The organism is Aquificaceae bacterium (genome assembly GCA_037481935.1).
Taxonomy (GTDB): Bacteria; Aquificota; Aquificia; order Aquificales; family Aquificaceae; genus Pampinifervens.
Map to the genome: position 1 here is coordinate 1 of JBBFKQ010000003.1, position 54207 is coordinate 54207.

The 54207-nt window shown below is 48.1% G+C and carries 61 protein-coding genes and 1 tRNA gene (1 of these 62 only partly in view); 36 read left to right on the forward strand and 26 right to left on the reverse strand.

Annotated features, from left to right (window positions below; all coding sequences use genetic code 11):
• Positions 1-255 (forward strand): hypothetical protein (locus WHS43_03120; GenBank protein ID MEJ5338629.1); only part of this gene is annotated, 255 nt, incomplete at its 5' end.
• A gap of 107 nt (positions 256-362) precedes the next feature.
• Positions 363-2468, forward strand: coding sequence for a ribonucleoside triphosphate reductase (locus WHS43_03125; GenBank protein ID MEJ5338630.1), 2106 nt, complete (start codon positions 363-365; stop codon positions 2466-2468).
• On the opposite strand, the gene WHS43_03130 is transcribed toward WHS43_03125, so the two are convergent.
• On the reverse strand, positions 2465-2917 hold the full coding sequence (locus WHS43_03130; protein ID MEJ5338631.1) for an Rrf2 family transcriptional regulator: 453 nt from the start codon (positions 2915-2917) through the stop codon (positions 2465-2467). The two genes, WHS43_03125 and WHS43_03130, sit on opposite strands and share 4 nt — an antisense overlap.
• A gap of 56 nt (positions 2918-2973) precedes the next feature.
• Here WHS43_03130 and WHS43_03135 point away from each other — a divergent pair, with 56 nt between their 5' ends.
• The gene (locus WHS43_03135) at positions 2974-5754 is read left to right on the forward strand and encodes a glutamine-synthetase adenylyltransferase (protein MEJ5338632.1); all 2781 of its coding nucleotides are present in this window, start codon (positions 2974-2976) and stop codon (positions 5752-5754) included.
• Position 5755: 1 nt separating this feature from the next.
• On the opposite strand, the gene WHS43_03140 is transcribed toward WHS43_03135, so the two are convergent.
• From WHS43_03140 to dnaX, 6 genes are read right to left on the reverse strand one after another with little or no spacing between them, the layout of a single operon-like run.
• Positions 5756-6712 (reverse strand): magnesium transporter, encoded by a 957-nt coding sequence (locus WHS43_03140; protein MEJ5338633.1) that lies wholly within the window; start codon positions 6710-6712, stop codon positions 5756-5758.
• Positions 6713-6752: 40 nt separating this feature from the next.
• Positions 6753-8162, reverse strand: coding sequence for a glutamate--tRNA ligase (gltX, locus tag WHS43_03145; GenBank protein MEJ5338634.1), 1410 nt, complete (start codon positions 8160-8162; stop codon positions 6753-6755).
• A gap of 7 nt (positions 8163-8169) precedes the next feature.
• On the reverse strand, positions 8170-8826 hold the full coding sequence (nth, locus tag WHS43_03150) for an endonuclease III (protein MEJ5338635.1): 657 nt from the start codon (positions 8824-8826) through the stop codon (positions 8170-8172).
• Positions 8827-8839: 13 nt separating this feature from the next.
• The gene (locus WHS43_03155; protein ID MEJ5338636.1) at positions 8840-9979 is read right to left on the reverse strand and encodes an MFS transporter; all 1140 of its coding nucleotides are present in this window, start codon (positions 9977-9979) and stop codon (positions 8840-8842) included.
• On the reverse strand, positions 9969-10220 hold the full coding sequence (locus WHS43_03160) for a hypothetical protein (GenBank protein MEJ5338637.1): 252 nt from the start codon (positions 10218-10220) through the stop codon (positions 9969-9971). The genes WHS43_03155 and WHS43_03160 overlap by 11 nt, the downstream gene beginning before the upstream one ends.
• On the reverse strand, positions 10174-11628 hold the full coding sequence (dnaX, locus tag WHS43_03165) for a DNA polymerase III subunit gamma/tau (GenBank protein ID MEJ5338638.1): 1455 nt from the start codon (positions 11626-11628) through the stop codon (positions 10174-10176). The genes WHS43_03160 and dnaX overlap by 47 nt, the downstream gene beginning before the upstream one ends.
• Before the next feature lie 75 nt (positions 11629-11703).
• On the opposite strand from dnaX, the gene WHS43_03170 reads away from it, so the two are divergent.
• The gene (locus WHS43_03170) at positions 11704-14139 is read left to right on the forward strand and encodes an ATP-dependent Clp protease ATP-binding subunit (GenBank protein ID MEJ5338639.1); all 2436 of its coding nucleotides are present in this window, start codon (positions 11704-11706) and stop codon (positions 14137-14139) included.
• Here the strand turns inward: WHS43_03170 and smc are convergent.
• Entirely contained in the window at positions 14129-17590 is a 3462-nt protein-coding gene (smc, locus tag WHS43_03175; GenBank protein MEJ5338640.1) for a chromosome segregation protein SMC, read from the reverse strand. The two genes, WHS43_03170 and smc, sit on opposite strands and share 11 nt — an antisense overlap.
• 82 nt (positions 17591-17672) lie before the next feature.
• Between smc and WHS43_03180 the strand changes: the two genes are divergently transcribed.
• Genes WHS43_03180 through WHS43_03205 form a run of 6 tightly spaced genes read left to right on the forward strand, consistent with a single transcriptional unit; the run spans position 17673 to position 24044 of the window.
• Positions 17673-18098, forward strand: a complete 426-nt coding sequence (locus WHS43_03180; GenBank protein ID MEJ5338641.1) for a hypothetical protein — start codon at positions 17673-17675, stop codon at positions 18096-18098.
• Complete coding sequence (gene infC / locus WHS43_03185) at positions 18085-18600, forward strand: translation initiation factor IF-3 (protein MEJ5338642.1); 516 nt, start codon at positions 18085-18087, stop codon at positions 18598-18600. Before WHS43_03180 ends, infC begins: the two co-directional genes overlap by 14 nt.
• A gap of 11 nt (positions 18601-18611) precedes the next feature.
• Positions 18612-21095 carry a diguanylate cyclase gene (locus WHS43_03190; protein ID MEJ5338643.1) on the forward strand — a complete coding sequence of 828 codons (2484 nt, stop codon included), beginning with the start codon at positions 18612-18614 and terminating at the stop codon, positions 21093-21095.
• Positions 21092-22426, forward strand: a complete 1335-nt coding sequence (radA, locus tag WHS43_03195; GenBank protein MEJ5338644.1) for a DNA repair protein RadA — start codon at positions 21092-21094, stop codon at positions 22424-22426. The genes WHS43_03190 and radA overlap by 4 nt, the downstream gene beginning before the upstream one ends.
• A 3-nt stretch (positions 22427-22429) precedes the next feature.
• Positions 22430-23077, forward strand: coding sequence for a response regulator transcription factor (locus tag WHS43_03200; protein ID MEJ5338645.1), 648 nt, complete (start codon positions 22430-22432; stop codon positions 23075-23077).
• On the forward strand, positions 23067-24044 hold the full coding sequence (locus tag WHS43_03205; protein MEJ5338646.1) for a hypothetical protein: 978 nt from the start codon (positions 23067-23069) through the stop codon (positions 24042-24044). Before WHS43_03200 ends, WHS43_03205 begins: the two co-directional genes overlap by 11 nt.
• Here the strand turns inward: WHS43_03205 and hisS are convergent.
• Complete coding sequence (hisS, locus tag WHS43_03210) at positions 24028-25242, reverse strand: histidine--tRNA ligase (GenBank protein MEJ5338647.1); 1215 nt, start codon at positions 25240-25242, stop codon at positions 24028-24030. The genes WHS43_03205 and hisS overlap by 17 nt on opposite strands.
• Before the next feature lie 70 nt (positions 25243-25312).
• Between hisS and WHS43_03215 the strand changes: the two genes are divergently transcribed.
• From WHS43_03215 to murA, 6 genes are read left to right on the forward strand one after another with little or no spacing between them, the layout of a single operon-like run.
• Positions 25313-25759 carry a DUF4149 domain-containing protein gene (locus WHS43_03215; GenBank protein MEJ5338648.1) on the forward strand — a complete coding sequence of 149 codons (447 nt, stop codon included), beginning with the start codon at positions 25313-25315 and terminating at the stop codon, positions 25757-25759.
• Positions 25760-25761: 2 nt separating this feature from the next.
• Positions 25762-26064 (forward strand): cupin domain-containing protein, encoded by a 303-nt coding sequence (locus tag WHS43_03220; GenBank protein MEJ5338649.1) that lies wholly within the window; start codon positions 25762-25764, stop codon positions 26062-26064.
• 11 nt (positions 26065-26075) lie between these two features.
• Entirely contained in the window at positions 26076-27305 is a 1230-nt protein-coding gene (gene hemA, locus WHS43_03225) for a glutamyl-tRNA reductase (protein ID MEJ5338650.1), read from the forward strand.
• Complete coding sequence (locus tag WHS43_03230) at positions 27250-27549, forward strand: Lrp/AsnC ligand binding domain-containing protein (protein ID MEJ5338651.1); 300 nt, start codon at positions 27250-27252, stop codon at positions 27547-27549. Before hemA ends, WHS43_03230 begins: the two co-directional genes overlap by 56 nt.
• Positions 27546-27722, forward strand: coding sequence for a hypothetical protein (locus WHS43_03235; GenBank protein MEJ5338652.1), 177 nt, complete (start codon positions 27546-27548; stop codon positions 27720-27722). The genes WHS43_03230 and WHS43_03235 overlap by 4 nt, the downstream gene beginning before the upstream one ends.
• Positions 27694-28980: a UDP-N-acetylglucosamine 1-carboxyvinyltransferase gene (murA, locus tag WHS43_03240; protein MEJ5338653.1), complete on the forward strand. Its 1287-nt coding sequence runs from the start codon at positions 27694-27696 to the stop codon at positions 28978-28980. Before WHS43_03235 ends, murA begins: the two co-directional genes overlap by 29 nt.
• On the opposite strand, the gene WHS43_03245 is transcribed toward murA, so the two are convergent.
• Both WHS43_03245 and WHS43_03250 read right to left on the reverse strand, forming a co-directional pair.
• On the reverse strand, positions 28977-29408 hold the full coding sequence (locus WHS43_03245; protein MEJ5338654.1) for an Hsp20/alpha crystallin family protein: 432 nt from the start codon (positions 29406-29408) through the stop codon (positions 28977-28979). The genes murA and WHS43_03245 overlap by 4 nt on opposite strands.
• 68 nt (positions 29409-29476) lie before the next feature.
• A complete protein-coding gene (locus WHS43_03250; GenBank protein MEJ5338655.1) occupies positions 29477-30049 on the reverse strand; it encodes a UbiX family flavin prenyltransferase in 573 nt (190 codons plus the stop codon).
• A gap of 36 nt (positions 30050-30085) precedes the next feature.
• Here WHS43_03250 and accC point away from each other — a divergent pair, with 36 nt between their 5' ends.
• The 4 genes from accC to WHS43_03270 are packed head-to-tail and all read left to right on the forward strand — an operon-like array spanning position 30086 to position 33986.
• Positions 30086-31420: an acetyl-CoA carboxylase biotin carboxylase subunit gene (accC, locus tag WHS43_03255; protein MEJ5338656.1), complete on the forward strand. Its 1335-nt coding sequence runs from the start codon at positions 30086-30088 to the stop codon at positions 31418-31420.
• The gene (locus tag WHS43_03260) at positions 31417-32388 is read left to right on the forward strand and encodes a DNA polymerase III subunit (GenBank protein MEJ5338657.1); all 972 of its coding nucleotides are present in this window, start codon (positions 31417-31419) and stop codon (positions 32386-32388) included. The genes accC and WHS43_03260 overlap by 4 nt, the downstream gene beginning before the upstream one ends.
• Positions 32336-33205: a regulatory iron-sulfur-containing complex subunit RicT gene (gene ricT / locus WHS43_03265; GenBank protein ID MEJ5338658.1), complete on the forward strand. Its 870-nt coding sequence runs from the start codon at positions 32336-32338 to the stop codon at positions 33203-33205. Before WHS43_03260 ends, ricT begins: the two co-directional genes overlap by 53 nt.
• Complete coding sequence (locus WHS43_03270) at positions 33177-33986, forward strand: radical SAM protein (protein MEJ5338659.1); 810 nt, start codon at positions 33177-33179, stop codon at positions 33984-33986. Before ricT ends, WHS43_03270 begins: the two co-directional genes overlap by 29 nt.
• Here WHS43_03270 and WHS43_03275 read toward each other — a convergent pair.
• A complete protein-coding gene (locus WHS43_03275) occupies positions 33973-34386 on the reverse strand; it encodes a septal ring lytic transglycosylase RlpA family protein (GenBank protein MEJ5338660.1) in 414 nt (137 codons plus the stop codon). The genes WHS43_03270 and WHS43_03275 overlap by 14 nt on opposite strands.
• 97 nt (positions 34387-34483) lie before the next feature.
• On the opposite strand from WHS43_03275, the gene WHS43_03280 reads away from it, so the two are divergent.
• Together WHS43_03280 and WHS43_03285 are read left to right on the forward strand one after the other, a co-directional pair.
• Complete coding sequence (locus tag WHS43_03280) at positions 34484-34756, forward strand: acylphosphatase (GenBank protein ID MEJ5338661.1); 273 nt, start codon at positions 34484-34486, stop codon at positions 34754-34756.
• The gene (locus WHS43_03285) at positions 34725-36122 is read left to right on the forward strand and encodes a LysM peptidoglycan-binding domain-containing protein (protein ID MEJ5338662.1); all 1398 of its coding nucleotides are present in this window, start codon (positions 34725-34727) and stop codon (positions 36120-36122) included. Before WHS43_03280 ends, WHS43_03285 begins: the two co-directional genes overlap by 32 nt.
• Here WHS43_03285 and upp read toward each other — a convergent pair.
• The 7 genes from upp to WHS43_03320 form a co-directional block, all read right to left on the reverse strand.
• Positions 36106-36735, reverse strand: a complete 630-nt coding sequence (gene upp, locus WHS43_03290; GenBank protein MEJ5338663.1) for a uracil phosphoribosyltransferase — start codon at positions 36733-36735, stop codon at positions 36106-36108. The two genes, WHS43_03285 and upp, sit on opposite strands and share 17 nt — an antisense overlap.
• Positions 36716-37090, reverse strand: a complete 375-nt coding sequence (locus tag WHS43_03295) for a RusA family crossover junction endodeoxyribonuclease (GenBank protein ID MEJ5338664.1) — start codon at positions 37088-37090, stop codon at positions 36716-36718. Before WHS43_03295 ends, upp begins: the two co-directional genes overlap by 20 nt.
• Complete coding sequence (locus tag WHS43_03300) at positions 37087-37479, reverse strand: DUF4149 domain-containing protein (protein ID MEJ5338665.1); 393 nt, start codon at positions 37477-37479, stop codon at positions 37087-37089. The genes WHS43_03295 and WHS43_03300 overlap by 4 nt, the downstream gene beginning before the upstream one ends.
• Positions 37472-38362, reverse strand: a complete 891-nt coding sequence (dapA, locus tag WHS43_03305; GenBank protein ID MEJ5338666.1) for a 4-hydroxy-tetrahydrodipicolinate synthase — start codon at positions 38360-38362, stop codon at positions 37472-37474. Before dapA ends, WHS43_03300 begins: the two co-directional genes overlap by 8 nt.
• A gap of 28 nt (positions 38363-38390) precedes the next feature.
• A tRNA-Asp gene (locus tag WHS43_03310) sits at positions 38391-38468 on the reverse strand.
• Positions 38469-38487: 19 nt separating this feature from the next.
• Positions 38488-38802, reverse strand: coding sequence for a 4a-hydroxytetrahydrobiopterin dehydratase (locus tag WHS43_03315; protein MEJ5338667.1), 315 nt, complete (start codon positions 38800-38802; stop codon positions 38488-38490).
• The gene (locus WHS43_03320; protein MEJ5338668.1) at positions 38781-39209 is read right to left on the reverse strand and encodes a Fur family transcriptional regulator; all 429 of its coding nucleotides are present in this window, start codon (positions 39207-39209) and stop codon (positions 38781-38783) included. Before WHS43_03320 ends, WHS43_03315 begins: the two co-directional genes overlap by 22 nt.
• 20 nt (positions 39210-39229) lie before the next feature.
• Here WHS43_03320 and WHS43_03325 point away from each other — a divergent pair, with 20 nt between their 5' ends.
• Positions 39230-39607, forward strand: a complete 378-nt coding sequence (locus tag WHS43_03325) for a DUF192 domain-containing protein (protein MEJ5338669.1) — start codon at positions 39230-39232, stop codon at positions 39605-39607.
• Here the strand turns inward: WHS43_03325 and mraY are convergent.
• Complete coding sequence (gene mraY / locus WHS43_03330; GenBank protein ID MEJ5338670.1) at positions 39599-40678, reverse strand: phospho-N-acetylmuramoyl-pentapeptide-transferase; 1080 nt, start codon at positions 40676-40678, stop codon at positions 39599-39601. The genes WHS43_03325 and mraY overlap by 9 nt on opposite strands.
• A gap of 1 nt (position 40679) precedes the next feature.
• Positions 40680-41252: an RNA methyltransferase gene (locus WHS43_03335; protein ID MEJ5338671.1), complete on the reverse strand. Its 573-nt coding sequence runs from the start codon at positions 41250-41252 to the stop codon at positions 40680-40682.
• 17 nt (positions 41253-41269) lie between these two features.
• Between WHS43_03335 and WHS43_03340 the strand changes: the two genes are divergently transcribed.
• Positions 41270-42052 carry a glycosyltransferase family 9 protein gene (locus WHS43_03340; GenBank protein MEJ5338672.1) on the forward strand — a complete coding sequence of 261 codons (783 nt, stop codon included), beginning with the start codon at positions 41270-41272 and terminating at the stop codon, positions 42050-42052.
• Positions 42053-42083: 31 nt separating this feature from the next.
• The gene (locus WHS43_03345; protein MEJ5338673.1) at positions 42084-42572 is read left to right on the forward strand and encodes a hypothetical protein; all 489 of its coding nucleotides are present in this window, start codon (positions 42084-42086) and stop codon (positions 42570-42572) included.
• On the opposite strand, the gene WHS43_03350 is transcribed toward WHS43_03345, so the two are convergent.
• Genes WHS43_03350 through WHS43_03360 form a run of 3 tightly spaced genes read right to left on the reverse strand, consistent with a single transcriptional unit; the run spans position 42523 to position 45002 of the window.
• Entirely contained in the window at positions 42523-42852 is a 330-nt protein-coding gene (locus tag WHS43_03350) for a YraN family protein (GenBank protein ID MEJ5338674.1), read from the reverse strand. The genes WHS43_03345 and WHS43_03350 overlap by 50 nt on opposite strands.
• Positions 42830-43774, reverse strand: a complete 945-nt coding sequence (rfaE1, locus tag WHS43_03355; protein ID MEJ5338675.1) for a D-glycero-beta-D-manno-heptose-7-phosphate kinase — start codon at positions 43772-43774, stop codon at positions 42830-42832. The genes WHS43_03350 and rfaE1 overlap by 23 nt, the downstream gene beginning before the upstream one ends.
• Complete coding sequence (locus tag WHS43_03360; GenBank protein MEJ5338676.1) at positions 43764-45002, reverse strand: aspartate kinase; 1239 nt, start codon at positions 45000-45002, stop codon at positions 43764-43766. Before WHS43_03360 ends, rfaE1 begins: the two co-directional genes overlap by 11 nt.
• Before the next feature lie 150 nt (positions 45003-45152).
• On the opposite strand from WHS43_03360, the gene sfsA reads away from it, so the two are divergent.
• On the forward strand, positions 45153-45797 hold the full coding sequence (sfsA, locus tag WHS43_03365) for a DNA/RNA nuclease SfsA (GenBank protein MEJ5338677.1): 645 nt from the start codon (positions 45153-45155) through the stop codon (positions 45795-45797).
• Positions 45794-46381: a nicotinamidase gene (locus tag WHS43_03370; GenBank protein ID MEJ5338678.1), complete on the forward strand. Its 588-nt coding sequence runs from the start codon at positions 45794-45796 to the stop codon at positions 46379-46381. Before sfsA ends, WHS43_03370 begins: the two co-directional genes overlap by 4 nt.
• Positions 46382-46600: 219 nt before the next feature.
• Here the strand turns inward: WHS43_03370 and hpt are convergent, their stop codons facing one another.
• Both hpt and rimI read right to left on the reverse strand, forming a co-directional pair.
• On the reverse strand, positions 46601-47125 hold the full coding sequence (gene hpt, locus WHS43_03375) for a hypoxanthine phosphoribosyltransferase (GenBank protein ID MEJ5338679.1): 525 nt from the start codon (positions 47123-47125) through the stop codon (positions 46601-46603).
• Positions 47061-47561 carry a ribosomal protein S18-alanine N-acetyltransferase gene (gene rimI / locus WHS43_03380; protein MEJ5338680.1) on the reverse strand — a complete coding sequence of 167 codons (501 nt, stop codon included), beginning with the start codon at positions 47559-47561 and terminating at the stop codon, positions 47061-47063. The genes hpt and rimI overlap by 65 nt, the downstream gene beginning before the upstream one ends.
• A 61-nt stretch (positions 47562-47622) precedes the next feature.
• Here rimI and prfB point away from each other — a divergent pair, with 61 nt between their 5' ends.
• The 9 genes in view from prfB to hisG are tightly spaced (at most 40 nt apart) and all read left to right on the forward strand, a layout consistent with a single transcriptional unit that may run on beyond the window.
• Positions 47623-48738 (forward strand): peptide chain release factor 2, encoded by a 1116-nt coding sequence (gene prfB, locus WHS43_03385; protein ID MEJ5338681.1) that lies wholly within the window; start codon positions 47623-47625, stop codon positions 48736-48738.
• Positions 48702-49817: a 4Fe-4S dicluster domain-containing protein gene (locus WHS43_03390; protein ID MEJ5338682.1), complete on the forward strand. Its 1116-nt coding sequence runs from the start codon at positions 48702-48704 to the stop codon at positions 49815-49817. The genes prfB and WHS43_03390 overlap by 37 nt, the downstream gene beginning before the upstream one ends.
• Before the next feature lie 40 nt (positions 49818-49857).
• Positions 49858-50052 (forward strand): hypothetical protein, encoded by a 195-nt coding sequence (locus tag WHS43_03395; protein ID MEJ5338683.1) that lies wholly within the window; start codon positions 49858-49860, stop codon positions 50050-50052.
• 13 nt (positions 50053-50065) lie between these two features.
• Positions 50066-50275, forward strand: coding sequence for a DUF2283 domain-containing protein (locus WHS43_03400; GenBank protein MEJ5338684.1), 210 nt, complete (start codon positions 50066-50068; stop codon positions 50273-50275).
• Positions 50269-51069 (forward strand): FAD/NAD(P)-binding protein, encoded by an 801-nt coding sequence (locus WHS43_03405; protein ID MEJ5338685.1) that lies wholly within the window; start codon positions 50269-50271, stop codon positions 51067-51069. The genes WHS43_03400 and WHS43_03405 overlap by 7 nt, the downstream gene beginning before the upstream one ends.
• Positions 51066-51809 carry a Ni/Fe hydrogenase subunit delta gene (locus WHS43_03410; protein MEJ5338686.1) on the forward strand — a complete coding sequence of 248 codons (744 nt, stop codon included), beginning with the start codon at positions 51066-51068 and terminating at the stop codon, positions 51807-51809. The genes WHS43_03405 and WHS43_03410 overlap by 4 nt, the downstream gene beginning before the upstream one ends.
• On the forward strand, positions 51806-53077 hold the full coding sequence (locus WHS43_03415) for a Ni/Fe hydrogenase subunit alpha (GenBank protein MEJ5338687.1): 1272 nt from the start codon (positions 51806-51808) through the stop codon (positions 53075-53077). Before WHS43_03410 ends, WHS43_03415 begins: the two co-directional genes overlap by 4 nt.
• The gene (locus WHS43_03420) at positions 53070-53759 is read left to right on the forward strand and encodes a biotin--[acetyl-CoA-carboxylase] ligase (protein MEJ5338688.1); all 690 of its coding nucleotides are present in this window, start codon (positions 53070-53072) and stop codon (positions 53757-53759) included. The genes WHS43_03415 and WHS43_03420 overlap by 8 nt, the downstream gene beginning before the upstream one ends.
• Before the next feature lie 15 nt (positions 53760-53774).
• Positions 53775-54207, forward strand: partial view of an ATP phosphoribosyltransferase gene (gene hisG / locus WHS43_03425; protein ID MEJ5338689.1) — the 5' portion only. 173 nt of this gene lie beyond the right edge of the window; the window shows 433 of its 606 coding nt (coding positions 1-433); the start codon lies at positions 53775-53777; its stop codon lies beyond the right edge, outside the window.

The window sequence follows — 54207 nt, forward strand, 5'->3', positions numbered from 1 at the left end:
GCTGTTTCTAACAGGCAGGAGATAGCAAGGAGGCTCATGGAGGTGGGTAGGAGTCCAGATGAGCCTGTTGCCTTTGTGGAGAGGGGGACAACCTCTGGGCAGAGGGTTGTGATAACTAGCCTCAGGGAGCTTTCTGTGAGTCCTCCTGAGGTTAAGCCCCCTGCAGTTATGGTGGTGGGGAAGGTGGTGGGCTTGAAGGACTATCTGGTATGGTTTGAAGTATCCGAAAAAACCTTTGAAGTTCCCCAGGTTTAGGGAACGAATTACAGAGAAGGGCATACCTTAAGGTCTTTCCCTGTCTTGTTTTTCCAAAAAACTCTATTTAAGATTTTAAAGTAAATAAACTATTAAGGAGGTAAAATATGCTGAAAGTGGACATTCCCAGAGAAAGGTCTGCATCTTCCAGAGGTGCCCTGCCAGAAGTGGTAAAGAGGGATGGTGCAATTGTTAGCTTTGACAGGGGCAGAATAGAGAGGGCAATCTCAAAGGCTTTCAGGGCTGTTGATGAGCCAGTGGATGCTTCTACTACGGAGGAGCTTGTGGAGGAGGTTGTTTTCAAGGTGTTGAGTCTGGAAAAGAAAAAGGTTCATGTGGAGGAGATACAGGATATAGTGGAGGAAGTGCTTATCCTCCATGGCTTCGCAAAGGTTGCGAAGGCCTACATCCTTTACAGAAAGAAGAGGGAGGAAATCAGAGATATATCAAAGGCCATAGTTGATGCAGAAAAAGTCGTTCAGGACTATGTATACCAGCAAGACTGGAGGGTTCAGGAAAACGCCAACGCAAGCTACTCCTTCTCCGGTTTAATGCTCCACACCGCGGGGACCGTCATAGCCCACTACACCCTCACCCACGTATATCCTGAAAGGATTGCAAAGGCTCACAGAGAGGGGGACCTTCATATACATGACCTTTCCCATGGCATAGTGGGATACTGTGCAGGATGGTCTATGGAAGACCTATTAAGAAAGGGCTTTAGAGGTGGTCCTGGGAGGGTTACCGCAGGTCCTGCAAAGCACCTCTCTTCTCTTCTTGGTCAAATGGTCAACTTCCTTGGTGTGACGCAGATGGAGTTTGCAGGTGCTCAGGCTCTCAACTCAGTGGATACTTTCCTTGCACCGTTCGTGAGGGCAGACAGACTTGGCTATAATGAGGTTAAACAGCTTGTTCAACAGCTTGTCTTTTCCCTCAACGTCCCCTCAAGATGGGGAGGCCAGGCACCTTTCATAAACTTCTCCTTTGACTGGACTGTTCCAGGAGACATGAAGGATAGACCTGTCATAGTTGGAGGTAGAGAAAGGCCCGACATAGGATACTATGGAGAATTTCAGAAGGAGATGGACATCATAAACAGAGCTTTTATGGAAGTTATGATGGAAGGGGACAACGAAGGCAGGATATTTTCCTTCCCCATACCCACTTATAACATAACTCCTGACTTTGAATGGGACTCGGAGAATGCAAGGCTCTTATGGAAGATGACCGCAAAATACGGCATACCCTATTTTCAAAACTTCATATCAAGCTCCCTGAAGCCGGGGGATGTAAGAAGTATGTGTTGCAGGCTCCAGCTTGACCTGAGGGAACTCAGAAACAGAATGGGTGGTCTTTTTGGAAGCGCCGACAAGACAGGCTCCATAGGAGTTGTAACCATAAACATGCCCAGAATAGGCTACCTTTCTAAGTCCGAGGATGAGTTTTTTGAAAGGCTTAATGAACTTATGGAGCTTGCGAAGGATAGCCTCGAGATAAAGAGGAAAGTCATAGAAAGGAACCTGAAAAGGGGTCTCATGCCTTACTCAAGGGAGTATCTGCAATCCTTTGACACCTTCTTTTCTACCATAGGTCTTGTTGGCATGAACGAGGCATGCCTTAACTTCCTTGGTGTCTCCATAGCAGAGCCTGAGGGCAAGGAGTTTGCCATAAGGGTTCTTAAGTTCATGAGGGAGAGGCTTTCTGATTTTCAGGAGGAGACAGGACATCTTTACAATCTTGAAGCGACGCCTGCGGAGGGAACATCCTACAGACTCGCAAAGATAGACAGAATGAAATATCCCGACATAATAACAGCAGGAGAAGGAGAACCTTACTACACGAACTCAACCCATCTGCCAGTAAACTATACCGATGACCTCTTTGAAGTGCTTCAACATCAGAAGGACTTCCAGACCCTCTACACGGGCGGAACTGTCATACACGCCTTCTTACAGGAATCTCCTAGTGAACTGGCAGTGGCAAGGTTTATAAAAAGAGCTTTTGAAAATTACCCCATTCCATACCTCACTATTACGCCTACCTTCTCCGTCTGTGAAGACCACGGCTACATACGGGGCGAACACTTCCATTGCCCCCAGTGTGGAAAACCTGCAGAGGTTTACTCAAGGGTCGTGGGATATTACAGGCCTGTGCAAAGGTGGAACAGGGGCAAGCAGGAGGAGTTCAGACAGAGGCTGGAGTATGCTATCTAACCCGAGTTTTTCTGGGCGTGGGCGGGCTCATGCCTGTGCCTGCCTTCCACATCTGCAAGTTCTGCCACGGTAGTGGTGGTCAGGTATTCAAGTATTCTTTCTCTGAGTTCAGTCCACTTGTGATGGACCACGCAGGGTGAGCTCTGCCACTCTTCACACCTTCCAGGTCTTAGAGCACAGTAATCCAGCTTGTATTCTTCGTCAAGGTAGCGTATAACATCCATGATGGTTATCTCTTCAGGTGGGACGGCAAGGGTAAAACCGCCGGTTGGGCCCTTATAGGACTTTAAAACCCTTTCCCTTGCCAGTTTGTGAAAAATCTTTGAAAGAAAGGGCTTTGGAATCCTCTGGGCTTCTGCAATTTCCTCCACCTTGACAAGCCTGTCCCTGTTGAGGGCAAGGTACGCAAGGGCCAGAAGGGCATATTTAACAGTTTCTGAGTATATCATGAAAATAAATTATATGCCAGAAGCACTTTTTTGCAAAGTGAAATTAGAATATAAGCATGTTTCCCTCAGATTGGTGGAAAAAGGCGGAAGAAAGGGTAAACAATCTCAAGAAGGCAAAGGAAAGCCTTGAGGAGCTACTCAGCAAACATCCTGAGCCTAAGAGCCTTTTGGACTACCTGAACGATAGAAGGTTCATACTGCTCCTTGAGCTCCTTGACCAGTCTGAGTGTATAAAGAAGTTTCTTATAAACCATCCAGAGGACTTTCAGAGAACCATACCAGGTCTGTGGTATGTCTTCAAAGACAAAAAAACCTATCTGAAGGAGCTGGAGGGTCTCGTGTGGGAGAGTATGTCCGATGAAGAGTTTTCAAGGACCCTCGCTTACTACAGACACAGGGAGCTTATGAGAATAATGGCAAAGGAGATACTTGGCACTGCCAGATACGAGGAGCTTCTTCAGGAATACTCACAGCTTCCTGATGCCATGTTAGAGCTTGCCTACAGGAGAGCTTACAAAGAGGCGGTGGAGAAATACGGAAAGCCTCTGGATGAAGAGGGAAGACCTGCCACAGGATGCGTGATAGCCCTCGGGAAGCTGGGAAGCTATGAGCTCAACTACTACTCAGATATAGACATAATGTTCATACATTCCACAGACAGGGGACAGGCGGGGAAGTTAACTCTGAACGAGTTCTTCTCGAGGTTTTTCCAGAAAGTCTTCAGGCTCATGACCCAGATAACGCCGGAGGGCAAGCCCTACGAGGTGGACCTTGACCTGAGACCTTTTGGCAAATCTGGACCTGTAAGCATGTCTCTCAGAAGCGCAGAGCTCTACTATGAGTCTTATGGTAGAACGTGGGAGAGGTTCGCCCTTCTGAGAGCAAGATACTGTGCGGGAGATGAAGAGCTTTACAGGGCCTTTGAAAGGGAAGTAAAAGAGCCCTTTGTCTTTAAAAAGTCTGTGGACTACAGAATACTGGAGGAGATAAGGCTTATAAAGGCACAGATAGCCAGTGAGGCAAAGAAGAAACTGCTTGGCAGAAACAACATAAAGACGGGAGAGGGTGGTATAAGGGAGGTGGAGTTTGCAGTTCAGTCCCTGCTTCTGCTTCTGGGGGGAAAGTTTCCTTTCCTCAGAGAGAGCAACACCTTCAGGGCCATATGGAAGCTGAGTCAGAAGGGGGTCTTTTCTGGGGAAGAAGCCATATTTTTAGAGAGGGCTTACGAGTTTCTCAGAAGGCTTGAACACAAGGTTCAGCTCTATTCCTGCACGCAAACGCAGAGCTTTTCAGAAGCAGATTTCCCAAGGCTTGCAAAGGCTATGGGCATGAAGGAGCAGGAGCTCAGGGACAGCTATGAAAAGTTCACAAAGGGTGTAAGCCTTATCTTTTCTCAGATAATGCCCTCACAGGTAGAGGAGGAGCTCCATCCTATTCAGAGAGCCTTGCTGAACAGCGATCTGGAAGAGGCAAGGGAAATCCTGAACGGCTACGGCTTTAGAGAGCCAGTAAGAGCCTTTAACATACTCCTTAGCTACATAAGCGGAAGGGAGGGCATAAAGCTGTCCACTCAGGAAAAAGAGACATTTATAAAAGTCCTTCCTCAGCTTCTTGAAAGTATGGCTCAGACCACAGACCCGGATGAAACCCTTTCCAACTTTGATAAGTTCTTTTCAAACCCCACAGGCAGGAAGGTAATCCTGAGCCCTGCAAAGGAAGACGTAAGCAAAAGCCTCTGCAGGGTCTTTTCTCTCTCATCTTACCTTTCCACGCTGATAAGCAGATATCCAGACCTTGTGGAGGATGTGCTCACCCTTTATCAGGACTTTCCTGAGGAGGAAAGGTTCACTGAAGAGTTTGAAAAATACAGAAGCACACTGGGGCTCAGCCCGGAGAATCTCTACAGAAGGTTTAAAAGGGTCTGGGAGATAAGAATAGCTCTTGTGTATCTTGTAAAGAAGGAGGACAGATACAGAAAGCTCTTCAGCTTCTTTGAAAAGCTCTCAGACCTTGCAGACTTTTTATTGCGAAGACTGTGGAAAGACCTCGGGTTTGAGGACATGCTTCTTCTTGCCCTTGGCAAGTATGGAAGCAAAGAGCTCACAGTTGGCTCTGACCTTGACCTTGTTTTCCTGTGCAGAGAATCCGGAGAGGAAAAGACCAGAAAAGCTCAGGAACTGATTGCCTTTCTCACAAAGCATACCTCGGAGGGTTACCTTTACGATGTGGACTTCAGGCTCAGACCCATGGGAAGCGCCGGAGAAATAGCTCCCTCCATGAGCTTTTACAGAGAATACTTCCAGTCTCAGGCAAGGACATGGGAAAGACTTGCATGGACAAGATGCAGATACGTAGCTGGACCGCAGGAGCTTGCAGAGGAGTTTGAAGGGCTCCTCAGAAGCTTTCTCTTTGAAAAGCCACTGGGTGAAAAGGAAAGGGGAGAAATAAGGGATATGAGGCTTGCCCTTGAGGGCAACGCAAAGAAGGGAAAGGAAATTTTGGACCTCAAGTTCTCTCCCGGAGGGCTTATTGACGCAGAGTTTCTCATTCAGTATTACAGCCTTTTAGAAAGGCTAAGAGAACCCTCAATGATAAGAGCCTGTGGTAGGCTTATGGAAAAGTATCCGGTTCTCAAAGAGGTGCAAGAGCACTACACTTTTCTCAGGCTTGTGGAAACAAGGCTCAGGCTTTCAAAGGAGAGGGCAGGGTCTTTACTTGGACCTCAGGATATGAAAAGGGTAGCAAGCTCGCTGGGCATGCAGACAGAGGAGCTTCAGGAAAAGGTTATGGGTAGCATGAAGAGGCTGAGGGATATCTTTCTTGAGGTCTTTGATTGATTCAGAGAAGGAGAGAGGCTACAAGGAAGTAGACAAAGACCGATATTATATCCTGCAACACGGTGGCAAGAGGGCCGCTTCCGTGTGCTGGGTCCGAGCCAAGCCTTTTGAGAAACATGGGCAGCAAAGAGGCCACAAAGCCGGCCGCCGTTGAAGCAAGAAGTATGGCAAGAGAGACAACGAGGGCGATTTTCATATCCTTCCAGAAGATGGATACTGCAAAGAAACTGAAAAAGAAGAGGGCAAGGCCTATGGCACTGCTTGTTTTGGTTTCCCTTCCTATGTCTACAGGTATTCTCAGGGCAAGAGCCCTGACTATGAGAGCCTCTGTCTGCGTTCCCACAGCATCTGCAAGGTAAACCACCGTTGGTATAAAAAAGGCAAGAGCCACATGCCTTTCCAGCTCTTTTTCAAACATGCCCACCACTCCAGCGGCTAGAAATCCACCCACAAGACCAGCGAGGAGCCAGGGCAGCCTGTAGAGGACTCTTCTGCCAAGGTCTGCACTCCCATAAGACACAGCCATATTGTCTGGTCCCAGAATACCCGCCATCTTTGAGAGGTCTTCCTCATGTTCCTGAAGCAAAACTCTGAGAAGGGTGAAGGGTGGTATGAGTCCAAGAAAGTATCCATAGTGGTCCACAACGGGCATGGCGTATTCGCCCTTCTGCACCGCCTGCCATGCTACCACCTCCTGGTCTGTATCTGGGCTTACCCTTGGGGGGTCTGAGTCCATGATGCCACCTATCCTGTCCTCGGGACCTGCACTGAAGAGGTCCTCTGCCGTAACTATTCCAACAAGCTTCCCTCCCTCAAGAACCACTATGTGAGAGGCGGAGACATACTTTTTGCCAAGTATCCTTTCAATGGTCTCCTCCACAGTGTTTTCAGGATGTGCTATTGGCACATCAACAACTGCAAGAGCTTTTGCAGTCTCATAAAAGGCTCCCCTGTCCATGTGTATAGTCTATCAGACCAATCTTAATATTCCGTTAAAATCAGCCCAGAAGCCTGAGTGCCCTTGCAACTCTTTCCAGAACCTTTTCCGTGGGCATCACATCACAGATTATGTCCACTCCTACACCCTCCAGCTCTCCCGTGAGGCAGGCTCTGAGGGCATGCCACACATCCTTTGCCTTCAGATTTAGCTCCTTCTGTATCTCCTTCGCTATTTCCTTCACTCTGGTAGCATTGAGCTCGCCCTCCTGAGCTTTTTGCAGGAAAAGCTCAAGCACTTCCCTTGAGTGCTCGTTCTCAAGCACCGCCATAGCCTGCTCTGAATAGCTTATCTCTTCCACAAAGAAGGGCTTTAATCTTTCAACCCCATCAAGCAGGGTTTCAAAGGAGTCTCTGGTTCTTTCAAGGACCTTTTTTACATATTCCCTGTCTACTTCGTATCCAGCCCTCTGGAGGAAAGGCATAAACTCCTCCACAAGCCTGTCAAGGGAGAGAACTTCCCTTATGTATACCCCGTTCATCCACCTGAGCTTTTCCTTGCTGAAGACCGCAGGCGATGAGTTAACATCCTCAAGCCTGAAAAGCTGTATGAGCTCATCTTTTGAAAATATCTCCTTCCCTTCCTCCGGGGGGGACCAGCCCAGAAGGCACAGAAAGTTAAAAAGGGCTTCCGGCAGGTATCCTTCCTCTCTGTAGTTTCTGACAGAAACCGCTCCATGTCTTTTTGAGAGCTTGCTCCTGTCCTCTCCCAGTATGACGGGTAGGTGGGCAAACTCTGGAATCTCAAAACCCAGAGCTTCGTAGATGAGTATCTGCTTTGGTGTGTTGGGTATGTGGTCTTCGCCCCTTACCACATGGGTGACACCCATAAGGGCATCATCCACCACCACCACAAAGTTGTAGGTGGGTGTCCCATCGCTCCGCACTATCACAAAATCTCCAAAGTCATCCACGCTTATGGCTATGTGCCCCTTTATGAGGTCTTCAAAGACAACAACCCTTCCATCGGGCACCCTGAAGCGTATAGCATAGGGCTTGCCCTCTCTCTTGAAGGCTTCCGCTTCCTCCCTGCTGAGAACTCTACACTTGCCCGAGTAGCGGTAGGGCACTCCTCTTTCCTCCGCCTTCTTGCGTTCTTCTTCCAGTTCATCCACCGTGCAGAAGCAGGGGTAGGCGTGTCCACTCTCAAGAAGTCTCTGTGTATACTCCCTGTATATGTCAAACCTCTCCGACTGCCTGTAGAACTCATCCCACTCAATTCCAAGCCACTGAAGGTCCTCAAGAAGCATCCTCTCAAACTCCTCTGTGGACCTTTCCCTGTCCGTGTCCTCAACCCTAAGGATAAACTTTCCTCCATGATGTCTTGCAAAGAGGTAGCTGAATATGGCGGTTCTTGCGTTCCCCAGGTGCAGGTATCCTGTGGGGCTCGGTGCAAAGCGTGAAACTACCATGGGAATATTATAGCCCGTAGTTATTCCTGTAATAGTCACACCATGCGCTCACGGGACATTCTCCGCATTTTGGCCTTACGGGCCTGCATATAGTCTGACCGAAGGCCACGAGAAGTCTGTTGTAGTCCCTCCAGTATTCCTGGGGAACCACCTGCATGAGGGCTTTCTCTGTCTCCTCTGGATTTCTTGTCCTTACCAGACCCCAGCGGTTGCTTATGCGGTGCACATGCACATCCACCGCTATGGCAGGCTTTCCAAAGCCCTCTGAAAGCACTATGTTCGCCACCTTTCTTCCCACTCCCCTGAGCCTGAGAAGGTCCTCCATTGTATCCGGCACTTTTCCACCAAATTCCTCCACAAGCTGTCTTGCAAGCTCCTTAAGATGTTTTGCCTTGTTTCTATAAAAGCCCACGGGATGTATGAGCCTCTGGAGCTCATCCAGATCCATCTTGAGCAGGTCCTGGGGACTCTTTATCCTCTCTAAAAACCTCTTGCAGACTTCTGCTGTTGTTTCATCCCTTGTCCTTGTGGAGAGGAGGGCACAGAGGAGGGCACTGAGGGGGTCCTTTCTTTTCTGGGCTATGAGCTTGACGATAGGGGCGTGCCACCTGGGATATTCTCTTTTCATTATCTGGAGGACTGTTGGAAGGTCTTCCTTTCTCATAAGTTTTTGTATTTTAAGACAGCCTTAGCCTGAATAGAAGCCCGAGGGCCAGAAGATGGAGCAGGATTGAATACAGCACAAGAATCTGTAAGGAAAACTCGTATAGCATACCCATCAGTGCACCACCGAGAAAGGCGGAAAGGCCGTAGAAAAAGTGGAAAAGACCGTAAGCCCTTCCCCTTGCACCTTCAGAAGAGAGCTCTGCAACTGCAGACCTCATTATGGACTCCTGAACGCCGAGGCTTATGCCCCACAAAATTACAGCAATCACAGGCTGGCCTGTAAGGAAGATGAAAATGGGAGAGAAAATTCCCACAGATAGCCCCAGAAGTAGAGAAGTAAAGCCAATCCTGTCGTAGAGAAAACCAAAGAAAAGGGCAGAGAGGGCATCAACTCCCATGGCTAAGGCAAAGAGAAGGGCAACCTCCCAGCCGTTAAAATTTAACCTCTGAGAGAGGTGAAAGCCAATAAGTGGAAACTGTAAAAAGCTCATAGATACAAGACACGAAGCAAGCATGTAAAGGTAAAAATTCTTACTCAGAGAGCCCTTCTGCCACGAGGTCCCTTTGAATTCAGCTCTATCAACCTGTGACCTTCTGGCTATGAGGAGCAAAAGCATGGCAAGCGTTGCCGGCAAGAAGAGAAGGACAAAGGCGCTTCTGTAGCTAAGCCCAAGGAAGAGGACAAGTGCAACACAGACAGGACCCAGAACCGCACCCAGCTGGTCGAGAAACTCATGAAGCCCAAAGCCCCTGCCATGACCCACCACCTGAGTTGCCCTTGAGAGCAGGGCATCCCTTGATGGGGTCCTCAGACCCTTGCCAGCCCTTTCAAGAAAGAGAAGAAGGCTTGCGCTCTGCCAGCTCAACGCAAATCCAAGAAGCGGAACTGCAAAAAGATTCAGAGCGTAGCCCACAAGGGTAAAAGCCCAGTAACTTTTCAGCCTGTCGGAGACAAGACCAGAAAGGAGTCTCACCCAGTATCCCAGTAGCTCAGCAAGTCCAGATACAAGGCTTACCCAGAGGGCGGAGGCACCAAGAAAGGCAAGATACGGACCGATGATGCCTCTTGCCCCCTCGTAGGTAAAGTCGGAAAGAAGGCTCACAAGACCCATGAGAAATATGAACCTGTAAGCCTTCCCCTTATCCCACATCTATGTGCTCTACCTCACACAGAATTCTGACCTCGGGGAGAAAGGAGGCTATGTTTTCCAGAACCTCTAAAAGCCCCCTGTATGTGTCCGGAGTAGCAATAAGATAGACCTCATCGGATGACTTTTCCTTTGTCCGCACTATGGCATACCTGCCAGAGCCATCTACAAGGGATGTAAAAAGCCCTATCTTCTCCTTAGGAACCCTTACCAGAAGCACCCTTGCTTTTACCTCTCTGCTCATGGCTGATTATCTTGGCACCGAACATGTCCTTCACCTTTTCCACAAAGGGTGGAAGACCAGATTCTTCCTGAGCCTTTTCCACCACAAAGTCAATCCTTGGGTTTATTGACCTTATCCTTTGCATGTCCTGCTCGGTAAGGTCCTTCTCCCTTATGTAAAAAACAAGCCTGTCCTCCTTGAACTCATACCTTGACCTTCTGAGCACCTCCATCACAAGGGTATCCAGCTTGCCCTCAAGGGACTTGAGAGGGTCTTCCTGTCTTTCGCTCTGCTCCTGCACTACTGCAGAAGAGCTCTGTGGGCTCTGCAGATACTTCAGAAGCTCTCCCACAGGCATTATGTCCCTTACTATCTGAGTTTTTATGACCGCAAGCTCACAGGCTCTCAGGAAGTCTCTGCTTCTTGCATCAAGCCTTGCAGTGTTTAGCACCTTTTCCACATATAGAAGGGCATTCAGCGGTATGTTCCCCATGCTCCTGTGGAAGTCCTCCACCGCCATAACCTTCTCTGGCTCTTTCAGGCTTTTGTAGAGTATAAGACCTCTGAGCTCCTCCTCAAGAAAATCCCAGAACCTGGGCAGGTTAAAGCCCCTGTGGCTCAGGTCATTGAGAAAGGCAAGGGCGGAATCCACCTCCGAGCTCAGGAGCATTCTCAGAAAATCCCTCACCCTCTCCTGAGATACTATACCAAGAAACTCCTCAAGGACCTCAGAATTTACCCTGCCCTCACCGTAGGTGCTTAGCTGGTCAAGCAGGGAAAGTGCATCTCTCATACCACCGTCGCTTATCTTTGCTATGGTTATCAGAGCCTTTTCCTCACACTGGATATCTTCTCTCTCGCATATACTCTTCAGATACTCTGATATCTCTTCCTCTCTGAGCTTTGAGAATATAAGCCTTTGACACCTTGAGAGGATGGTGGGCATTATCTTCTCATACTCTGTGGTGCACAGCACAAAGATGGTTCTTGGTGGTGGCTCTTCAAGGGTTTTCAGAAGGGCGTTGAAGGCCTCTCTGGTGAGCATGTGGGCTTCATCAAGTATGTAGACCTTGTATTTGCCCCTTATGGGTGCGTATGATACTGCATCCCTTATGGCCCTTATGTCATCTATTCCTCTACTGGAGGCGGCATCTATCTCTATGAGGTCTGGAAAACTTCCTCTGTCTATTGCAAGGCAGTTTTCACATCTTCCACAGGGTTCACCCTCTTCTGGCTGAAGACAGTTTATTGCCCTTGTAAGTATTCTTGCAAGGGTAGTCTTCCCCGTTCCCCTTGGACCTGCAAAGAGATAGGCGTGGGAAAGCTTGCCCAGCCTTACCGCATTCCTGAGAACACGCACTGCCACATCCTGACCTACCACCTCGGAGAAGCGTCTGGGTCTGTATTTTCTTGCAAAAGGGACATACATGCTGTTAAATAGTATAATCCTTCTTGCAAAACTTTCAGCCTTCCCTATCTTTATTCTATAAGAGAGGTGTGAAGCATGTTTGAGAAATTTACGGAAAAGGCAAGACAGATTATCCTCCAGGCAAGGGAGGAAGCTATAGAGCTTGGCCATACATACCTTGGCAGCGAGCACATACTGCTGTCGCTCATAAGGGAAGAGGACCTTCCCTCCCTTGTGCTTACCCGCTTTGGACTGACCCAGGAAAAGGTGCGCAAGGCCATAATGGGTCAGATAACGCGCGGGAGCCATTCAGGCGAGATACTCTTTGCACCAGACGCCAAGAGAGTCCTTGAGTTTGCAGTAGAAGAAGCCCGCATACTCCACCATCAGTTTGTGGGTCCAGAGCACCTTCTCATTGGCATAGTCAGGGAAAAGACAGGGCTTGGAGGAAGGATACTCAGAGGCTTCGGGCTGGATGAATACTCTGTCCGAAGGGAGGTTCTTCAGATACTGGGAGAACTGCCCCCTCAGGAGACCACCAAGTATGCACCCACACCAAACCTTGACAGGTTTTCAAGAGACCTTACCCAGATGGCAAGGGAAGGCAAGCTTGACCCTGTCATAGGAAGGGAAAAGGAGATAGAAAGGGTTATACAGATACTGGTTAGAAGGAGAAAAAACAACCCTGTTCTTCTTGGAGACCCTGGCGTTGGAAAGACTGCCATTGTGGAGGGCCTTGCCCAGAGAATAGCTTACAAGCAGGTGCCAGACCCGCTTCTCAACAAAAGAGTTGTTGCCCTTGACCTTGCAGCCCTCGTGGCTGGAACGAAGTATAGGGGTCAGTTTGAGGAGAGGCTCAAGAACATACTCAAGGAGCTGGAAAAGGCGCCCAACGTGATACTCTTCATTGATGAGATACACACTCTCGTGGGAGCTGGCTCTGCAGAGGGCTCAATAGATGCCAGCAACATGCTAAAGCCAGCCCTTGCAAGAGGTGAAATACAGGTTATAGGTGCTACTACCCTTGACGAATACAGGAAATACATAGAAAAGGATGGCGCTCTGGAAAGAAGGTTCCAGCCTATCATAGTGGACCAGCCCTCTCAGGAAGATACCATAAGGATACTTTACGGTCTTAAATCCAAGTTTGAGGAGTTTCACAATGTGGAATACAAGCCTGAAGCCATAGAAAAGGCTGTGACACTCTCTGAGAGATACATAACAGAGAGAAACCTGCCAGACAAGGCAATAGACGTGATAGATGAGGCAGGTTCTCTTGTAAAGCTCAGAGCATACCAGTTGCCGCCTGATTTAAGGGACATAGAGGAGAAGATAAAGGAGATTGAGGAGAAGAAGGAGGAGGCAGCAAGCGAGCAGGATTACGAAAAGGCTGCAAGGCTCAGAGACGAAGAGCTCAGGCTAAGAGCAAAACTTGAAAGCCTCAAAGCCAAGTGGAAACAGGAAATGGCTGCCAACAGGCCTAAGGTAACAGAGGAGGATGTGGCAGAGGTGGTGGCAAGGTGGACGGGTATACCAGTAAAGAGGATACATGAGAACGATATGGAAAAGCTACTGCATATAGAGGAAGAGCTTCACAAGAGGGTGATAGGGCAAGATGATGCCATAAAGGCTGTAGCAAGAGCCATAAGAAGGTCAAGGGTTGGACTCAAGGGCAGACACAGGCCCATAGGTGTATTCCTCTTCCTTGGACCCACGGGAGTGGGAAAGACTGAAACTGCCAAGGCTCTTGCAGAGTATCTCTTTGGTTCTGAAGAGGCCCTTGTCAGGTTTGATATGTCCGAATACATGGAAAAGCATACAGTCTCAAGGCTGGTGGGTGCACCCCCGGGATATGTGGGCTACGAAGAGGGCGGACAGCTCACGGAGAAGGTAAGAAGAAGGCCCTACTCGGTGCTTCTTTTTGATGAAATAGAAAAGGCTCATCCCGACGTTTTCAACATATTCCTCCAGATATTTGACGACGGAAGGCTTACCGATGCCATGGGAAGAACGGTGGATTTTGCCAACACCATAATCATAATGACCTCCAACCTGGGTGCAAGGCTTATTGCCCACGGCTCTCAGATGGGCTTTGAGAAGAAGTTTGGCATGATAGACTACGAGCAGATGAAAAAGAATGTGCTTGACCAGGTAAAGAAGAGCTTCAGCCCCGAGTTTCTCAACAGGCTCGATGAAGTCATAGTATACAGACCGCTCGAGAAGGAGGATGTGGTAAAGATACTTGAGCTTCAGCTTGAACAGGTAAACAGAAGCCTTCATGAGTGGAATGTAAAGGTAAGGCTACACAAGAGTTTTGTAGACTGGATAATAGACAGGGAATACAAGCCAGAATACGGTGCAAGAAGTCTGAAAAGAGCACTTCAGCACCATGTGGAAGACCTTCTGGCGGAGGAGCTACTGAAGGGAACTCTCGCAGATGTGGAGCTCGTGGAGATAAGGGTCAAGGAAGATAAGCCCTACATAAAGCCGGTGAAGAAGAAGGAGAAGCTGGAGGCGATTTTTAACCAGTGAGGAGCTCAGCCGGGTTTTCCAGGGTAAAGACCCTGGATAGCCCCCCTCTTCCGCTTACACCTATTACCCTGTCTGCAAAGCTGGCGAGTACCTCTCTCAGTGTAACCACAATAAACTGAGCACCTTTTGACCTCTCCTTCAAGAGCTCTCCCACCCTTCTTGCGTTGGCCTCATCAAGGTGTGCATCCACCTCATCAAAGTAGTAAAAGGGTGATGGTCTGTAATCCTGTATGGCGAATATGAGGGACAGGGCAGCAAGGGTTTTTTCTCCACCTGATATAGCCTCCAGGTATTGCACCTCCTTGCCTCTGGGCTTTACCACCAGGCTTACACCCCCGGAAAGCGGGTCATCTTCCCTTTCAAGCACCATGTATGCCTTACCACCGGGTGAGAGCTCTGAGAAAATTCTTCTGAGATTTCTGTCAACCGCCTGAAAGGTCTCCATAAAAGCTCTGAGCTTCTTTGTCTCTACTTCCTGTATGAGCTCCTTTATGGACTCCTTTTCTTCCTTTAACCTTCTGTATCGCTCCTGATAATCTGAGTGCCTTTCCTCATATTCCCTGTATTCTTCCTCAGCCTTGAAGTTTACGCTACCAAGGGAAGATAGCTCCTTTATCACCTTTGAAAGCTCCTCTCTGAGCCTTCCGGAGCCCTCTTTTATCTCCACCACCTCCCCCTCATAGCCAAGCTCTCTTAGCCTGCTGAGGCTCTCCTTGTATCTCTCTTCAAGCTTTGCCCTCTCAAGCCAGAGCCTGTGAAGTTCCTCTTTGAGAGATTCTTCCTGAAACCTGAGCCTTCCAAGCTCTGACTGAAGGCTTCTGTGCTCCTCCTCAAGCCTGTCTTTTTTCCTGTATAGCTCATAGGCCTGCATATTCACATGCTTTAGCTCTTCCTCCAGCTGTTGCCTTTCTTTGCGGAGTTCCTCCAGTTCAAGACCTAACTTCTCAATCTCATCCTGAGCGCTTTCAACAAAGGCAAGCTTTCTCCCAATCTCCTTCTGAAGGCTCTCCTTCTCTATCTGAAGCTCTCTCAGCTTTAACTGATGGGAGTGTATGGATTCTCTGAGCTTCTCCATCTTCTGCTTCTCTTTTTCGTATTCGCGCCTCAGGTCCTCCACGCCGGACTCTCTGTAATGAAGAAGCACTGACTGCCTCTTTATGCTGAGGTTTTCCAGCTTTTCCTCAAGGTAGGATATATCTTCCTTCAGGGATAAGGTTTTTTTCTTTGTTTCCTCCTTTTCTCCTTCAAGTATATGCACATACTCTTCAGCCTTCTGCAACTTCTCCTGTATGTCTTTTAGCCTTTCGTATCCAGACCTGTCTGTCTCTTCCACCTCCTCCAGCCTTCTGCGAAGTATGGCTATGACACTTTCCTTTTCAAGCAGTTCATCTCTGAGCATTTTCAGGAGCTTTTCTTCCTTAGCTTCCTCTTCCCTTAGCTTTTCTTCAAGCTGGAGAAGCCTGTTGAGCTCTTCAAGATAAAAACCTCTTCCCAGCTCACCCCTCTCCTCGCTGTGTCCACCACTGATAACACCGCTCTTTTCAAAAAGCTCCCCATCAAGGGTTACCATTCTGTAGGAGTTCCCCAGGCCCCTGGCAGTGTCAAAGCCGTCCACAAGGAGCGTGTCCCCAAAGATAAAGCGTATGGCTTTCTCGAACCTCTTCTCATACTCAAGGAGGTTCACTATAAAGTCTATCACACCCCTATGCCTTGGTGGATAGGGAGGAAGGTTTGTTTCCCTTATTCTGCTCAGTGGTATGAAGTTAAGCCTCCCCCATTTAAGTTCTTTGAGCCTCTGTATGCACCTCTTTGCCACATCTTCATCCTGCACCACTATGTAGGAGAGCCTTCCACCCCCAGCGACCTCAACCGCCCTGAGGTATTCAAGGTCTCTCACCTTTATGAGACCAGACGCTCTCCCATAAACACCCTCTATGCCTTCAAAGGGAAGCTCTTCGGGCGGCATGCTCTGAAGCCTGCCCTTCAGCATTGCAATTTCTTTGAGAACCTCCTCCTTTTCCTGCCTTATCTTTTTGAGCCTCTCTTCCAGCCTCTGGTATTCTTCCTTTTTTACCCTTATGGACCTTTCCTCCTCTTTCAGCATTTTCTGGTAGTTTTCCCTTTTCATGAGAGATTCCCCCATGTTTGCCTTTATCTTTCTCTCCTCTTCTCTGAGCCTTTCCATATCCTCCTTTACCCTTTCTTTTTTGAGCTCCAGTTCTCTGAGCTTGAGCTCCATTCTTGAAAGCTCTTTCCTTGCCTCCTCCAGCGATGTGCTGAGTTCCCTGAGCTTTTCCTCCGTCCTTTCCATCTCCTCAAGGGAAACCTTCAGGCTTTCCTCCCTTTCCTTTATGCTTTTCCAGAGCAGGTTTGCAGATTCTTCTGTGCCAAGAAGCTCCACTTCCTCCCCTTCAATCGCTCTGAGCAGATTTTCCTCTTCCCTTAGAAGTATCTCTTTTTGCCTCTCAAGTGAAGCTATTTGCTCCTGTGTGGAGAAAATATCCTTCCGGAGGTTATCAATCCTTCTTTCATGCTTTTCTAGGCTCTGACCCATGTTCTCTATAGACTGAGAGAGCCTTCCTACCTTCTCCCTGAAAGGAAAGAGGTTCTCACTCACATCTTTTAGCTCCTTCTCCACATGCAGGAGCCTCTCCTCGTATGCTTTTATCCGCTCTCTCAGCCTCTGGAGTTCCTCCTCTTTTGAGGATATTTTTTCGGATACCTCATTCACCGACTTTTTCAGCTCATAAGCAGTTTTGAGGGTGAGCCGTATGTCAATGCTCCTTCTCTTTTCCTCCAGCTCCCTGTAGAGGTTAAGCCTTTTGAGCTCCTCTCTTAGCTTTTCCATTTGCACTTCCATTTCATCCATAAGAAGCCTTAGCTCTCTGAGCTTCAGCTCCACCTCTCCCAGGTCTGCAAGCGCTCTCTGCTTTTTCTCCTCATACTCCTCAATCCCTGCAATCTCTTCAAGAAGCTTCCTCCTCTCCACTGGCGTCATCTTTAAGAACCTGACTATATCCCCCTGAAGCACCACATTGTAGGCATTCTCGTATATGCCTGCCTTAGAGAGGAAATCCATAAGGTCCTTCTCTCTGACAACCGCCCCGTTTATCCGGAAAACCGTCCTTCCATCCTGATAGACCTTTCTTGATATGACTATGTCCTCATCCTGAAGGGGGAAGAGTCCGTGGTTTTTGAAGTGAACCTCCACATAGGCGTATTCTGCCCTGTCAGAGTCTTTTGAGTATATGAGATAGGAGAGATTCCTTGCCCTCAGGGTCTTTGCAGTGGCTATACCAAGGGCAAAGGATATGGCATCGCCTATGTTGGACTTGCCTGCACCATTAGGACCCACAACGCCTATGAAGCCCTGTCCCAGTGGTATTTCTACCCTCTCCTTTCCGTAAGATTTGAACCCCTCTAAGGTTATTTTTTCTATCCAGGCTTTCACAGAGTAATAGTATAATTTAAACAGTTATGTTAGGAAAAGTTAAAAACACAGCAAGGGTCTCAGAGCAAAGTAAAAGGGAAGAATGGCTTCTGAAATTCTGATAGCTCTGTATTGCGGTTCTCTCTTTGCTTTAGTCTTCTTAGTTGCGCCAGTGCTTCTGAGAGCTGAGAGGAATAAGGACTTTGCAGGAAGTCTTTATGGGAGATTGCTCTGGAGGTTTTACAAACTTGCTTTTTTACTGCTTTTGTTGTATCTTATCTTAGGTGATGCAAAGGTCTACGCTCTACTTCTCATGCTGGGTCTTGGGCTAAACGTGGGCATCTCATACTGGCTAAAAAACTACAAGAGAAAGCTGGGGGACATAGACCTTCTTGATTACAACGAGCCAAGAAGGGTCCTCTTCAGAAGGGTTTCCATGCTTTCAACTGTGATTCTTTTTATGAATTTCCTGCTTTCTCTCTATGTGCTTATAAAACAACTTAAAGGAGGTGGTCTTGCAGGAATATAGGGTAAACAGGCAGATAAGGGCAAAGGAGGTAAGGCTCATAGATGAAAATGGAAAGCAGTTAGGCATAATTCCAATTCAGGAAGCTCTGAGGATAGCCAGTGAAAAAGGACTTGACCTGGTTGAAGTGGCCCCTCAGGCAAACCCCCCTGTGTGTAAGATACTTGACTACGGGAAGTTTCTCTACGAGCTCAAGAAGAAGGAAAAGGAAGCGAAGAAAAAGCAGAGGGAACACGCCATTGAAGTCAAAGACATGATGCTATCTGTGAGGATTGACGAGCATGACCTGAAGGTAAAGCTCAAGCACATGAGGGAATTTCTTATGGATGGAGACAAGGTGAGGGTAAGGATAAGGTTCAGGGGCAGGGAACATCTTCATCCAGAGCTGGGCGACAAGCTGGCAAACAGAATAGTGGAAGAGCTTTCAGACGTTGGGCAGCTTGAATCCTCTATAAAGAAGGAGGGAAATTTTTTAATCTTTTCACTTCTGCCTAAAAAGAGATAAATTTTTTATTCATGCTCAGTCTCAGAGTGGCGGACATAATTGAAAGTGAAGAACCAGTGTGTCCTTCTGAATGCACGTTGAAAACTGCCTTTGAAAAAATGAGGGAGGGAGGAAAGGGCTATGTGCTTCTCATGAAAAAAGAAGTTCCCATAGGGATAATAACAGAAAGGGACCTTCTAAGGTTAATCACAGAGAGTGTATCCCTTGAAGAAAATGCTCTCAAATTCGCTTCAAAGAGCCTGATTTCGGTAAGAGAATACAGAGACATTTATTACGCCCTCAGTCTTATGGTAGAGAACGGCATAAGAAGGCTTGTGGTTGTAGACAGCGAAGGCAGGTTTATGGGAACTGTTACAATGGAGAAGGTGCTGAGCCATCTGGAGGAGGACTTTTTCAAAAGAAGAATGAAGGTCAGAGACCTTCTTCTGGATAAGGAGCTGGTATGGGTTGGAGAAAATACAAATCTCCTTGAGTGCCTCAAGCTTATGAAGGAAAAGAACATAGGAGCTCTACCCGTGCTGATAGGCGGTATGCCGGCAGGTGTAATAACCGAGAGGGACATTGTAAAGCTGTTTGACCGTATAGACCTTTCTGCCCCCGTAAGGTTATACATGAGTAAACCTGTGATAACTATAGACGAGGACGCTCCGGCAGAGCTTGCCCTCAAGATAATGGAGGAGAAAAACATAAGAAGGCTTGTGGTGGTGGATAGTAAGGGTTACGCCGTAGGAGTAATAAGCAACAGGGATATAGCGAGGAATGCCTACGAAGGATACTGGAAGTTTCTTGAGACAAAGCTCAGACACGCAAAGGATGTTTTAAATCTTCTTCCCGAGCCTACCTTTGAAGTTCTTGACATCTTTTCAAACCAGGTAATAGTCTGGATGAACGCAAAGGCTGTGGAACTTTTTGGTAATCTAATAGACCATGATATTACGGAAGTTGTCCCAGATAAGGATTGGTCTTATGTGTATTCAAGATTATTGAGAGAGAGAAAAGCCGAAAAATACAGGTTTGCATTGAAGGACAAGACCTATGAAATCTCTGCCAGCTATCTTTTTGTAGAGTCCCAGAAGATTAGAGGAAGGATAAAACTGATGCTCAGAGACATAACTCAGGAAACACTGTCCCACAAAACCATAGCAAGAGAGCTTGACAACTACAGGAGGATTATGAATTCTACAGAAGATATGATTATCGTATACGAAGCGGATAGCGGGACCATAAAGCTAGCAAACAGGGCAACTGTAAGAAAGCTTGGATACACGGAAGAGGAGCTTACACAGATGACCATATTCCAGATAGTGGATGCAGACCCAGAGTTTATAATCCAGAACATACAAAAAATTGTGAGAAGAGATGAAGTTGTAAGGGGCAGGAGGTATTATAAAGATATGTATGGAAACAGACTGCCTGTGGAAATAACCGCAACAAAGGTTCACATGAACAGCACACCTTACATACTCATAGTTGCAAGAGATATAACAGACAGGCTGAAACTTGAGGAGGAAATTGAGAGAAAGACAAGGGAACTTGAAAGCATTCATGATTTTATCCTTAACCTAAACAGATGTGGCTCAGAAGGCGAAGCCTACAATCTTCTTGCACACATGCTTGTAAAAATTTCAGGAGTGGACACGTTTGCTGTATATAGGATTAATCCCTCACTGAACAGGGTAGTTGACAGAATTATCTATGGAAACAGAGAATACACAGAGTGTCTTGAGGAAGGTCAGGACCCTTCCCTGTGTAAGGTCTTTCAGAGCACTCAGCCCTTCCTTGTAAGGGACAGAGAAGCGTATTCATGTCCTTCTTTCAAGTCCATTTATGGTTCTTATATGTGTATGTCTGTGGTATCTGGAGGAAGGACAATAGCTCTTTTAAGTATGATATCTCGGAAGGAAAACTTTTTTGATAAGGAAAAGGTAGAGTTTATAGAAAACCTCGTTAATACCTTTACACCCTTCCTATCAAACCTGAGACTAATAGAAATAAACAGGGAACTCTCCATAAGAGACCCTCTTACCAATCTCTATAACAGGAGGTTTGTAACAGAGTTTCTACAAAAAGAACTGGAAAAGGCAAAAAGAAACAGGAGTTCCTTAGCTATACTTCTAATAGACCTTGACCACTTTAAAAAAATAAATGACACATATGGGCATCAGACGGGAGACTTATGTCTCAAGACCTTTTCTGAGGTGCTGACGAGGAGTATAAGAAGTATGGACATAGCAGGCAGGTGGGGGGGTGAGGAGTTTATAGTTATCCTTCCCGACGCATCAAGGGCCGACGCAGTCGCAGTGGCAAACAGGATAAGAGAAGCCATAAAAAGAAGCGTGGTCTACGCCGAAGGATTAAAGCCTGTAAGCATCAGTGCCAGCTTTGGAGTGGCTACATTTCCCGACAATGGTGAAGATGTGGACGAGCTCATAAAGGTTGCGGACGGCAAGTTATACATGGCAAAGATGGAGGGCAGGGACAGAGTAATTCCATGAAAAAGGTAAAAAACCTCTTCGTATGCCAGGAGTGTGGATATTCAAGCTCAAGATGGCTCGGGAAGTGTCCTGGTTGCGGTGCCTGGAATTCAATGGTGGAAGAGGTGGAAGTAAAGGGCCTTGCCAGAGTTCTAGAAAAAAAGCATCATCCAAAACCCCTCTTCCGCTGGGAAGGGGAGGAAAGCTTCAGACTCAGCACTGGTTTCTCGGGTCTTGACCAGGCACTGGGTGGTGGACTGGTAAAGGGACAGGTCATACTTCTTGCGGGTGAGCCAGGGATAGGCAAGTCCACGCTACTTCTACAGGTATGTGAAGAGTTTTCAAGAATCTACGGACCGGTTCTCTACATCTCCGGTGAGGAATCACCCTCACAGATTGCAGTAAGGGCAAAAAGGCTCGGGGTTGGCTCAGAGAGCCTCCTTGTCTTTCCGGAGACGAACCTTGAGACTATTATTGAAACCCTTGGGGAAGAAAAGCCTTCTCTTCTTGTAGTAGATTCGGTGCAGACACTTTACAGCTCAAACCTTGAATCTTCTCCGGGCTCTGTGGCACAGGTCAGGGAGTGTGCCTTCAGGCTATCAGAAGCCTGTAAGCTCCTCAACATTCCCCTTTTCCTCGTGGGTCAGGTGAACAAAGAGGGCGTGCTTGCTGGTCCAAAGGTGCTGGAGCACATAGTGGATACGGTGCTCTACTTTGAAGGAGAGAGGTTTAACTTCTACAGGGTGGTGAAGGTGGTAAAGAATCGTTTCGGCGCTTCAGGCACTGTGGCCGTATTCAAGATGTCTGGGTCGGGGCTTGAGGAGGTGCCAGAGCCTTCAGCCTTTTTCCTTCAGGAAAGGGCTGGATCCTCGGGGAGCGTTATATTCCCGCATACGGAGGGTAGCAAGCCCGTGCTTCTGGAGGTTCAGGCTCTCACCATACAGGCGCTATATACCACTCCCCAGAGAAGAACCCAGGGATTTGACCCTAACAGGCTATCTCTCATACTTGCAGTGCTTGAAAAGGAAGCAAAGGTGTTTACAAGAGACAGGGATGTGTTCGTGAACATAGTGGGTGGTGTGAGGGTGGAAGAGCCAGCGGTAGACCTGGCGGTTGCCCTTGCAGTGGTAAGCTCAGTAAAGGAAAAACCTGTGGGTGATGTGCTCGTTTTTGGAGAGCTGGGTCTCTCTGGAGAGGTCAGGTCAATCCATTTTGCACAGGAAAGACTCAGGGAAGGGCTCAGATTCGGTTTTAAAAAGGCCATAATTCCAGCGGGCTGCAGTATAGAAGTGGAGGGTATGGAAGTGGCTGGTGTGAGGCATATAAAGGAGGCCCTTGAGTTTATAATTTAGACTGTGAAGGTGCTTCTTGTGGAGGATGACAGACTACTGGGGGAGTCTCTTAAAGAATACTTAGGGTCAGAAGGCTTTGTGGTGGACTGGATATACGACAGCAGGGAGTTTTTTGACCTTCTTCAGGTGTCTTCCTACGATGTTATAGTGCTTGACCTGATGATGCCCCATGTGAGCGGAGAGCAGCTTCTGAGAGGACTTAGAGAGAAGGGAGATAAAACCTCCGTGCTTATTCTGACAGCAAAGGGAAGGCTTGAGGACAAAGAAAGATGCTTTTCTCTGGGTGCGGATGATTATCTGACAAAACCCTTTGAACCCAGGGAGCTTCTACTCAGGCTCAGGGCTCTACACAGAAGGGTTGTAAGGGATGAAAGGCTGAAGCTGGGAGGGGTTGAAATAGACCTTCAAGCGGGCAGAGTATGGGTCGAGAGCAGAGAAATAAGACTTGGCAGAAAAGAGTGGCTTCTTCTTAAGCATCTGGTGGAAAACAGGGGAAGGTTTGTCTCCACAGAAGAGCTTCTCAACTATGTGTGGGGAGATGAGCCAGTTGGGGATGAGGTGGTCCGGGCTCACATAAAAAACCTCAGGAGGCTTCTGCCTGAGGGCTTTATAACCTCTCAGAAGGGAAGGGGATACAGGGTTGAAGGCTGAGAAGTTCTGGCTTTACTTTTCTCTTTCTCTGCTTCTTGTTGCCGGTTTAAGCCTGATAAATCTGGTGGTTTTTCTTGAACTCAAAAGGCTGGGTGAGGAGAGCCTTTACAGGATTGCCTACCAGCACTTTCTTAACTATCTTCAAAACCCACAGCACAGGGGCGACGAAGACTTTCTCATAAATCCGCCGGAAGGAAGCCAGCACAGAATTTACATCTTTGAGGACCCCACCAATCCCCTGAGGACCATAAGGGTTGGGGTCAGGGAGGAATTCCTCAAGGAGAGAACTGACAGCCTTGTAAAGAGGCTTCTTTTTTTGGAATTTTTCCTTGTTTTCACGCTAGTTTTTCTCTACCAGAGGGTGGTGGAGGGCTACCTTACAAGGCTCAGAGAAAAGGAAGAGTGGATTAAGGGGCTCTTGCTCTCTCTTGCACACAGGCTTGGAAATTTTCTGGCAACCCAGAGGGTTCTGCTCGCAATACTTAAAAAATCCCATCCAGAAGACCAGAACCTTAAAAGGTTAGAAAAGAGCCTGGAAAAGGTTCAGAGGGAGCTCAGCCTCTTTATAAACCCGGTGATGGAGGACAGAGTTGACAAAAGGCAACTCCTTAACTTAAAGGAGCTTGTAGAGGAAATCCTCAACTTTTTTGAAGAGGAAAAAGAAGGCAAAAGGCTAATCCTGAAAGTCAGAGACCTCTATGTGCGTATGAACAGAGAAGACCTTCAGGATGTGCTGTATAACCTTATAGGCAATGCCATAAAGCACTCAAGAGGGTTCGTGCACATAAAAACATGCAGCAGAAGGGACCTTCTTGTGGTAAGAAACGATATGAGCCCTGTTGAAAATCATGGTATGGGGCTTGGTGTTGAGCTCACACGCAGGATACTTGAAAAATACGGCTTTAGGCTGAAGATAAGCCTCAGGAAGCACTACACCGCCTTTATACAGTTCAAAAAGCGGGAGTAAATTCCACCCTGACTTGATTCCCAGAATCCATATCCTTGAGTGTGTAAAAGCCCCCAGACTTCTCTTCCTCACCAACTATCACAGCGTAGTTTGCTCCCAGCCTGTTGGCAAGTTCAAGCTGCTTTTTGAGGCCTCCCTTTCTGTAGGAGAACTCAACCCTTTTGCCTTCCCCCCTGAGAGCCTTCGCCACCTGAAGGGCATAATCAAGCACATTACCAAAGGGTATGACCAGATAGAGAGGGTCTTCTGAGGGGGAGTTTTTAACAAGCATGGAAAGCCTCTCCAGCCCAACAGCAAAGCCAATTGCCGGAGTGGGTGGACCACCAAACTCTTCCACAAGATAATCGTATCTGCCGCCCGCCACCACAGTAATACCGAGCTCCTCAGAAACAGCCTCAAAGACAGTCTTTGTGTAGTAATCAAGGCCTCTGACAAGGTTTGGATTCTCCCTGTAGGGAATGGAAAGGGAGTTGAGGTATTCTTTGAGGCTTGAGTAATGCTCTCTGCACTCATCACAGAGAAAGTCCACCATCTTGGGTGCATCTATCACCGCCTCTTTGCAGGTGGGCACCTTGCAGTCTAGAACCCTGAGGGGGTTCCTGTCCTTTCTGTCAAGGCATACCTCACAGAGATGGCCCTCTACACCATTGAGAAACTCCGTGAGTGCCTGCCTGTAGGCTGGTCTGCAGACCCTACAACCTATGGAGTTTATCTCTATCACAACCCTCACACCGAGCTCAGAGAGTATCTCATAAAGGAGCTGTATGAGCTCGGCATCCACCACAGGCTCCAGACTTCCAAAAACTTCAGCACCGAGCTGATGAAACTGCCTGTATCTCCCTGCCTGTGGACGCTCGTAGCGGAACATGGGCCCCTCGTAGAAGAGTTTTACGTAGGGTTTTAGTGCATATAGCTTGTTCTGGACAAAGGCTCTGACCGCACCAGCTGTGCCCTCTGGCCTGAGGGCAAGCCATCTTCCTTTCCTGTCCTGAAAGACAAACATCTCCTTCTGCACTATGTCCGTAACCTCACCTATGCTCCTCTGGAAAACTTCAAGGTATTCCACAACTGGAAGCACTATTTCCTCAAAGTTATACAGCCTCAACTTTTCTCTTATGAAGTCAGAAAGGTATCTGAACTTTTTAAGCTCCTCTCCATAAAGGTCATGGAAGCCTCTTACACCCTGAAACTCAGGCATAGAGATTAATTATAGTCCTCCAGGGTTGACACTCTACAGTTTTGGCTTAGAATATAAGTAAAGATTTACTATGAAAGAGCTTGTGCTTTTCCTTCACATAGTCCTTGCATCCCTGTGGGTGGGTGGGATGCTCTTCCTGGTTCTTGTTCTAGCTCCCTTTGTGAGAAAACTTCCCATAAGAGACCAGGCCTTTCAGGAGGTGGGCAGACGTTTCAGCCTGTATGGAACACTGGGTTCACTTTCCCTTCTTTTTCTTACAGGGCTCTTGAACATACATTACATACTGGGCTTTTCAGGCCTCCTTGACCTTTCAAACCCTTACACCAGGACTCTTATGCACAAGCTGATAGTCTTTTTTTTCATAGTTGTAGTCTCACTAGTTCATGACCTTTACTTTGGACCAAAGTCTGCAGGCTCCGCCTTTCATAGAGGTCTGGCGAGACTTCTTGGCTTTATAAACCTGCTCCTCAGTTTTTTGGTAGTCTACCTTGCAGTAAAACTCAGGTTTGGAGGTTAAAGATGGCAAAACTTTTGAAAGCAGAGGGTGTTTTTTCGGATTTCATGCCAGCAAAAAAGGCCCTTCATGTGGAGGAAGACTTAAGGTGCATTGCCTTTTATCTCAAGGCTGGTCAGAAGATAAACCTTCATACATCACCGCACAGAGTTATCACCCTCGTGCTTCAGGGTGAAGGAGACTTTTTTGTGGGGTCGGAAGAAAAGAGGGAAAGACTTGGAAAGGGAGAAGCTCTCCTCTACGAACCCAATGAGCCTCATGGTTTTCAGGCCGTGGAGGATATGGTGGTTGTGGCTATTGTGGTGTGATATATTTATACATGATGTATCGCATATTTGTCTGGGGTGTAAACTTCAAAACTGCCCCCGTGGAGCAGAGGGAGCTCCTCGCCTGTAGCAGGGAAGATGCCTATTATCTTTTGCCACCCCTCAAAACCATAAGGGGTATAAGGGAGATAATACTTCTCTCCACCTGTAACAGGGTAGAGGTTTACACTGTTGCTGAAGACTACGAGCCTATGAACAGGCTCGTGCTTGAACTTCTCCAGCTCAAAGGTGTGGACACAAGGCTGCGGAAAAATTCCTTCTTCCTTGAAGATGGTCTGGCGGTTGCGCATGTCTTTAAGGTTGCAAGCGGGCTTGAGTCCATGGTGGTTGGGGAAACTCAGATAGTCAGCCAGTTCAAAGAGGCATACAGAGTAGCCAGAGAGCTCCACTGCACTGGGAAGGTCCTGAACAGGCTATATGAAAAGGCTCTCAGAACTGCCAAGCGGGTCCGGACAGAGACGGGAATAAGCAGAAATGCAGTATCGGTAAGCTATGTGGCTGTGGAGCTAGCCAAGAGAATATTCGGAAGCCTTGCACGCACAAAGGTTCTCCTCGTTGGCGCCGGGGAAATGGCTGAGCTCTCTGCCAAGTATCTGAGGAAGCTGCAGGCGCATCTGTTTATAAGCAACAGAACCTACGAGAGGGCAGTAGAGCTGGCTAAGGAGCTTCAGGGGCATGTGTTGAGGTTTGAAGAGCTGTCCGAACACCTTCATGACTTTGACATAGTCATAGTCTCAACGGGCAGCAAAAAATTCGTCATAGACCATCAGATGGTAAAAAAGGCAATAAGAAGAAGGAACTACAAGCCAATCTTCTTCATAGACATATCCGTTCCTAGAAATGTGGACCCTGAAGTAAACGAGATTGATGAGGTATTTCTCTACAACATAGATGATCTGCAGGAGGTGGCGGAGAAAAATCTGAGGGAGAGGTTGAAGGAAAAGGAGAAAGGGGAGATAATCGTGTGGGATGAGGTGAGTAAGTTTATGAAGTGGCTGGAGTTTCTCAGGGTTGAGAAAGAGATAGTAAACATAAAAGAAGCATGGAAAGATGTGGAGGAAAGAGAGCCCAGGGTAAGAAGGCTGGTTCACCTTGCAGTGGAGGAGATAAGAAAGGACCCGTCCCTTGCAGAGAAGTTGGTTAAAATATTCTTGCAGGAGGTGGAATATGCAGACTCAGAGCGAAGGCTATCCCATGTCCATAACAGAGCTTATGGAGCTTGAGAGCGAATACTCCATAAAGGCATACGTGCTAATAAAGGCTGACCCGAGGGAGATTCCTTCCATAATGCTGGCTCTCTCAACCTTTGAAGGTGTAAAAACCGCAGATGTGGTAACAGGTCCCTACGATATCATAGTTTTTGCAGAACTCAAGAATCAGGATGAACTTGGCAGGCTTGTAATAAACAAGATACACTCTCTGGAAGGGGTGAAGGAAGCTCTTACCTGCGTGGTAGTGAGGATATGAACGATTTTCCCCTGGTAGTGGAGGAGGCGGAAAGAATTTTGGTCATATACTCTGAAGAACCGGCGGTTCATAAGGAGGAAGACGACGGGGTTGAAATCTTCTACTCCGGAAAGGGAGATGTGGTAAAGATAATAATAAAAAAAGATGAGAAGCACTACATCATATACTTCTGAATGTATAGTAATAGAAGGGGGTAAACCCCTGAAAGGGAAGGTGAGCATATCCGGCTCAAAGAACGCCTCCCTGCCCATACTTATGGCAAGCATACTTACAAGAGAACCCTGCACTTTGGAAAATGTGCCTGACCTTCTTGATACAAAAACAACCTTTGAGCTCCTAAGGCATCTGGGAGCCCTTGTGGAGTTTGAAGGGGAAAGGGTGGTGGTGGACCCAGAACCCATAAAAACCCACGAGGCACCCGATGAAGTGGTGAGGAGGATGAGAGCCTCTGTCCTCGTAATGGGTCCCCTGCTTGCAAGGTTCGGAAGGGCTCTTGTATCCATGCCAGGAGGGTGTTCCATAGGTGTAAGGTCCATAGACCAGCATTTAAAAGTATTTGAAAGGGCAGGGGCAAGCATAGAAGTAAAACATGGCTACATAGATATGAAGGTAAAGAAGATAAAGCCTGTAGAATACACCTTTGAGGTCATAACGGTGACTGGCACGGAGAATGCCCTCATGTTCCTGAGTGGCTGTGAAAAGAGGAGCGTTCTGAGAAACATAGCCCTGGAGCCAGAGGTTATGGACCTTGTGGAAGTGCTGAGAAAAATGGGGGTGGAGATACATATAGAGGACAGGACTGCCCTGATAAGGGGGAGCGAACATCTGAGAGGTTTTAGTCACAGGGTTATCCCCGACAGGATTGAGGCAGGAACTTTTATGGTGGCCGGTTTTCTGACAGGTGGAGATGTTCTGCTTGAGGACGTAAGAGTGGAACACCTGGGTAGCCTGATAGAGAAACTAAGGGAGGCGGGTGCCGAGCTTGAACTGCTGAGTCTTAATAGCCTCAGGGTCAGGGGTGGTAAGGCTATTCAGCCTCTCAGCATATCCACCGCAGAGTACCCTGGCTTTCCCACAGACATGCAGGCCCAGTTTATGGTGCTCTGCTGCCTTGCAGATGGTGTATCGGAGATAAGGGAGAACATATTTGAAAACCGTTTCCAGCACGTGGCAGAGCTTCAGAGGATGGGCGCAGATATTCATGTGAGGGACAGAACCGCCATAGTCAGAGGTGTGAAGAAGCTTTACGGTGCTGAGGTTTACTCTACAGACCTCAGGGCTTCTGCCAGCCTTGTGCTTGCAGGGCTAGTGGCTGAGGGAACAACCCTCGTGAGGGACATATACCACCTTGATAGAGGTTATGAGAAGCTTGAAAAAAAACTAAAAGCCCTGGGGGCCCTCATAGAGAGGGGACCCCATCACAAAGATTAAGCTATCTCAATCTTCTTTTCCTTTGCACCCTCAGCCTTGGGTATCCTTATCTCAAGAACGCCGTCCTTGAACTCAGCTTTGGCGGACTCCACCTTCACATCGGCTGGCAGTGGTAGAACCCTCTCAAATTTTCCGTAGACCCTTTCAACCCTGTGGTAGGTTTCCGTCTTTTCTTCCTTTTCTTCCCTCTTCTCACCTCTTATGTGCAGGGCGTTGTCCCTTATGGACACTTCCACGTTCTCCTTCTTCACTCCAGGTAGTTCAGCCTTTACCACAAGCTCCTGGTCTGTCTCATACACATCCACTACGGGTGCAAAGACCCTTTCGCCCTCTTCCCTGGGCATGAGCTCCTCAAGGAGCCTGTCAAACTCCCTTCTTATGCGTTCAATCTCTGCAAAAGGGCTCCAGAGCATAAGTCCTCTTCTCATGGCAACCACCTCCTTTAAGGTTTTTCTGTAAATTTATTTTAGTCCTTTATTGTAAAATGTCAAGGGCTTCATTCCCTCCATCTTCTATAAAGACCATGTTCAATCCTGAGAGCGTCCAGCACCTTTCCCACCACAAAGTCCACAAGCTCCTGAAGGCTCTGCGGTCTGTGATAAAAGCCGGGGCTTGCGGGCATAATCAGAGCACCAGCCTTTGCGACTTGGAGCATATTTTTCAGATGAATGAGAGAATAGGGGGCCTCTCGCACAAGGAGCACTAAGGGGACCCTTTCCTTGAGGGCAACTTCGCAAACCCTGTGGACAAGGTTCTGATTGGTGCCAGAGGCTATATGGGCAAGGGTGCTCATGGAACAGGGTGCCACCACAACCCCTCTGTAGTGGACGAGCCTTGAGCCGCTGGCTACCGGGCTTGCAATGTCTCTGTCTGGAATAAGCCTCACATGGGGAAATTCCTCAAGTATCTTACCTTTAGTTAAGTCAAGCTCTTGCTTGAGAACAACCCAGCCAGAAGAGGAGACAATAAGGTCTATCTCAAAGTTCATTGAGGTAAACACCTGAAGAAGTCTGTATCCATATATGGCACCGCTGGCGCCCGTTATACAGAGAACAAGTTTTTCGGGCATGTGGAAAATTGTATAGCCTTTGCGTGTAAAATAGTCCTGATGCAGAGCCTTCTTATTGCCAACAGGGGTGAGATAGCGGTCCGGGTGATAAGGACCTGCAGGGAAATGGGCATAAGGACCGTGGCGGTGTATTCTGAAGCAGATGCCAACAGCATGCATGCGAAGCTTGCAGACAGAAGCATATGCATAGGACCGGCAGAGCCTTCTAAGAGCTACCTTGATATACCCAGAATAATATCCGCCCTTGAGGTGTCTGGTGCAGAGGCGGTCCATCCAGGTTATGGCTTTCTCTCCGAGAACCCGAAGTTTGCGGAGATAGTGAGAGCCAGCGGTAAGGTTTTTGTGGGACCCTCTGCAGAGACCCTTGAGCTTATAGGGGACAAGGTCAGGGCAAAGGAGGTGGCAAAAAGGGTTGGGCTCCCCCTTGTCCCTGGCAGTGATGGTCCGGTGGACTTTCAGAAGGCTCTTGAGGTTGCCAGCAGGGTGGGATATCCAGTGGTGATAAAGGCGGCAGCCGGTGGAGGGGGTAGGGGGATAAGGGTTGTCAGCAATGATAGAGAACTGAGAGAGAAGCTACCTCTTGCCATGCAGGAGGCGGAGGTGGCCTTCGGCGATGGAAGGGTTTACATTGAAAAATACCTTATAAACCCAAAACATATAGAAATACAGGTTCTCGTTGACAGATACGGCAACGTGCTCACCCTTGGGGAGAGGGAGTGTTCGGTTCAGAGAAGACATCAGAAGCTAATAGAGGAGGCTCCAAGCTACCATCTTACAGAGGAAAAGAGGAAAGAGATGGAGGCTCTTGTGGCAGACTTCTGCAGGGAGATAGGCTACGAAGGGGCGGGCACGGTAGAGTTTCTTATGGACCAGGAGGGCAACTTTTACTTCATGGAGATGAACGGTCGTATTCAGGTGGAACACCCAGTTACCGAGATGGTCTACGGAATAGACCTTGTGGAGTGGCAACTCAGGATAGCGAGAGGTGAGAGGCTAAACATAAAAAAGCCTGAAAGAAAAGGCTATGCCATAGAATGTCGGATAAACGCCGAAGACCCAAACACCTTTCTTCCTTCACCGGGCAAGGTGGAAGAGCTCTATCTTCCAGGAGGCTTTGGGGTTAGAGTTGATACTCACATATACTGTGGCTATTCTGTCCCGCCCTTCTATGATTCCCTTCTAGGCAAGCTCGTATGCTGGGGACAGACAAGGGAAGAAGCCACAAACAGGGCGCTGAGAGCCCTTGAAGAGTTCAGGATAAGTGGCACAGGACTTAAGACCAACATAGACTTTCACAAGAGGGTGCTTTCCAGCAGAGAGTTCCAGCAGGGGAGGCACCACATAAGGTTTGTAGAAGAGCTCATGATATGAGAGAAAGGCTAAAAAAGTTCCTGAGCAGGCTCTACCATCAGAAAAGGGTTCCCGCCTCCATCCTCTTCTACGGCAAAGAAGGTGTGGGCAAGAGGGATATTGCCTTTGAGTTTGCCACTTCGCTCCTCTGCCTTAAGGAGAGCTATCCACCCTGTGGAAACTGTCAGTCCTGTGTCCACATGCAGGATTTCAGACATAGAAAGGAAGAGGAGCTAATCTTTTATGGGGAGGATAGAAAAGGCAAGAGGGTCTATCTCTACCTTCAGGGAGACCATCCAGACTTTGTATACCTTAAACCTGAGAAGGCGGAGATAAAGATTGACCAGATAAGGGGAGTTAAAGATTTTGTATACCTGAAACCCGCCCTCTCTAAGAGAAAAGTTGTATTCGTAGAGCCCGCAGAGAGCATGAACCCACAGGCACAGAACGCTCTACTGAAGGTCCTTGAGGAGCCGCCAGAGGATACCCACTTTCTTCTTGTTACCAGCAGGCTTCAGAAGCTACTACCTACCGTAAGGTCAAGGAGCTTTCTTTTGGAGGTTCCACCACTGAGCGAGGAGGAACTAAGGGAAATCACGGGAATACAGGACCCTCTGATACTCGAACTTTCCGAGGGAAGTCTTACCATGGCTCTTAAGCTCAAAGAAGATAAGGAGCTGCTCACCACTGCAGAAACCATACTGGAAGGAGACCTGCTCTCCCTATACAAAAAGGCTCTTGAGGTGGAAAAGTGGGATTACGACAGACAGTCAATGCTTTTGAAGTTGCTCCTGAACATGCTTCACATGAAGTATAAACAGACCAGAGATGAGGCTTTTGAGCAGGCTCTTGACAAAGCCTCTGCAGGGTTAGAATATTTAAGCAAGGGTATAAGGCTCAGCCTTTTACTCTTTCAGCTCAGAGGAGGTGTAAAGAATGTCTTACATAAAGGCAAAATTTCAGGACACCAACAAGGTGCTTCAGGTTGAAGGCGTATGGGAGAGCGACGTTTCCAGAGGTGAACTTCTTGTAGTGCAATCGGAGAAGGGGGAAGAGGTGGTAAAGGTGCTTGGCACATCAAGAGAGCCTTCATCCTTGAAAGCCATATTCCTCAGGAAGGCTAAAGAGGAAGACATAAGAAGAATGGAAGAAAACGAGGAAAAGGCAAGGGAAGCCATGGAGGTATGCAGGAAGAAGATAGCCGAACATGGGCTTGACATGAAGCTCATAAAAACCTACATACCACTGGATAAGGGCAGGATATTCTTCTACTACACTTCCGAGCACAGGGTAGATTTCAGGAATCTGGTGAGGGACCTTGCAAAGGTCTTCAAAAAGAGGATAGAGATGAGACAGGTGGGCGTAAGGGATGCAGTGCAGATTCTTGGATGGGTGGGCACCTGCGGGGAGGTTCCATGCTGTGTCAGGTTTCAGGAGGAGTTTCAGTCCGTATCCCTGCGGGATATTGAGGAGCAGAACCTCCCTCTCTCACCTCAGAAGTTTACGGGTCCCTGTGGAAGGCTAATATGCTGTCTGGTCTTTGAGAGGGAAAACTATCTTGTAAAGTCCCTCCTGCCGGAGGCTGGAAGCGAAGTATGTTTTGAGGGCAAGGTTTACAGGGTATTGCAGGTGGACCCGCTCAGGTGGAAGATTAGCCTCCTTTCCGAGGAGTCAAAAAGGGAAGTGGACCTGAAAGATATTCTGCCAGAGGGTTATGAAAGGGCACTGAACCATTGCAGAAGCTGTGGGGGTTGCTGTAGAAGGGCTGTGACGGAAAATGAGGCTTTTGCAGGAATTGAACAGTAGTCTCAACAGGCTCTATCTATTTGAACTGCATGATGGCAGAAGAGTGGAGGCGGTTTACTACAGAGGAGATACCCTCTGCATATCCACACAGGCAGGGTGTGCCATAGGCTGTCCCTTCTGCCTTTCTGGCATAGATGGACTTTTCAGAAGCCTCTCACTGGAGGAGATAACAGGTCAGTATGAGCTGCTGAAAGACAGGCTTCACATAAGGCGGGTAGCGGTTGCAGGAATTGGTGAGCCTCTTATGAACTGGGAGAAGGTAAAGGAAGCCTTCTGGCATTTTAAAGATGAAGGGCTCAGGGTGAGTTTTTACACTACGGGCTATCCGGTAAGTAAGCTCAGAGAGCTGCTGAAACTACCCCACAATGGAGTCAGCATATCCATACATTCTGTAAGAGAAGAAAAGAGAGAAAAGTTGCTCCCCCATGCTGGCAGTTTGAGGAACCTTGTGCAGGCTCTCAGAGAAGAGCTGTCCACAATGCCCTCAAGGAAGAGAAAAAGGATAAGCCTTGCCTACCTTCTGATTAAGGGGGTGAACGACTCTGGAGATGAGCTCATGGGTTTTGCACAGCTGGTGAAAGAGCTTGGTGTGAGCGCAACCCTTTTGCGATACAACCAGACGGTGAAAGACTTCAGTGATGTGGAGGACTGGGAATACGAGAAGGCCTTTTTAATTCTCAGGTCCTACGGTATAAGGGTGACGCTTTCTACAAGGTTCAGAAAGGATTCTCTTGGAGGATGCGGGACGCTCCTTACAAACAGAAGGCTTACAATGTGTTGATAAGGTCCTTTATAACCTCCTCATGAAATTCCTCACTTGACTCACTACCCTCTGCTGCACAGTATAGAGGCATTACCTGAACCCTTGCCACACCCTGCCTTAGCATACCTAACTTCTCAGCGGCGGACTTTGAGAGGTCTATTATCCTGCTCTTTCTGGATGGCCCTCTGTCTGTGACTACCACCACCACATCCTCCCCGGTGCTGAGATTTCTTACCAGCAGATAGGTTCCAAGAGGATAATCCCTTGATGCGGCGGTAAACTTGTGCTTGTTAAAAGCCTCTCCAGAGCTTGTTTTTCTGCCATGAAACTTTCCGCCATACCAGCTGGCATATCCTTCCTGAATTCTACAATCCATGGAAAAGGCCACAGAAAAAAGCAGAAGAAGAAAAACAGCCATTTTCATGAGGACACCTCCTGAGGATTGTAGTCTTCCTAATGATACCACATATCATTTCATATTTTCAACCCCCTCTTTCTGATGTAAAATTCTATGGATGATAGCCCTAAAAATATACGTGAATGGTATTGTGCAGGGCGTTGGCTACAGAGCCTTTACGAGAAGGCTTGCCCAGAGCTATGGGCTGTCTGGGTGGGTCAAGAATCTGCCAGATGGAAGGGTTGAAGTTTTTGTTCAGGGAGAAAAGGATGTGGTTTGGGAATTTTTGAAGGAACTTTGGGAGGGTCCGCCTGCGGGAAAGGTTGACCGCATGGAGGTCCTCAAGGAGGTGCCAAGCCATGAAGAAAGGGATTTTACTGTTAGGTATTAGCCTGAGCCTTTCCTTTGCCCTTGAGTGTAAGAATTACAGGGTAAAGGAGGGAGACACTCTTGAAAAGATAGCCAGAAGAGAAGGTGTGGACATAAACAGTCTCAAGTCTGCCAACAGAGGTCTTGATGAAAGGAGACTGAAGGCCGGTCAGAACCTATGCATACCTGTAAAAACTACAAAGAAAAAGCCCTCAGAGAAGTATGCAATCTATGAAGTAAAAAGAGGGGATAGCCTTCAGAAGATAGCGGACAGCTTTGGTGTTGATGTAAGGACGCTGAAGGAGTTCAACAACTTAAAGGATGACAGGCTTGTGGAAGGTCAGAAGATAAGGATACCCGCAAAGGGAAGCTCTGTGGAAAAAAGGGGAGGGGCAGAAGAGACGGATTACGAAACCTACACGGTCAAAAAGGGGGCAAGGCTTGAACACGTGGCAAAGGCAACCGGCATTCCCCTCAAGGAGCTGGAGAGGTTAAACCCGGAATTAAAAGATGCATGGCTGAAGCCCGGAACGCAGGTAAAGCTGCCAAAGGGCAGTAAACAGACAGTGGCAAAGGAAGAAAAGTATGAACTTTACACAGTCAAGAGGGGTGCGAAGCTTGAACATGTGGCAAAGGCAACCGGGACTTCTGTTAAAGAAATTGAGAGGCTCAATCCAGAACTCAAAGGTAGATGGCTTCCTGCGGGAACAAGGGTGAAAATACCTCTCAGAGAAACAGAAGAGGTAAAGTCTAAGAGGACAAGGGAGGAAGCCTATGAGATATACAGGGTCAGAAGGAGCGGAAGGCTCAGAGATGTTGCCAGAGCCACCGGTGTGCCTTTGAAAGAGCTCGAAAGGCTCAACCCAGAGCTAAAGGGCAAGCTCCTGCAGGCTGGGACAAAAGTGAAAATACCCAGAAGGGAAATGGCGGAAAAACCAGCACAGGAAAGCGGACAGCCACCCAACAGAAGAGAAGAGAGGTCTGTAGTGGGAGAATTAGAGAAGGACACATCAACTGCACCAGCACCCAGAGGTCTCAACATACAGCTCCCCGTGGACGGCAAGGTGTCAAGGGTGCCAAAGGGCATAGAAATCTCAGCTCCATGCTCTTCGCCTGTAAAAGCTGTTGAGGATGGCAGGGTTATATACAGCGGGGGTGACCTGCAGGCTTACGGAAACATGGTAATAGTGGAACATGACAACTTTATATCCCTCTATGCCTACAATGAGTCAAACCTCGTGAAAAGAGGAGAAAGGGTCAGCAAGGGGCAGGTCATAGCCAGGGTTGGCAAGAAGAATAACTCTGAGGAATGTCTCCTGCGCTTTGAGCTCAGGAACAAGGAGGGAGTCCCCCTTGACCCCACGGAGTATATCAGAGACCTTCAGTGAAAAGCCTGTCTCCTATATCTCCCACTCCGGGCACTATGTATCCCTTTGGGCTCAGCCCCTCATCCACGCTCAGCAGAAAGAAGTCAACATCGGGATGTGCAGACATGGTCCTCTCAAGCCCCTGAGGCGATGCAACTAAGTTGAGAGTTACCATTTTTTCCGGTTTCAGGGATTTAGCTTCGCTCAGGGCAAGACTGAGAGTTCCGCCCGTTGCCAGCATGGGGTCAAGAAGTATAACGAATCTGCCTTCAAGGGGTGGTAGCCTTCTGTAATACAACTCCGGGGTGAGTGTGTCCTCATTTCTCTTTATAGCAAGAAAACCCGCCTTTGCACCCGGCAATGCCCTCAGGGCACCATTGAGCATGGGAAGCCCCGCTCTGAGTATACATATAAAAACAATCCTGTCTTCCTCAACAAACTCAAAACTTCTTCCTACACCCATGGGTGTCTCAACGCTTTCCATCCTCAGGGGAAATCCCTCAAGAACAAAGGGAATACTCATAAGGGTTATCTCCTCAAGGAGACTTCTTAGCTTCTCCGGTGGAGTATGCCTTTTTCTCACAAGGTTCAGCTTGTGCCTTATCAATGAGTGGTCAATTATCTTCAAGGCCATAGTGAAAATCTCCAAGACGCACAAGGGTTCCCTGCTGACCTTTCAAAACCCTCTTGAGAGTTCTTACCTCGTATATCTGGCTGTCATTCTTTATGACCCCGCCCTTTTCCAGCACATCCCAGAGGCTTTTCAGCATGTTGTCTATGTCTCTCCTCCTGTGATTGGGAAGTATGAGCTCTACATACACAGAAAGCCTGCCCTCAAGTGGCTCACCCCTGTATTGCTCCCTTATCTCCCACAGTGCTCTCACCTCCCAGTTCTTTACCCTTGGAGGTTTGAACACTTTTCCACCCTTTCTTCTTATATACCTGTTGCTCTTTGGCACTGGAAGCATAGAAAGCCTTAACTCTATCATCTTCTCATAAGAAGTATGCATAGAAGGAGAGTAATTAAAAGGCTCAGCAGGTTAATACCCATGGATATGCCGTGCCATTTCATGAAGGCACTGTAATCTACAGGCTTTAGGGCATGAGCGGTGGGAAGCACATAAAAAAGGTGAAGGGCATGAAGCATAAGGTTCACAAAAGCAAGCCCAGCTACGAGCTTACCGAGCCTGAAACCAAGAAAGAGGGTCGCAAGAGAAACCACAAGACCTATACCAAAATAGACGGGGAATACCCTTTCTACAACCGCACCTGCCTGCTCCTTCTGAAGGACTCTGAAAAGAGTGGGGGCCACAAAAAAGCTGAAGAAAGAACCAAGCCCAAGGTAAGAGGAATTTAAAAACAGCAGAAACTTATACATCCCTCACTACCGGAAGGTTGTAGACCTTCAGGGTCTGTATGAGCCTCCTTTCGTTTTCCGGCTTCATTGGACACAGGGGGAGTCTGAATTCCTTCTCACACATGCCGAGAGCCCAGCAGGCGGTCTTTACGGGAATGGGATTGGTTTCTATAAAGAGCACCTTAAAAAGCTCAAACAGCTCGTAGTGCATCTCTCTTGCTCTCTGGAAGTCTCCCCTGAGGGCGTAGTCCACAAGGGCCTTTACCTCTCTGGGAATTATGTTGTTGGCAACGGATATAACACCCCTCGCACCCAGAGCCATCATGGGTAAGGTGAGGGAATCATCACCGGATAGGATGGTAAAGTTTTCACCAAGAAGTCTTCTGAGCTCGGAAATCCTGTCCATATTAGGAGTGGACTCTTTGGAGCCTATTATGTTTGGACAGTCCTTGACAAGCCTGTAAATGGTCTCCGGAGCTATTTCCACACCAGTTCTTGAGGGTATGTTATACAGTATTATGGGAATGTCCACCTCCTCCGCCACCGTCTTGAAGTGCTGATATAGCCCCTCCTGTGTAGGTTTGTTGTAGTAGGGGACCACAAGCAGACAGGCGTCAGCCCCCACTCTCTTTGCATGGGATGTGAGCTCTATAGCCTCATGGGTGGCGTTTGCCCCTGTGCCGGCTATTACTTTAATCCTTCCCCTTGCATACCTTACCGCATGCTCTACCACTCTTTCATGTTCCTCAAAGGTGAGGGTAGGAGACTCTCCAGTTGTGCCACAGACCAATATGGCGTCAGTATGGTTGTTTGCGTGAAAGTCTATTAGACTCTCAAGAGCTCTGAAATCCACCTCCCCATCCTTGAAGGGGGTTATGAGGGCGACTATTGAACCCTGAAACATGAAGATAATTATAACATATGGTTAGGGATGGCGGAGCCGACGGGACTTGAACCCGCGCCCTCCGGCTTGACAGGCCGGCGTTCTGACCGGGCTGAACTACGGCTCCTTTAGAGGAGAATATTATATCACCTTTTGAGCAAAAGGGAAGAGATTTTTTCTATCTCCTCTGCAAGGCTAAAGTCTCTGTCTGTTATACCTCCCGCCTCGTGGGTGGTCAGCTTAACCCTTATTTTCTTAAAACCGGCCTCTACGTCTGGGTGATGCCAGTGTGCTTCCGCAAGACTTGCAATGGCATTAAAGAGAAAGACCGTTTCCTTCCAGTTTTTTGTGCTGTATTCTCTGACAATAAAGCCTTCTTCAAAGGCCCAGCCGGGCAATCCCTTTAGTTTACTCTCTATCTCCTGGGCTGAGTAAACCTTCAGTTCTCCCTTGCCTGACATGCGGGGCAGACTCCGTATATGTGCAGTGAATACTTGTGAACCCTATAGCCTTCCATATAGGCTGGTGGGTCCCAGTCTATGCAGAACTCCACGTCCCTTATGGCTCCACACTGGGTGCATATGAGATGGTGGTGGTCGCTTATGTTGGCATCATACCGCACAGAGCCACCCCAGTAGGCAACCTTCTTGACAAAGCCCAGCTCCTCAAGGGTTTCCACCGTTCTGTATACAGTGGCAAGGGACACAAAGGGATACTTCTTCTTTATCTCGTTGTATATTTCCTCAACGGTGGGGTGGTCTTCCCTGCTCAGTAAAACCTCGTAGACTGCCACTCTCTGAGGCGTTATCTTTAGCCCCATATTCTTACAAGCCTCTATAAATTCCTGAAGCCTTTCTTCCTTAAGCATGGGTATATAATATAAACCATATGCTAATAATTTTCAATATCATACTCTTTCTTATCACATATGCAACTAATGCACAGGTTCATCAGTGCAGGCTTCTGGTGGCGGACACACCAGAAAAACACGAAAGGGGGCTTATGCATCTGAGGTCCTTTGTGGGATACGACGGTATGGTATTCTTATACAGAGACAGGGCCATAAGGCACTTCTGGAACAGGAACACACACCTTGAGCTTGACCTATACTGGATTGACAGGGGCAGGCTTGTGGGAAGGTCATACCTCCCTCCAGAGGAAAAGGCAGGAACGGTAGTGGTCTCCTCACCCCAGCCCGTGGATACGGTGGTGGAGCTGATAAGAGGTAGAAAGTGCATGTATAGAGATATTCTCCTTTCACCTTAGCTTGAGGCTGGCAATGGCAAGTATACCGAGCAGGATAGATATTATCCACATCCTGACCACTATCTTTGGCTCTGGAACTCCAGAGAGCTCAAGGTGGTGATGAAAAGGTGCCATCTTGAAGAGCCTTTTGCCCTTTGTTAGCTTGAAGTAGACAACCTGAAGTATAACCGACATGGTCTCAAAGACAAATACCCCTCCAGCTATTGGAAGGAGAAGCTCTGACTTGGAAACAAGGGCCATTACACCCAGACCTGCACCGAGGGCAAGAGCCCCCACATCCCCCATAAAGAGCTGTGCGGGAAAGGCATTAAACCACAGAAAACCAAGCCCCGCACCTACTATGGCAAAGCAGAGAACTGTAAGGTCCCCTGCATAGGGAACATATGGAATATTCAGATAGCCAGCTATGCCCGCATGACCTACCGCATAGGCTATTATTCCAAGACTTGCGGCGGTTGTCATTACAGGTCCTATGGCAAGCCCGTCAAGTCCATCTGTTAAGTTTACCGCGTTGGAAGTGGCAACTATAACAAGCATGGCAAAGGGAATGTAGAAAAGCCCGAGCTCTATCTCAAGATTCTTAAAGAGAGGAAAGTAGAGCTTTGTGTTTACGCCACTGTAGAGATATATAAGGACGGATGTGAAACCGGCAACAAGGAGCTGTGCAGAAAACTTTTTCTTTGCAGATATACCTTTCTTGTTCCTGAGCTTGACAAAGTCATCCCAGAAGCCTATTAGGGCAAAGCCAAGTATGCAGAGGGTTATAACCCAGAAGTATATGAGGTCAAGCCTCATCAAAAGAAAGGAGCTCAGAAAAACTGAGAGGACTATTATGAGACCTCCCATGGTGGGGACGTATCTCTTTACAAGGTGACCCTCTGGGGTGTATTCCCTTATGTATCCCTTGAAAAGCCTCTGAATAGCCTTCATCTTTTTCATGAAAATGGGCGTTAAAATCAGGGTCAGAGAAAAGGCGATGAGCACCGCAAGAAAAGAACGAAAGGTTATGTATTTGAACACATTGAAAGCGAAAAAATAATCCCTCAGGTATAGTGCCATATGGTAAAGCATTTCAGCACCTGTTCCTGCTTAATAGTCTATCAAGGATTATGGCAACTGCGTTCCTGACGGAAAGATGGTTCCACTCACCCGCACCGTAAACAGGTTCAAGGATGTAGTCAAAGGTGTTCATAAGGGAAGGAGGTATGCCGTAGCCGGTGCCAAAGACTATGAGAAAGTCCCGCTCTCTTCTGTGTATTTCCTCCGACAGCCAGTGGTAAGAGACCGTGTTTGGATAGGTTCTGGCGTCCGTTCCCACTATAAGGGGTCTTCTGCCTCTACTTTCCTGTATATCTTCAAGAACCTCATCAAAGGTATAACACAGTCTCACAAGCTTTACTATTTCGTTTCTCGTGGGGTTTGTCCTAAAACCCTCCTCTGAGAGCCAGTATTCTATCTGTTTCTTTATTATGTATCTCTGACCATCAACGGGCTGAACTATGTAGTAGGTGTTTATCTCATAGGCTCTTGCGGGGCGGGCTATGTCATGAAGGTCCATGGTAGTGAAGGAGGTTATTATGGTCCTTCCATCTCTGTCCATGGCAGGATAATGGAGCAAGGCTATGAAGACGTTATGATTTATCATAAATTCCTTATTATAGCATGTGGCTTCTTTACCGTCGGGGTGGTCTCGGGGATACGCTTCTCACCTTCCCCCTTCTTGAGCTCCTAAGAGAGTCTGGCAAGACTGTCTGGGCTGTGGGCAACACGGATTACTTTTTACTTGCAAAGGAGGTGGGATGGGCTCAGGTGGTAAGTTCAGAGATTCCCGAAAGAGAGTTTGAGGGAAGAATCATCATAAGTATGGATGGAAATCTAAAGCCCTTTCCGGAAAGAAGGGTGTGGATTGTGGAGCATTACCTGAAAAGCCTCTCTCTGAAGGGAAACTTCTCAAAAGTTCTGCCCATAGAGCCCGCAGAAAATGGCCTCCTTGAAGGCTATGCAGTTCTTCATCCCTCCAGCGGTTCATGGAAGAAAAATCCACCTCTTGAGCTTTTTCTGCGTATAGAGCAATTTCTTAAAAGAGAGGGCTTCAGAACCCTATACCTGATAGGTGAAGCAGACCAGTGGCTAAAAGACCACATAAAAAATTACTTTGAGAGTTTTTCACCTCTTGAGATAGCAAGGGCACTGAAGAGGGCACGGCTTTTCGTCGGTCTTGACAGCGGGCTTTCCCATCTTGCCAGCTACTGCGGACTTCCAACTTATATCTTCTACGGTCCCACGGACCCCCTCGTGTGGAGACCAATAGGGGAAAGGGTTTTTCAGATAAGCCTCGGGCTTTCCTGCAGTCCATGCTTTCCAGATGTTTGCGAGGAAAGGAAATGCCTTCATACAGATTTGCTCTTCAACAGGTTTCTCATGCTATACAACATGCAGAGTTGATACCTCTAAAAAAGAGCTTTGTGATTTTCTTGTGAGCCTTGAGCTTGTCATAGGATTGATAACAATAGTGGGAGCAATTGTAGGAGTTGGTGTTTTTCTTATTATGTACCTGGACAAAAGGCTTGACGATTTTTCTTCCCCAATTACGGGGATTGAACAGTCTATAAGGGAGTTCAGAGATTATGTTGAAGCTCGTTTAGAAGCCTTGCACAGAGAACTTGCGGAGCATAAGGCGGATACCGCGAGGAAGTTTGACGAGGTCAAAGCGGACAGCACAAGAAGATTTGAGGAAGTCAAAGAAGAGATTAAACTTGTCAGACAGGAACTTGCTGACCACAAGGCAGATACCGCAAGAAGGTTTGAAGAGGTTAAGACGGACAACCTAAAGAGATTTGAAGAACTGAAAGAGGAAATAAAAGACCTCAGGGTTGAAGTCAAGGAGCTCAGGAAAGAGGTAAGGAAGAGCATGGTTAATAAAGCTCAACACCCCTTATGTGTTCTATGTTATTCCCCCTTATAATCACAAGGTCAAGTCTGTAGTCCTCTGCCGGATGTCTGTGAAGATAGTATTCCACACACCTTAGGAGTCTTTCCATCTTTTTCCTGTCCATTCTCTCCACAGGGTCTCCCAGACCTTCTGTCTTTCCACCCTTTACTTCCACAAAGACCACCACTTTGTCGTCAAGGGCTATGATGTCTATTTCTCCTGTTCTGCAGTGGTAGTTCCTGTAAAGGATTCTGTAGCCAAGCCCCTCCAGATACTTTACCGCAAGCTCCTCAAATTCTGCACCCTTCCTCAAGGCTCTGGAATATCTCCTCCGGTCTTACTACCGCAGTGCCCAGTTTGCCCACCACTATGCCTGCGCAGAGGTTTGCAAGCTCGCAGGCAGTATCCCAGTCCAGCCCTGCAAGGGCACAGGCTGTTAGCACGGCAACCACCGTATCCCCTGCTCCGGAAACATCGTAGACCTGTTTTGCCCTTGCGGGAAACACCTTGAACTCTCTGTCAAAAAGAGCCATACCTCTGGCACCGAGTGTTATCACAAGGGTTTTAAGTCTGAGCTTCCCCTTTAGCCCCCACCCAAGCCTCTGCAAACTATCTTCAGAAAACATTGCCATGGCCTCCTTTTCGTTGGGCGTCATCAGGTCTGCACCCACATACAGCTCCCTGTTCTGTGGTCTGGGGTCAACAGAGAAGAACACCCTTCTTTCCCTTATCCTGTCCACAGTGCTTCTGCATACCACCCCCTTTGCGTAATCAGAAACCACTATACCGTCCACGTCCAGGTCTATCCTCTGAAGAAGCTCCTCAAGAGCCTTTCCCTCCAGAGACCTCCTGCTTTCGCTGTCAATCCTCAGGAGCTGTTGAGAAAGGGCCACTATACGGGTTTTTTCTGTGGTGGGTCTTGATGGGTCTTCCACAAGAAGGTCCTCTATCCCAGAATCTTTAAGAAGTCCTCTTATGATATGCCTCCCGAAGTCCTGACCCACCACGCCAAGAAGATATGTTTTTACCCCGAGACTTGCCAGATTGTGGGCAACGTTTCCCGCACCACCAAGCCTGAACTCCTCCCTCTGAACCTCCACCACAGGCACTGGAGCCTCAGGGGAGATTCGCTCCACCTTTCCAAAGACATACCTGTCAAGTATCACATCTCCCACTACCAGAACCCTGAGGCTTTTAAACCTCTCAAGAATTTCTGAAAGCCTATCAGGATTCATTGACCACCTTTACCTCTTCACCCTCCTCTATAAAGGCCTGATGAAGCTCCCTTACCGCAAGCTCTCCGTATTTGTCCTCTATAAGGCATGATATCTTTATCTCAGAGGTGGATATGGCCATTATGTTTATGCCGTTTTTGTAGAGAACCTCAAACATCTTTGCAGCGGTTCCGTAGGAGCTCCTCATGCCTATCCCCACCACAGAGACCTTTGCTATTCTGTCGTCCCTTACCACCTCCTGAGCTCCTATCTCCCCTGCCACTCTTTTTAGTATACCCTCTGCTTTTTGTGCGTCTGCCTTGTTAACGGTAAAGGACATGTCCGTATAGCCCTGATGGGACACATTCTGCACTATCATATCCACCACAATATGGGCATCTCCAAGGGCCTTAAAGATACTGTAGGCTATGCCCGGTCTGTCGGGCACGCGCACTACAGTTATCCTTGATTCATTCCTTTCAAGGGTTATTGCCCGAACCACGCTCTTTTCCATCACTTCCTCCTCAGGGACTATCCATGTCCCTTCACTGTCAGTAAAAGAGCTTCTTACATGTATTCTTACACCATGTTTCATGGCAAACTCAATGCTTCTTGCCTGCATCACCTTTGCACCCAGAGATGCCATCTCAAGCATCTCTTCGTAGGATATTATGGGTATCTTCCTTGCGTTTGGCACTATTCTCGGGTCAGCCGTAAAAACTCCCTCCACATCTGTGTATATCTCACAGTCTGCACCAAGGGCATAAGCCAGTGCAACAGCAGAAAGGTCTGAACCTCCTCTTCCAAGGGTTGTCACCTCCCAGCTTTCCGTGACCCCCTGAAAGCCGGCCACCACTGGCGTGTAGCCCTCCTGAAGGAGGTTTTTGAGCCTCTGGACGCCTATTTTCCTTATCCTTGCCTTTGTGTGCACATCATCGGTGATTACAGGCACCTGCCATCCGCAGAGGCTGACTGCGGGAACACCAAGGCTCTGGAGAGTCATGGCAAAAAGAGCTATCGCCTGCTGCTCCCCTGTGGATATGAGCATGTCAAGCTCACGTTCTGGGGGCATTGTCTCTATCTGCTTTGCAAGGTTTATAAGCCTGTCTGTCTCCCCTGCCATGGCGGAGGATACCACCACCACTTTATAACCCTCCTTTAACTTTTCAAGGACTTTTTTTGCAGAATTGCCTATCCTTTCAAGACTTCCCACAGAAGTCCCGCCAAACTTGACCACAATTAGCCTCATCCATACTATTTTATACTACCCCCTTGACAGGAGAAAAATTTTGTATATAATAATCATCTGTAAGGATAAAAAAGTTAGGGGCAGTTAGAAACTCCCTCCCCCTCCCTCCCCTAATTGTTTTGCCCCACCGCCCGGTGGGGCCTTTCTAAAATGAAGTTCCCAGAACTGATAAAGGCAAACTTTATTCAGAGACTCAACAGGTTTGTGGGACTCATATCCCTTGAGGACAAGGAACTTACCGCATACATACGCAACACCGGCAGGCTCAGGGAATTACTCTTTTCTGGCAATGAAGTATATGTAGCCGAAAAGACAATTGGCAGGCACCCCTTTGAAATAATCCTTGCAAAGAGGGGAGATTATCTCGTCTGTATAGACTCCCACATAGCTCCAAAGCTTTATGTAGAATGGGTAAGCTCACCGGCCATCTTTGAGCCCCGCTTTGGAAACAAGAGGTTTGACCTCCTGATAAACGGAAGGCCCATTGAGGTGAAGTCTGTTAACCTCGTAGAGAACAACACAGCCCTTTTTCCAGATGCTCCAACCCTGAGAGGTAAACAGCACATAGAAAAGCTCATAGAACTTTCAAAAGAGGGATACAACCCGCTCATAGTTTTTGTAGTGCAGAGGGGAGATGCGGAAGTCTTCTCTCCCAACTGGAGGGTGGACCCCGAATTTTCAAAGGCTCTACTGAGATACTTTCAGCTTGGTCTTGAGATAAGAGCTTACAGATGTTCCGTCAGCCTTGAGGAGATTAAATTAAAAGAAGAGATACCCGTGGAGGTTCTGCCATGAAGGTCAGGCTAACACCAAAGGACGCCCTAATAGTGGTGGACATGCAGAGGGACTTTATGCCGGGGGGTGCCCTTCCTGTGCCAGATGGAGATACCATAGTGCCAAGGCTAAACGATTACATAAGGCTCTTTTTTGAAAGGGGGCTTCCGGTCTTTTTCACCAGAGACTGGCATCCACAAAATCACATATCCTTCAAGGAGCAGGGAGGTCTGTGGCCACCTCACTGCGTGCAGGGCACAGAGGGTGCAGGGTTTCACCCAGACCTGTTTATACCCCATGACAACCGCTTTATAATCTCAAAAGGAACAAGCCCGGATTTTGACGCATACTCTGGCTTTCAGGGCACAGTTTTGCATAGCCTACTGCAGGAGAGAGGTATACGCAGAGTCTTCGTAGGTGGCGTTGCCACCGATTACTGCGTGAAGAATACGGTGCTGGGAGCTCTAAATTTGGGTTATCAGGCATTTCTACTTCTGGACGGTATAAGAGGCGTGGATGTAAGCCCGGGAGACTCGGAGAGGGCAATAGAAGAGATGCTCTTCTCGGGTGCCGTGGGGCTGGAACTTCCCCACGTAGCGGACTAAGGACATTCTGAAGGCGTTAAGGATTCTGACCCCGTGCCTTTACGCTCTGTCGTGCGTGCCTGCCATAGACTACGAGAGAGCCAAAATGCACCCCGTATACATAGAGGACATGAGGGTGGAGGAGGTCCGTTTCGGGTCAGGAGATGTAACCCACCCTTCAACGCCTGGTGCTACACGGATGTCTATCCCCTCAGGTAAGTCTGTTCGTGGCGCAGGGAGCTACTCCACTGCGTATATCCCCCTCAGGTTTCTGCCTTCCTCGTCCCAATCCAGCCCATAGCCTACGAGAAAAAGGTTGGGCACCTCAAAGCCCACAAAGTCCGCATTAAAATCTACTTTTCTTCTTTCCTTCTTGTCAAGGAGAACACAGGTCTTTATGTCTTTGGCACCCTTGAGCTTGAGTAGCCTGTAGACTTCTGCAAGGGTGTAGCCTGTATCAAGTATGTCATCCACAAGCAGAACCCTCAGACCTTCTATGTCTCTGTCTAAATCCTTTACCACCTTCACATGCCCTGCGCTCTCCTGTGATGAGCCATAGCTGGAAACCCACATAAAATCCACCTGCACAGGCAGGTCAAAAGCCCTTATGAGGTCTGCGGTAAAGACAAAGGCTCCCTTCAAAAGTCCAACCACAAGAAAGGGCTCGGGGTAGTATTTTTCTATAACCGCTGCCAGCTCCTCAACCCTCTGCCTTATCCTTTCCTCTGGTATGAGCAACTTCAAAGGTTTTCCCTTTATCCTCATCCTCTTCCTCCAGCTCAAGCATCATCTGGAAGGCGTTTTCACCGTCCGAGTAGTATTTGTTTCTTTCTGAAACTATTTTAAAGCCGAGGGACTGGTAGAGTCTTATTGCCCTTATGTTGGATCTTCTCACATCCAGAAGAATCCTCTGAGCCTTGTCTCTAAAATACTCTACGAGAAACTCCATAAGCTTTTTACCATAGCCTCTACCCCAGAGGTCTTTCCTTACCGCTATGGACATAAGATTAGCATCATCATAAATCTTCCACACAACTGCATAGCCGATTATGGTTCCTCCCTCTTCAAGAACGAATCTGTAAGAGTAGTCAAGCTCAAACTCTCTCTCAAAGGCCTTTCTACTCCATGCATCGGAATTAAAGCACTCTTCGTTTATCTTCAGCACATGCTCAATGTCTTCTGGTCTCATCTCCCTTATCATCACTATTGACCCTTTTCATGATAACCTCCAAACTTGAAGCAAAGGAATTATATTAAAACTTATGCTTGCGGAGGTTAAAAACAAACTGGAGGAGTTGAAGGAGAAGTTAGAAGATACAAGGGTCGTTTTTGACCCTGAGGCTATGAGGGAAGAGCTAAAGAATATAGACAGGAGTATGGCTTCTGCGGATTTCTGGAACGACCAGGAAAAGGCAAAGGCAATAACTCAGAGAAGGAGGTGGCTTGAGGAAAACCTCAGGGAGGTTGAGCGGATAGAGAAAACGCTCAAAGATGTAGAAGAGCTGGCTGACGCAACTCAGGAGGGGGACCTTGAAACGGTGCAGATGCTCCTTGAAGAGCTCCATTCGGTAGAGAAGCCTCTGAAGGAGCTTGAGATAAAAGCCCTTCTTTCAGAGGAGATGGACTCAAAGAATGCCTACCTCACAGTTCAGGCAGGCGCGGGTGGCACTGAAGCCTGCGATTGGGCAAACATGCTTCTGAGAATGTATAGACGCTGGGCGGAAAGGCACGGCTATGAGGTGGAGTTGGTGGACATAAACCCGGACGACGTGGCAGGCATAAAGAGTGCAACCCTCCTGATAAAGGGTCCTTATGCTTACGGATATCTGAAGGGAGAGCACGGAGTTCACAGGCTGGTGAGGATTTCCCCTTTTGATGCCAATGCAAGAAGGCACACCTCCTTTGCCAGCGTGAGCGTGGCACCACAGATAGACGAGACCATAAACATAGAGATAAGGGAAGAAGACATTGAGATGGAGACCTTCAGGGCAAGTGGTGCGGGCGGTCAGTATGTAAACAAGACAGACACTGCAGTCAGGCTCAGGCACAAGCCAACGGGCATAGTGGTCTCCTGTCAGCAGGAGAGGTCTCAGCTACAGAACAGGCTGAAAGCCCTTGAGCTACTGAAGGCAAAGCTATATCAGCTTGAACTGCAGAAACTTGAGGAGAAGAAAAAGGCACTTGAGGGGGAAAAAACTGACATAGGCTGGGGCTATCAGATAAGGTCCTATGTATTCCAGCCCTACCAGCTTGTTAAGGACCTGAGAACGGGCCTTGAAGTTGGCAACGTCTCCGCGGTGATGGATGGAGAAATAGACCCCTTCATAGAGGAGTATCTCAGGTGGAGAGCAAGGGAAAGGGCAGAGGCTACCTCTTAAGCCTTGAGGGACTGGAGGAGCTCTTTGAGAGACTTAAGAAAGCTTACAGGGTCATAGCCCCCGAGCTCGGGGAAGGAGTAATAGTCTTTTCAGAGGTTGACCGCTTTGAAAGACTTCCTCTGGGCTACAGGAATGTAGAAGGGCCCGGCTTTTATGCCCTTGAGAAGGCTCAGGGCTACTTTACCTACACCCATCCCTACAACTCCCCCAGGAGCTTTCTCCATCCTCCCGAGCTCACCCTCATGAGGGTGAGAAGAGAAAATGGAAGGCTTGCCTTTGAGACAAGCCTGCCTGAGGGAAAACTCTGCCTCTTTGATGTGAGAGCCTGTGACCTTTCAGCTCTGAAGGTGCTGGACTTGGTCTTTCTCCACAAAAATCCCCACCCCGACCCTTACTATGCCAGCCTCAGAAAGGACCTTTTTGTTGTTGCGGTAAACTGCACATACGCCACTGCCACATGCTTCTGTACCACAATGGGAACGGGTCCTGAGGTAAAGGAGGGCTACGACCTTCTCATAACGGAGCTTCGGGAGGGCTTTCTCCTTGAGGCAGGCTCTGAGAGGGGCGATAAAATCCTTGCCTCTGTTGAGAGAAAAATACCGGCTGAGGATAGACACTTTGAGGAGAAAAAAGAAAGGCTCAGGAAAACTGAAGACATGATGAAAATCCACTTTGAAAGAGAAGGTCTCCCACAGAGGCTATACGGCAGGATGGAGTCTGTATACTGGGAGCATACAGAAAGGCGATGTCTTGCCTGCACATCCTGCACGCAGGCATGCCCCACATGTTTTTGCTTTGACATACTTGAAAAGAATGACCTAAAGCTCAGAGAGAGCCAGAGAGTAAGGGTCTGGGATTCGTGCTTTTCACCTTCCTTTGCCACAGTCCACCGCTTTAACCTCAGGCAGAGCGTTCACTCCCGCTACAGGCAGTGGCTCATGCACAAGTTCGCCTACTGGATGGACCAGTTTGAAACCTTTGGCTGTGTGGGATGCGGAAGGTGCATAACATGGTGTCCTGTGGGCATAGATGTGAGAGAGGAGGTAAGAAGGGTGGTGGATGAAAATCAGGTTCAGTGAACAATTTTTGAAAGATGCGTGGAGAGAAAGAGGCAGCTTCATGATAAGTAAAGGGGTCACCTTAGAGAAAATTGTGGAATACGCCATTGAACCCGATTACATAATTCAGGACCCCAAGTATGTAAATAGACAGTGGAGAATAAAGAAAGTTGCTGGAAGGTGTTTAAAGATTGTCACAGAAAGCTCTGACGATATATTAATAGTGGTTACCGTATTTTTTTTGATAGAAGTTTAAGGAGAAAGGGGTTATGCGAATAGCCTACCATCGTGATGTTGACGTGCTTTACATAAAGTTAAGGGACAGACCTGCAATTGACAGCGAACATATTGAAGAGATGGGGATTGTCCTGGACTACGATGAGCACAACCAGGTTGTGGGAATAGAAATATGGGGATGGTCAGAGAGACAGAAAAAAGGTGAGGAACTGAACATACCCCTTGAAGTAAGAGAATGTTGATGATTATAAACACATACACCCTTAAGGCAGGAGAGGTTCTCAGGGTCATAAAAGAATGCGAGGGAGTCTACACCTTTTATGTAGAGGCACGGGAGAGGGCGCTTCCTGGACAATACAACATGCTCTACGCCTTTGGTATGGGGGAGGCACCCATCACCATAGCAAGCAAGGTCGACAACTATGTGGTGCACACGGTTAGAGCGGTGGGTGATGTGACAAGACATATAGACCAGCTAAAAGAAGGCGACCTTCTCTACTGGAGAGGTCCATATGGAAACAGGTGGAACCTTGAAGAGGCTTATGGTAAGACCCTCCTGATACTTTCTGGGGGTCTCGGGCTTGCTGCCACAAGATGGGTCTTTGAGGAGGCCATGAAGGCGCCGGTGAAAAGGCTCGTGCACCTTTATGGTTCAAAGGATTATGACAGTCTTTTATACAGATACCTCTACGAGGAGTGGAGCTCGGGGGCAGAGTTTCACATAACCCTTGACAGACCAGACCCCAGATGGAAAGGAAGAGTTGGGCTCATAACAGAGCTTATCAGGGAGGTAGAGCTTGACAGGGATACTGTGGTTTTTGTCTGCGGACCCGACCCCATGGTAAAAGCCTGCGTGGGGGTGCTTCAGGAAAAGGGCGTTCCCCTCAGCAACATATACGCCTCCCTTGAGAGGCACATGAAGTGCTCCGTGGGAACATGTGGGCATTGCATGATAGGTCCTTATTTTGTCTGCAAGGACGGTCCCATATTCAGGTATGACCTTATAAGGGAATACTTTGAGAGGAAAGAGGTATGAGGGTAGGAGTTTTCAAGTTTTCCTCTTGCGATGGCTGTCAGCTTGCCTTCTTTGAGCTGGAGGAGGAGCTATTGACACTCTCAGAGGTGCTGAGCATAGACTATTTCCTTGAGGCGAGCTCCTCAAACAGGTGGGGAAAGTTTGACCTTGTCTTCGTTGAGGGTTCTGTTTCCACGCCCGAGGAGGAAGAGAGGATAAGGAGGATAAGGGAAAATTCAAAATTCCTTGTTGCCATAGGAGCCTGTGCAGTCTCGGGAGGCATTCAGTCTGCAAGAAACTTTCAGGACTTTCCAGAGCTATACTCTTCTGTCTATTCTCAGAGATACGATGTCAATCCGCATTCAAAACCCATTTCTGACTTTGTAAGGGTGGACCTTGAGATTAGAGGGTGTCCAATAAACAGAGAATCTCTAAGAGAAGTCGTAGTTGCCCTCCTGCATGGCAGGACTCCACAGCTTCCTTCTTATCCCCTCTGTCTTGAGTGCAAGAGAAGGGGAAACCCCTGCGTGGTGGTTGCTTACGGGCTCCTTTGCCTTGGACCTGTTACGGTAGCTGGATGCGGGGCCCTCTGCCCCAGCTACAAAAGGGGATGTTACGGCTGTTATGGTCCTGTGGAAAAGCCTGACCTTCAGGCTCTTCTGGAGGGCTACCGCAGGCTGGGGCTTTCTGAAGAAACCCTAAGAGAGCTTCTACAGGTCTCCTTCAACGGCTACAATAAGAGCATAAGGGAATGGCTATGAAGGTCCGGATTGATGCACTCACCAGAGTGGAAGGAGAAGGAAGCCTTGAGGTATTCCTGAGAAATGGGAGGCCAGAGAGCCTGAGGCTTTCCATCTACGAGCCTCCTAGGTTCATAGAGGGTATCCTCAGGGGCAAGCCCTATTATGTGATACCTGACATTACTGCACGTATATGTGGTATATGCCCCGTTGCCTATCAGATGAGCGGTGTCCAGGCAGTGGAAGATGCCTTTGGTGTGAAAATTCCTGAGGATGTGGAAAAGGTGAGAAGGCTCATGTATTTTGGCGAGTGGATTCAGAGCCATGCCCTTCATGTCTTTTTCCTTCATCTTCCTGACTTTTTCAGAGTCCCTTCTGTCCTTGAACTTTCAAAGGTAGACAGAGAGCTTGTGCTTGCAGGTATGGAAATAAAGCGGGCGGGTAGTCTTATAATCCAGACCCTTGGTGGCAGGACCTCCCATCCCGTTTCCGTAGTGCCGGGAGGCTTCAGCCATCTTCCAGAGAGCCTGACATCCCTGAAGGAAGTCCTGGAAAAAGCCCTTGATAAGGCTATGTGGGCTACAGAAAGGCTTGCAGAGCTACACTTTCCAGAGCTTGAGCTCTCAAATGTGCTCTTTGTCTCACTCCTTGAGGAGGACTATCCCATCCTCAAGGGAAACATACACCTTGAGGGAGAGAGGATAAGCCCCAGGGATTTTAAGGACTTCTTTGTGGAGTTTGAAGTTCCCTACTCCACCGCCAAGCATGCCATGACGAAGGATGGAAAGGTGTATGTGGTGGGTCCTCTTTCACGCTTCAACAACGCCTTTGAAAGGCTTTCAACCCTTGCAAGGGAGATGGCTACAAAAGTGGGACTTGAGCCCCCAGTAAGGAATCCCTACAGGAGCCTCCTTGTGAGAATGATAGAGTTGGTGCACTCTCTGGAAAGAGCTGTCCATATGGTAAGGGAATACAGAAGACCCGAAGTAACGAGGGTTAAAGTAGTGCCAAAAAGCTCTGAAGGCTACGGAGTTTCTGAGGCTCCGAGGGGCATTCTCTGGCACCATTACGCCTTTGACGAGGAGGGCAGGATTCTCAGTGCGGACATAGTGCCACCCACATCCCAGAACCAGAGAGTCATGGAGCTTGTGCTCTGGGAGTTCATAAGAAGACAGGATAGCCCCACAGAAGAGCTCCTCAGAGACCAGGCAGAGCCCATAATAAGAAGCTTTGACCCATGCATATCCTGTGCCACCCATTTTCTGAGGGTAAACCTGAAGTATGCTTAAAAGCCTTATCTGGCTTGAAGAGCTCCCCTCTACGCAGGACTTTTTAAAGGAAAAGAATTTTCCCGAGGGCACGGTGGTGGTAGCAAACAGGCAGACCTCCGGTCGGGGAAGACTGGGCAGAAGCTGGCACTCCCCAGAGGGTGGTCTATACTTTAGCCTTTCACTTCCGGTGGGAATAAGGGATGAGATGACCCTTCCCCTCGTGGTTGCCCACTCCGTTGCCCACTATCTGAAAAAGCTTGGCTTTATGCCTGCCATAAAGTGGGTCAACGATGTTTATGTGGGTGGCAAAAAGGTCTGTGGCGTGCTGACAGAGAGGCTCAGAGAAAGGATATTGCTGGGTGTGGGAATAAATCTCAATCAGGAGAGCTTTCCAGAGTGGATTGATGGGGCATCCCTCAGGATGCTTTCCGGGAAGACCTACCAAAGAGTGGATTTTCTCCTAGAACTTCTCACTTATTTAGAGGGGGACCTGAAGAGGCTTCAGCAAGAGGGTTTTGGAGCCTTCAGGAAAGAGATAGAGGAGAGGCTGCTTTTTAAAGAGAGCGAGGTGATTCTCTACACGCCAGAGCCTCTTGTAGGCATACTGCAGGGGATTGGGGAAGATGGAAGCCTTCTGCTCCAGACACAGGATGGTCTGAAGTCTTTCAGCGTGGGTGAAATTACCCTGAGAGCCTTTTGATGCTATACTAAAGCCATGCTGAGAATAGCCCTACCAAAAGGCAGGCTCTTTGAGGAAAGCCTGGAGCTCTTCCTGAAGAGAGGAATAATAGACAGGGGCTTTGAGGAGGGAAGAAGGCTCAGCGTAAGGGTGGGAGGATACGAGTTTCTTCTTGTAAAGCCATCAGATGTGCCCGTCTACGTGGAAAACGGGGTGGCTGACCTTGGCGTGGTGGGCAGAGATGTGCTCCTTGAGAAAAAGCCAGACCTGTATGTGCTCCTTGACCTTGGCATAGGCTTCTGCAAGATTGTGGTGGCAGGAAAGGAGGAAGGCAGAGAAAGATACCTGAAAAGCTCTTACCTCAAGGTAGCTACCAAGTATCCACGCATCACTCAGGAGTTTTTCTCAGAAAAGGGCGTGAGATGTAAGGTAATTCCACTGAGTGGCTCTGTAGAACTGGCTCCCATCA

Excerpts from the sequence above, each read along its gene's own strand:
- WHS43_03125 (MEJ5338630.1), top strand. The coding sequence starts at position 363 with ATGCTGAAAGTGGACATTCCCAGAGAAAGGTCTGCATCTTCCAGAGGT.
- WHS43_03130 (MEJ5338631.1), bottom strand. The coding sequence starts at position 2,917 with ATGATATACTCAGAAACTGTTAAATATGCCCTTCTGGCCCTTGCGTAC.
- WHS43_03135 (MEJ5338632.1), top strand. The coding sequence starts at position 2,974 with ATGTTTCCCTCAGATTGGTGGAAAAAGGCGGAAGAAAGGGTAAACAAT.
- WHS43_03140 (MEJ5338633.1), bottom strand. The coding sequence starts at position 6,712 with ATGGACAGGGGAGCCTTTTATGAGACTGCAAAAGCTCTTGCAGTTGTT.
- gltX (MEJ5338634.1), bottom strand. The coding sequence starts at position 8,162 with ATGGTAGTTTCACGCTTTGCACCGAGCCCCACAGGATACCTGCACCTG.
- nth (MEJ5338635.1), bottom strand. The coding sequence starts at position 8,826 with ATGAGAAAGGAAGACCTTCCAACAGTCCTCCAGATAATGAAAAGAGAA.
- WHS43_03155 (MEJ5338636.1), bottom strand. The coding sequence starts at position 9,979 with ATGTGGGATAAGGGGAAGGCTTACAGGTTCATATTTCTCATGGGTCTT.
- WHS43_03160 (MEJ5338637.1), bottom strand. The coding sequence starts at position 10,220 with ATGAGCAGAGAGGTAAAAGCAAGGGTGCTTCTGGTAAGGGTTCCTAAG.
- dnaX (MEJ5338638.1), bottom strand. The coding sequence starts at position 11,628 with ATGTATGTCCCTTTTGCAAGAAAATACAGACCCAGACGCTTCTCCGAG.
- WHS43_03170 (MEJ5338639.1), top strand. The coding sequence starts at position 11,704 with ATGTTTGAGAAATTTACGGAAAAGGCAAGACAGATTATCCTCCAGGCA.
- WHS43_03180 (MEJ5338641.1), top strand. The coding sequence starts at position 17,673 with ATGGCTTCTGAAATTCTGATAGCTCTGTATTGCGGTTCTCTCTTTGCT.
- WHS43_03190 (MEJ5338643.1), top strand. The coding sequence starts at position 18,612 with ATGCTCAGTCTCAGAGTGGCGGACATAATTGAAAGTGAAGAACCAGTG.
- radA (MEJ5338644.1), top strand. The coding sequence starts at position 21,092 with ATGAAAAAGGTAAAAAACCTCTTCGTATGCCAGGAGTGTGGATATTCA.
- hisS (MEJ5338647.1), bottom strand. The coding sequence starts at position 25,242 with ATGCCTGAGTTTCAGGGTGTAAGAGGCTTCCATGACCTTTATGGAGAG.
- WHS43_03215 (MEJ5338648.1), top strand. The coding sequence starts at position 25,313 with ATGAAAGAGCTTGTGCTTTTCCTTCACATAGTCCTTGCATCCCTGTGG.
- WHS43_03220 (MEJ5338649.1), top strand. The coding sequence starts at position 25,762 with ATGGCAAAACTTTTGAAAGCAGAGGGTGTTTTTTCGGATTTCATGCCA.
- hemA (MEJ5338650.1), top strand. The coding sequence starts at position 26,076 with ATGATGTATCGCATATTTGTCTGGGGTGTAAACTTCAAAACTGCCCCC.
- WHS43_03230 (MEJ5338651.1), top strand. The coding sequence starts at position 27,250 with ATGCAGACTCAGAGCGAAGGCTATCCCATGTCCATAACAGAGCTTATG.
- WHS43_03235 (MEJ5338652.1), top strand. The coding sequence starts at position 27,546 with ATGAACGATTTTCCCCTGGTAGTGGAGGAGGCGGAAAGAATTTTGGTC.
- murA (MEJ5338653.1), top strand. The coding sequence starts at position 27,694 with ATGAGAAGCACTACATCATATACTTCTGAATGTATAGTAATAGAAGGG.
- WHS43_03245 (MEJ5338654.1), bottom strand. The coding sequence starts at position 29,408 with ATGAGAAGAGGACTTATGCTCTGGAGCCCTTTTGCAGAGATTGAACGC.
- WHS43_03250 (MEJ5338655.1), bottom strand. The coding sequence starts at position 30,049 with ATGCCCGAAAAACTTGTTCTCTGTATAACGGGCGCCAGCGGTGCCATA.
- WHS43_03260 (MEJ5338657.1), top strand. The coding sequence starts at position 31,417 with ATGAGAGAAAGGCTAAAAAAGTTCCTGAGCAGGCTCTACCATCAGAAA.
- ricT (MEJ5338658.1), top strand. The coding sequence starts at position 32,336 with ATGTCTTACATAAAGGCAAAATTTCAGGACACCAACAAGGTGCTTCAG.
- WHS43_03270 (MEJ5338659.1), top strand. The coding sequence starts at position 33,177 with ATGAGGCTTTTGCAGGAATTGAACAGTAGTCTCAACAGGCTCTATCTA.
- WHS43_03275 (MEJ5338660.1), bottom strand. The coding sequence starts at position 34,386 with ATGGCTGTTTTTCTTCTTCTGCTTTTTTCTGTGGCCTTTTCCATGGAT.
- WHS43_03280 (MEJ5338661.1), top strand. The coding sequence starts at position 34,484 with ATGATAGCCCTAAAAATATACGTGAATGGTATTGTGCAGGGCGTTGGC.
- WHS43_03285 (MEJ5338662.1), top strand. The coding sequence starts at position 34,725 with ATGAAGAAAGGGATTTTACTGTTAGGTATTAGCCTGAGCCTTTCCTTT.
- upp (MEJ5338663.1), bottom strand. The coding sequence starts at position 36,735 with ATGGCCTTGAAGATAATTGACCACTCATTGATAAGGCACAAGCTGAAC.
- WHS43_03295 (MEJ5338664.1), bottom strand. The coding sequence starts at position 37,090 with ATGATAGAGTTAAGGCTTTCTATGCTTCCAGTGCCAAAGAGCAACAGG.
- WHS43_03300 (MEJ5338665.1), bottom strand. The coding sequence starts at position 37,479 with ATGTATAAGTTTCTGCTGTTTTTAAATTCCTCTTACCTTGGGCTTGGT.
- dapA (MEJ5338666.1), bottom strand. The coding sequence starts at position 38,362 with ATGTTTCAGGGTTCAATAGTCGCCCTCATAACCCCCTTCAAGGATGGG.
- WHS43_03315 (MEJ5338667.1), bottom strand. The coding sequence starts at position 38,802 with ATGTCAGGCAAGGGAGAACTGAAGGTTTACTCAGCCCAGGAGATAGAG.
- WHS43_03320 (MEJ5338668.1), bottom strand. The coding sequence starts at position 39,209 with ATGCTTAAGGAAGAAAGGCTTCAGGAATTTATAGAGGCTTGTAAGAAT.
- WHS43_03325 (MEJ5338669.1), top strand. The coding sequence starts at position 39,230 with ATGCTAATAATTTTCAATATCATACTCTTTCTTATCACATATGCAACT.
- mraY (MEJ5338670.1), bottom strand. The coding sequence starts at position 40,678 with ATGCTTTACCATATGGCACTATACCTGAGGGATTATTTTTTCGCTTTC.
- WHS43_03335 (MEJ5338671.1), bottom strand. The coding sequence starts at position 41,252 with ATGATAAATCATAACGTCTTCATAGCCTTGCTCCATTATCCTGCCATG.
- WHS43_03340 (MEJ5338672.1), top strand. The coding sequence starts at position 41,270 with ATGTGGCTTCTTTACCGTCGGGGTGGTCTCGGGGATACGCTTCTCACC.
- rfaE1 (MEJ5338675.1), bottom strand. The coding sequence starts at position 43,774 with ATGAATCCTGATAGGCTTTCAGAAATTCTTGAGAGGTTTAAAAGCCTC.
- WHS43_03360 (MEJ5338676.1), bottom strand. The coding sequence starts at position 45,002 with ATGAGGCTAATTGTGGTCAAGTTTGGCGGGACTTCTGTGGGAAGTCTT.
- sfsA (MEJ5338677.1), top strand. The coding sequence starts at position 45,153 with ATGAAGTTCCCAGAACTGATAAAGGCAAACTTTATTCAGAGACTCAAC.
- WHS43_03370 (MEJ5338678.1), top strand. The coding sequence starts at position 45,794 with ATGAAGGTCAGGCTAACACCAAAGGACGCCCTAATAGTGGTGGACATG.
- hpt (MEJ5338679.1), bottom strand. The coding sequence starts at position 47,125 with ATGAGGATAAAGGGAAAACCTTTGAAGTTGCTCATACCAGAGGAAAGG.
- rimI (MEJ5338680.1), bottom strand. The coding sequence starts at position 47,561 with ATGATAAGGGAGATGAGACCAGAAGACATTGAGCATGTGCTGAAGATA.
- prfB (MEJ5338681.1), top strand. The coding sequence starts at position 47,623 with ATGCTTGCGGAGGTTAAAAACAAACTGGAGGAGTTGAAGGAGAAGTTA.
- WHS43_03395 (MEJ5338683.1), top strand. The coding sequence starts at position 49,858 with ATGATAAGTAAAGGGGTCACCTTAGAGAAAATTGTGGAATACGCCATT.
- WHS43_03400 (MEJ5338684.1), top strand. The coding sequence starts at position 50,066 with ATGCGAATAGCCTACCATCGTGATGTTGACGTGCTTTACATAAAGTTA.
- WHS43_03405 (MEJ5338685.1), top strand. The coding sequence starts at position 50,269 with ATGTTGATGATTATAAACACATACACCCTTAAGGCAGGAGAGGTTCTC.
- WHS43_03410 (MEJ5338686.1), top strand. The coding sequence starts at position 51,066 with ATGAGGGTAGGAGTTTTCAAGTTTTCCTCTTGCGATGGCTGTCAGCTT.
- WHS43_03415 (MEJ5338687.1), top strand. The coding sequence starts at position 51,806 with ATGAAGGTCCGGATTGATGCACTCACCAGAGTGGAAGGAGAAGGAAGC.
- WHS43_03420 (MEJ5338688.1), top strand. The coding sequence starts at position 53,070 with ATGCTTAAAAGCCTTATCTGGCTTGAAGAGCTCCCCTCTACGCAGGAC.